Origin of the sequence: Brytella acorum (genome assembly GCF_029309905.1) — a bacterium.
Taxonomy (GTDB): domain Bacteria; phylum Pseudomonadota; class Alphaproteobacteria; order Acetobacterales; family Acetobacteraceae; genus Brytella; species Brytella acorum.
The window spans coordinates 288,357-345,306 of sequence record NZ_JARBJP010000001.1 but is presented as its reverse complement, the minus strand read 5'-3'; the positions used below and the strand labels follow the sequence as shown (position 1 = coordinate 345,306).

The 56,950-nt window shown below is 62.4% G+C and carries 55 protein-coding genes, 1 tRNA gene and 1 other RNA gene (2 of these 57 only partly in view); 24 read left to right on the top strand and 33 right to left on the bottom strand.

Annotated elements, in window-relative coordinates:
- The 5 genes from rodA to PWM43_RS01505 form a co-directional block, all read right to left on the bottom strand.
- Positions 1-46 carry the 5' end (the start) of a rod shape-determining protein RodA gene (gene rodA / locus PWM43_RS01525; protein ID WP_289840798.1) on the bottom strand. Its footprint begins 1,109 nt before the window's first position, so the window shows 46 of its 1,155 coding nt (coding positions 1-46); it begins with the start codon at positions 44-46; its stop codon lies beyond the left edge, outside the window.
- Between the two features lie 9 nt (positions 47-55).
- Entirely contained in the window at positions 56-1,990 is a 1,935-nt protein-coding gene (gene mrdA / locus PWM43_RS01520) for a penicillin-binding protein 2 (RefSeq protein WP_289840797.1), read from the bottom strand.
- A gap of 271 nt (positions 1,991-2,261) precedes the next feature.
- Complete coding sequence (locus tag PWM43_RS01515) at positions 2,262-2,834, bottom strand: rod shape-determining protein MreD (protein WP_289840796.1); 573 nt, start codon at positions 2,832-2,834, stop codon at positions 2,262-2,264.
- Complete coding sequence (gene mreC, locus PWM43_RS01510) at positions 2,831-3,775, bottom strand: rod shape-determining protein MreC (protein WP_289840795.1); 945 nt, start codon at positions 3,773-3,775, stop codon at positions 2,831-2,833. Before mreC ends, PWM43_RS01515 begins: the two co-directional genes overlap by 4 nt.
- Positions 3,776-3,794: 19 nt before the next feature.
- Positions 3,795-4,841 carry a rod shape-determining protein gene (locus tag PWM43_RS01505; protein ID WP_289840794.1) on the bottom strand — a complete coding sequence of 349 codons (1,047 nt, stop codon included), beginning with the start codon at positions 4,839-4,841 and terminating at the stop codon, positions 3,795-3,797.
- Positions 4,842-5,031: 190 nt separating this feature from the next.
- On the opposite strand from PWM43_RS01505, the gene PWM43_RS01500 reads away from it, so the two are divergent.
- Together PWM43_RS01500 and PWM43_RS01495 are read left to right on the top strand one after the other, a co-directional pair.
- Positions 5,032-5,442 (top strand): hypothetical protein, encoded by a 411-nt coding sequence (locus PWM43_RS01500; protein ID WP_289840793.1) that lies wholly within the window; start codon positions 5,032-5,034, stop codon positions 5,440-5,442.
- Between the two features lie 32 nt (positions 5,443-5,474).
- Positions 5,475-5,942, top strand: a complete 468-nt coding sequence (locus tag PWM43_RS01495) for a hypothetical protein (protein ID WP_394356006.1) — start codon at positions 5,475-5,477, stop codon at positions 5,940-5,942.
- A gap of 121 nt (positions 5,943-6,063) precedes the next feature.
- Here the strand turns inward: PWM43_RS01495 and PWM43_RS01490 are convergent, their stop codons facing one another.
- Complete coding sequence (locus tag PWM43_RS01490) at positions 6,064-7,635, bottom strand: 2-isopropylmalate synthase (RefSeq protein WP_289840792.1); 1,572 nt, start codon at positions 7,633-7,635, stop codon at positions 6,064-6,066.
- Here PWM43_RS01490 and PWM43_RS01485 point away from each other — a divergent pair.
- Both PWM43_RS01485 and PWM43_RS01480 read left to right on the top strand, forming a co-directional pair.
- Positions 7,634-7,909: a hypothetical protein gene (locus PWM43_RS01485; protein WP_289840791.1), complete on the top strand. Its 276-nt coding sequence runs from the start codon at positions 7,634-7,636 to the stop codon at positions 7,907-7,909. The genes PWM43_RS01490 and PWM43_RS01485 overlap by 2 nt on opposite strands.
- Positions 7,910-7,911: 2 nt before the next feature.
- A complete protein-coding gene (locus tag PWM43_RS01480) occupies positions 7,912-8,517 on the top strand; it encodes a glutathione S-transferase family protein (protein ID WP_289840790.1) in 606 nt (201 codons plus the stop codon).
- 9 nt (positions 8,518-8,526) lie between these two features.
- Here the strand turns inward: PWM43_RS01480 and PWM43_RS01475 are convergent, their stop codons facing one another.
- Positions 8,527-9,417 carry an N-acetylmuramoyl-L-alanine amidase family protein gene (locus PWM43_RS01475; protein ID WP_289840789.1) on the bottom strand — a complete coding sequence of 297 codons (891 nt, stop codon included), beginning with the start codon at positions 9,415-9,417 and terminating at the stop codon, positions 8,527-8,529.
- A gap of 526 nt (positions 9,418-9,943) precedes the next feature.
- Between PWM43_RS01475 and PWM43_RS01470 the strand changes: the two genes are divergently transcribed.
- A complete protein-coding gene (locus PWM43_RS01470) occupies positions 9,944-12,862 on the top strand; it encodes an Rne/Rng family ribonuclease (RefSeq protein WP_289840788.1) in 2,919 nt (972 codons plus the stop codon).
- Between the two features lie 97 nt (positions 12,863-12,959).
- On the opposite strand, the gene PWM43_RS01465 is transcribed toward PWM43_RS01470, so the two are convergent.
- Positions 12,960-13,325: a hypothetical protein gene (locus PWM43_RS01465; protein WP_289840787.1), complete on the bottom strand. Its 366-nt coding sequence runs from the start codon at positions 13,323-13,325 to the stop codon at positions 12,960-12,962.
- Positions 13,326-13,339: 14 nt separating this feature from the next.
- Positions 13,340-14,782 carry an exodeoxyribonuclease VII large subunit gene (xseA, locus tag PWM43_RS01460; RefSeq protein ID WP_289840786.1) on the bottom strand — a complete coding sequence of 481 codons (1,443 nt, stop codon included), beginning with the start codon at positions 14,780-14,782 and terminating at the stop codon, positions 13,340-13,342.
- Between the two features lie 165 nt (positions 14,783-14,947).
- On the opposite strand from xseA, the gene purD reads away from it, so the two are divergent.
- Entirely contained in the window at positions 14,948-16,204 is a 1,257-nt protein-coding gene (gene purD / locus PWM43_RS01455) for a phosphoribosylamine--glycine ligase (RefSeq protein ID WP_289840785.1), read from the top strand.
- Between the two features lie 29 nt (positions 16,205-16,233).
- On the opposite strand, the gene PWM43_RS01450 is transcribed toward purD, so the two are convergent.
- From PWM43_RS01450 to ykgO, 6 genes are all read right to left on the bottom strand, one after another.
- The gene (locus PWM43_RS01450; RefSeq protein WP_289840784.1) at positions 16,234-17,919 is read right to left on the bottom strand and encodes a M3 family oligoendopeptidase; all 1,686 of its coding nucleotides are present in this window, start codon (positions 17,917-17,919) and stop codon (positions 16,234-16,236) included.
- A gap of 98 nt (positions 17,920-18,017) precedes the next feature.
- Positions 18,018-19,223: a pyridoxal phosphate-dependent aminotransferase gene (locus PWM43_RS01445; protein ID WP_289840783.1), complete on the bottom strand. Its 1,206-nt coding sequence runs from the start codon at positions 19,221-19,223 to the stop codon at positions 18,018-18,020.
- 16 nt (positions 19,224-19,239) lie between these two features.
- Positions 19,240-20,442, bottom strand: a complete 1,203-nt coding sequence (locus PWM43_RS01440) for a pyridoxal phosphate-dependent aminotransferase (RefSeq protein WP_289840782.1) — start codon at positions 20,440-20,442, stop codon at positions 19,240-19,242.
- 116 nt (positions 20,443-20,558) lie between these two features.
- Positions 20,559-20,885: a hypothetical protein gene (locus PWM43_RS01435; RefSeq protein WP_289840781.1), complete on the bottom strand. Its 327-nt coding sequence runs from the start codon at positions 20,883-20,885 to the stop codon at positions 20,559-20,561.
- Positions 20,886-21,494 (bottom strand): tetratricopeptide repeat protein, encoded by a 609-nt coding sequence (locus PWM43_RS01430; RefSeq protein ID WP_289840780.1) that lies wholly within the window; start codon positions 21,492-21,494, stop codon positions 20,886-20,888. It lies immediately after the preceding gene.
- A 114-nt stretch (positions 21,495-21,608) separates the two neighbouring features.
- Positions 21,609-21,734: a type B 50S ribosomal protein L36 gene (gene ykgO / locus PWM43_RS01425; RefSeq protein WP_007281615.1), complete on the bottom strand. Its 126-nt coding sequence runs from the start codon at positions 21,732-21,734 to the stop codon at positions 21,609-21,611.
- Between the two features lie 205 nt (positions 21,735-21,939).
- Between ykgO and PWM43_RS01420 the strand changes: the two genes are divergently transcribed.
- A complete protein-coding gene (locus PWM43_RS01420; protein ID WP_289840779.1) occupies positions 21,940-22,347 on the top strand; it encodes a hypothetical protein in 408 nt (135 codons plus the stop codon).
- 20 nt (positions 22,348-22,367) lie between these two features.
- Here PWM43_RS01420 and PWM43_RS01415 read toward each other — a convergent pair whose 3' ends face one another.
- A complete protein-coding gene (locus PWM43_RS01415; RefSeq protein ID WP_289840778.1) occupies positions 22,368-24,455 on the bottom strand; it encodes a S9 family peptidase in 2,088 nt (695 codons plus the stop codon).
- Between PWM43_RS01415 and PWM43_RS01410 the strand changes: the two genes are divergently transcribed.
- Both PWM43_RS01410 and PWM43_RS01405 read left to right on the top strand, forming a co-directional pair.
- On the top strand, positions 24,454-24,681 hold the full coding sequence (locus PWM43_RS01410; protein WP_289840777.1) for a hypothetical protein: 228 nt from the start codon (positions 24,454-24,456) through the stop codon (positions 24,679-24,681). The genes PWM43_RS01415 and PWM43_RS01410 overlap by 2 nt on opposite strands.
- 6 nt (positions 24,682-24,687) lie before the next feature.
- Positions 24,688-25,206, top strand: coding sequence for a DUF2501 domain-containing protein (locus PWM43_RS01405; protein ID WP_289840776.1), 519 nt, complete (start codon positions 24,688-24,690; stop codon positions 25,204-25,206).
- Positions 25,207-25,359: 153 nt separating this feature from the next.
- On the opposite strand, the gene mdoH is transcribed toward PWM43_RS01405, so the two are convergent.
- The 6 genes from mdoH to PWM43_RS01375 form a co-directional block, all read right to left on the bottom strand.
- Positions 25,360-27,516: a glucans biosynthesis glucosyltransferase MdoH gene (gene mdoH / locus PWM43_RS01400; protein ID WP_289840775.1), complete on the bottom strand. Its 2,157-nt coding sequence runs from the start codon at positions 27,514-27,516 to the stop codon at positions 25,360-25,362.
- A gap of 8 nt (positions 27,517-27,524) precedes the next feature.
- Positions 27,525-29,051: a glucan biosynthesis protein gene (locus tag PWM43_RS01395; RefSeq protein WP_289840774.1), complete on the bottom strand. Its 1,527-nt coding sequence runs from the start codon at positions 29,049-29,051 to the stop codon at positions 27,525-27,527.
- A 158-nt stretch (positions 29,052-29,209) separates the two neighbouring features.
- Positions 29,210-30,211, bottom strand: a complete 1,002-nt coding sequence (locus PWM43_RS01390) for an FUSC family protein (RefSeq protein WP_289840773.1) — start codon at positions 30,209-30,211, stop codon at positions 29,210-29,212.
- A 24-nt stretch (positions 30,212-30,235) separates the two neighbouring features.
- Positions 30,236-31,753, bottom strand: a complete 1,518-nt coding sequence (locus PWM43_RS01385) for a DegQ family serine endoprotease (RefSeq protein ID WP_289841149.1) — start codon at positions 31,751-31,753, stop codon at positions 30,236-30,238.
- A gap of 164 nt (positions 31,754-31,917) precedes the next feature.
- Positions 31,918-32,841 carry a DUF3034 family protein gene (locus tag PWM43_RS01380; protein ID WP_289840772.1) on the bottom strand — a complete coding sequence of 308 codons (924 nt, stop codon included), beginning with the start codon at positions 32,839-32,841 and terminating at the stop codon, positions 31,918-31,920.
- Positions 32,842-33,188: 347 nt separating this feature from the next.
- On the bottom strand, positions 33,189-34,367 hold the full coding sequence (locus PWM43_RS01375) for an OpgC family protein (RefSeq protein ID WP_289840771.1): 1,179 nt from the start codon (positions 34,365-34,367) through the stop codon (positions 33,189-33,191).
- A gap of 291 nt (positions 34,368-34,658) precedes the next feature.
- Here PWM43_RS01375 and PWM43_RS01370 point away from each other — a divergent pair, with 291 nt between their 5' ends.
- From PWM43_RS01370 to PWM43_RS01350, 5 genes are all read left to right on the top strand, one after another.
- Positions 34,659-35,810, top strand: a complete 1,152-nt coding sequence (locus PWM43_RS01370) for an Mrp/NBP35 family ATP-binding protein (protein WP_289840770.1) — start codon at positions 34,659-34,661, stop codon at positions 35,808-35,810.
- Positions 35,807-36,004 (top strand): YgdI/YgdR family lipoprotein, encoded by a 198-nt coding sequence (locus tag PWM43_RS01365; protein ID WP_289840769.1) that lies wholly within the window; start codon positions 35,807-35,809, stop codon positions 36,002-36,004. The genes PWM43_RS01370 and PWM43_RS01365 overlap by 4 nt, the downstream gene beginning before the upstream one ends.
- 220 nt (positions 36,005-36,224) lie before the next feature.
- Positions 36,225-36,851 (top strand): hypothetical protein, encoded by a 627-nt coding sequence (locus PWM43_RS01360; protein ID WP_289840768.1) that lies wholly within the window; start codon positions 36,225-36,227, stop codon positions 36,849-36,851.
- A 191-nt stretch (positions 36,852-37,042) separates the two neighbouring features.
- Positions 37,043-37,117, top strand: a tRNA-Thr gene (locus tag PWM43_RS01355).
- 666 nt (positions 37,118-37,783) lie between these two features.
- A complete protein-coding gene (locus PWM43_RS01350; protein WP_394356005.1) occupies positions 37,784-38,146 on the top strand; it encodes a hypothetical protein in 363 nt (120 codons plus the stop codon).
- Between the two features lie 13 nt (positions 38,147-38,159).
- On the opposite strand, the gene PWM43_RS01345 is transcribed toward PWM43_RS01350, so the two are convergent.
- Positions 38,160-38,339 (bottom strand): hypothetical protein, encoded by a 180-nt coding sequence (locus PWM43_RS01345; protein ID WP_289840767.1) that lies wholly within the window; start codon positions 38,337-38,339, stop codon positions 38,160-38,162.
- Entirely contained in the window at positions 38,336-39,256 is a 921-nt protein-coding gene (gene thyX / locus PWM43_RS01340) for an FAD-dependent thymidylate synthase (protein WP_289840766.1), read from the bottom strand. The genes PWM43_RS01345 and thyX overlap by 4 nt, the downstream gene beginning before the upstream one ends.
- Positions 39,257-39,325: 69 nt before the next feature.
- Between thyX and ssrA the strand changes: the two genes are divergently transcribed.
- The 5 genes from ssrA (at position 39,326) to PWM43_RS01315 (ending at position 43,755) form a co-directional block, all read left to right on the top strand.
- Positions 39,326-39,660: a transfer-messenger RNA gene (gene ssrA / locus PWM43_RS01335) on the top strand.
- 74 nt (positions 39,661-39,734) lie between these two features.
- Positions 39,735-40,277, top strand: a complete 543-nt coding sequence (locus tag PWM43_RS01330) for an SspB family protein (RefSeq protein WP_289840765.1) — start codon at positions 39,735-39,737, stop codon at positions 40,275-40,277.
- Positions 40,278-40,316: 39 nt separating this feature from the next.
- The gene (locus PWM43_RS01325; RefSeq protein WP_289840764.1) at positions 40,317-41,393 is read left to right on the top strand and encodes an AbrB family transcriptional regulator; all 1,077 of its coding nucleotides are present in this window, start codon (positions 40,317-40,319) and stop codon (positions 41,391-41,393) included.
- A gap of 142 nt (positions 41,394-41,535) precedes the next feature.
- The gene (locus tag PWM43_RS01320) at positions 41,536-41,928 is read left to right on the top strand and encodes a VOC family protein (RefSeq protein ID WP_289840763.1); all 393 of its coding nucleotides are present in this window, start codon (positions 41,536-41,538) and stop codon (positions 41,926-41,928) included.
- A gap of 168 nt (positions 41,929-42,096) precedes the next feature.
- Entirely contained in the window at positions 42,097-43,755 is a 1,659-nt protein-coding gene (locus tag PWM43_RS01315; protein ID WP_289840762.1) for a porin family protein, read from the top strand.
- Between the two features lie 39 nt (positions 43,756-43,794).
- Here the strand turns inward: PWM43_RS01315 and PWM43_RS01310 are convergent, their stop codons facing one another.
- A complete protein-coding gene (locus PWM43_RS01310) occupies positions 43,795-44,019 on the bottom strand; it encodes a hypothetical protein (protein ID WP_289840761.1) in 225 nt (74 codons plus the stop codon).
- Positions 44,020-44,225: 206 nt separating this feature from the next.
- Between PWM43_RS01310 and queA the strand changes: the two genes are divergently transcribed.
- Genes queA through PWM43_RS01290 form a run of 4 tightly spaced genes read left to right on the top strand, consistent with a single transcriptional unit; the run spans position 44,226 to position 47,774 of the window.
- Positions 44,226-45,281, top strand: a complete 1,056-nt coding sequence (gene queA, locus PWM43_RS01305; RefSeq protein ID WP_289840760.1) for a tRNA preQ1(34) S-adenosylmethionine ribosyltransferase-isomerase QueA — start codon at positions 44,226-44,228, stop codon at positions 45,279-45,281.
- The gene (tgt, locus tag PWM43_RS01300) at positions 45,278-46,465 is read left to right on the top strand and encodes a tRNA guanosine(34) transglycosylase Tgt (protein WP_289840759.1); all 1,188 of its coding nucleotides are present in this window, start codon (positions 45,278-45,280) and stop codon (positions 46,463-46,465) included. Before queA ends, tgt begins: the two co-directional genes overlap by 4 nt.
- Positions 46,462-47,508, top strand: coding sequence for a tRNA epoxyqueuosine(34) reductase QueG (queG, locus tag PWM43_RS01295; RefSeq protein ID WP_289840758.1), 1,047 nt, complete (start codon positions 46,462-46,464; stop codon positions 47,506-47,508). The genes tgt and queG overlap by 4 nt, the downstream gene beginning before the upstream one ends.
- Positions 47,505-47,774 (top strand): ribbon-helix-helix domain-containing protein, encoded by a 270-nt coding sequence (locus PWM43_RS01290; protein ID WP_289840757.1) that lies wholly within the window; start codon positions 47,505-47,507, stop codon positions 47,772-47,774. The genes queG and PWM43_RS01290 overlap by 4 nt, the downstream gene beginning before the upstream one ends.
- On the opposite strand, the gene PWM43_RS01285 is transcribed toward PWM43_RS01290, so the two are convergent.
- From PWM43_RS01285 to miaA, 6 genes are all read right to left on the bottom strand, one after another.
- Positions 47,726-48,685 (bottom strand): Lnb N-terminal periplasmic domain-containing protein, encoded by a 960-nt coding sequence (locus PWM43_RS01285; protein WP_289841147.1) that lies wholly within the window; start codon positions 48,683-48,685, stop codon positions 47,726-47,728. The genes PWM43_RS01290 and PWM43_RS01285 overlap by 49 nt on opposite strands.
- 23 nt (positions 48,686-48,708) lie before the next feature.
- Entirely contained in the window at positions 48,709-50,676 is a 1,968-nt protein-coding gene (locus tag PWM43_RS01280; RefSeq protein WP_289840756.1) for a lipase family alpha/beta hydrolase, read from the bottom strand.
- Between the two features lie 217 nt (positions 50,677-50,893).
- Positions 50,894-51,913 (bottom strand): ketol-acid reductoisomerase, encoded by a 1,020-nt coding sequence (gene ilvC, locus PWM43_RS01275; protein ID WP_289840755.1) that lies wholly within the window; start codon positions 51,911-51,913, stop codon positions 50,894-50,896.
- Positions 51,913-52,440, bottom strand: coding sequence for an acetolactate synthase small subunit (ilvN, locus tag PWM43_RS01270; protein ID WP_289840754.1), 528 nt, complete (start codon positions 52,438-52,440; stop codon positions 51,913-51,915). The genes ilvC and ilvN overlap by 1 nt, the downstream gene beginning before the upstream one ends.
- The gene (gene ilvB / locus PWM43_RS01265; RefSeq protein WP_289840753.1) at positions 52,440-54,233 is read right to left on the bottom strand and encodes a biosynthetic-type acetolactate synthase large subunit; all 1,794 of its coding nucleotides are present in this window, start codon (positions 54,231-54,233) and stop codon (positions 52,440-52,442) included. Before ilvB ends, ilvN begins: the two co-directional genes overlap by 1 nt.
- Before the next feature lie 47 nt (positions 54,234-54,280).
- Positions 54,281-55,252 carry a tRNA (adenosine(37)-N6)-dimethylallyltransferase MiaA gene (gene miaA, locus PWM43_RS01260; RefSeq protein WP_289840752.1) on the bottom strand — a complete coding sequence of 324 codons (972 nt, stop codon included), beginning with the start codon at positions 55,250-55,252 and terminating at the stop codon, positions 54,281-54,283.
- Positions 55,253-55,294: 42 nt separating this feature from the next.
- Here miaA and serB point away from each other — a divergent pair, with 42 nt between their 5' ends.
- Entirely contained in the window at positions 55,295-56,185 is an 891-nt protein-coding gene (gene serB / locus PWM43_RS01255) for a phosphoserine phosphatase SerB (protein WP_289840751.1), read from the top strand.
- Between the two features lie 22 nt (positions 56,186-56,207).
- On the opposite strand, the gene PWM43_RS01250 is transcribed toward serB, so the two are convergent.
- Positions 56,208-56,570, bottom strand: coding sequence for a hypothetical protein (locus PWM43_RS01250; RefSeq protein WP_289840750.1), 363 nt, complete (start codon positions 56,568-56,570; stop codon positions 56,208-56,210).
- 115 nt (positions 56,571-56,685) lie between these two features.
- Positions 56,686-56,950, bottom strand: partial view of a class II fructose-bisphosphate aldolase gene (gene fbaA / locus PWM43_RS01245; protein ID WP_289840749.1) — the final stretch only. 845 nt of this gene lie beyond the right edge of the window; only the last 265 of its 1,110 coding nucleotides appear in the window; its start codon lies beyond the right edge, outside the window; its stop codon occupies positions 56,686-56,688.

The following is a 56,950-nucleotide window of genomic DNA, read 5'->3' as shown; positions in this document are numbered from 1 at the left end:
GACGAAAACTCGGCTCCGCCCGCCAGAGACGTTTCTGCAAATTCATCGTGACAGTCTACGGACGGGGAACATCCGCTCCCCAGCCTGCTTCCGCGACTGTCTGCCCGGGCTCATGATCGCGATTGACCGGATCGCGCGTCAGCGTATCCGTCATGATATCCCGCGCCAACGGGGCCGCCGCGTCGGCACCGGCGTTCCCGTGTTCGATGACGACGGACACGGCATAACGCGGAGCGTCGAATGGCGCGAAGCAGATGAACAGCGCGTGCGGCCGCTCCTCCCATGGCAGGGACATCGAATTGAAGTGCCCGCTCTCGCGCAGGGCGCGCGAGACGCGACGCACCTGCGCGGAGCCCGTCTTGCCCGCCATCTGCACGCCCGGAATATCCAGCTTCGCCTTGGGCGCCGTCCCGCGCGGCGCGTTGATGACGTCGAACATGCCGCCGCGAATGATGTTGAGATGGGCCGGATCCACATCGAGCAGGGCGGCATGGTCGAGCGCCGTCCGATCCGACAGAGTATCGTTCACCCGCCGGATGAGGTGGGGCTGAACGTCCCGGCCCGACGCGATACGGGAGGCATATGTGGCAAGCTCAAGCGGCGTCACCTGCACGAAGCCCTGCCCGATGCCGGCATTGACCGTATCGCCGCCATTCCAGTGATGGCCATGCTGCTGCCGCCATTCGGGAGTAGGAATCATGCCGCTGCGGACATGCGTCAGTTCGATCCCGGGCTTGACCCCCAGTCCGAAATCATTGGCCATGGCCTTGATCGGGTCCATGCCCGCCTTGCGGGCCGCCTGATAGAAATAAACGTCGCAGGAATACATCAGCGCCTGGCGCAGATTGATGCTGCCATGCCCCCAGCGCGACCAGCAATGGAAACGTGCCCCGCCCAGATCGAAATATCCCGGACACGTAAAACGGTCCTCCGGCGAGATCGCGCCGGACTTCAGCGCCGCCAGCCCGACGGCGGGCTTGAACGTCGATCCGGGCGGGTAAATCCCGGCGACGGCCTTGTTGATCAGAGGCGTCCGCACGTTGTCCGTCCACTCGATCCACTGTGCGTGACTGACGCCCGAATCGAACAGGGACGGGTCGAAGGATGGCGTGCTGACCATCGCCAGCACTTCGCCGTTTCGGCAATCCATGACGACCGCGCTCGCGGACTGATCCGAGATGCGTCCGATCACCTGCTGCTGGAGGCCCGCGTCGATCGTCAGGGTCAGCCCATCGCCCTGACGCCCGTCAACACGATTGATCTCGCCGATCACGCGTCCCAGGGAATTGACTTCCATCTCCACCGAGCCCGGTTCGCCGCGCAGGAGCGCGTCCTGCGTCTGCTCGATACCGGCGCGTCCGGCGCGCATGCCCGGCAGCGCCATCATGGTCGATGACGCTATGTCGCGCTCGTTGGGCGGCGCGACATAGCCGACGATATGCGCAAGCTCGGGGCCGAATGGATACAGACGCGTCGAACCCACGTCGATCAGCACGCCGGGCATGCTCGGCGCGTTGAGTTCGATGCGCGCCATGTCATCCCAGCTCAGGAAGTCCTTGAGCCCGACCGGCACATATTTTCGGACATGACGAAGATCGCGCTCGATACGCGCGTGATCGCGTTCGTCGAGCGGTACGATTTCGGCGAAGCGCGCGACCGTCGCCTTGATGTCGGTGGTCTCCTCCGGCATCAGCATGGCGCGCCAACTGACCTTGTTGGACGCAAGCTCGACGCCGAAGCGATCGTTGATCACGCCGCGCGCGGGCGCGAGAAGACGGCGACTCGTGCGATTACGAACCGCCAGTTCTTTCAGGTGATCGCCCTGCACCACCTGAAGGTCATACAGGCGACGCCCCAGAACTCCCAGCACTCCGACCTGAGCGGCCAGCACGATGAGAGCGCGGCGCGTAAAAACGCCGCGTGAGGGCCTTTCCGGCTCGCGGCGCGGCATCAGACGGGAGGGTTGACGCCCACGAAAGGGAAGTTTCATGAAGCCGGCCGTCCGATCCGGACGCAAGGCCGGCATGGCGGCGACAAAAGCGAATTTCGCTGATGCGACAGGCGATGAACGTGCATCGCACGTCGCTGCCCCACATATGTTCTGAAATTCGTCAACGGCACGATCTCGCCATGCCTGGCCCGCGCGCTCCGAAAGAGGCGCGCCTGAATGCCAGCGACGGGGGCTCTGAAACCGTCTCCCGACGAGACGCGTCCGACCACATATTGCAGGTCACGACGGGAATTCATGACGGAACTGACCTTCAGGCTCGTTCAGGATTGACGATCGTTCGATGCGTCCAGACAAACAACACGCTCAGGGTCGGATAAATACCGGCGGCGAGCGCCGCCTGGAAGAGTGACGGCACGGGAGACATCGGACGAAGCGCCCCAATACACGCCACCATCCATTGAAACAACGTTAAACTCAGCGCGAGAACCGACATCAATCCCCACCCCCATATAAAATTGATGCGGCTCAGGCCGTAACGCCATGTATGCGCGACGCCGTGAACGATCAACAGGGACAACAGAAGCGTTCCGGGCGGCCCGAAGCTCAGGAGATCCGCCAGCAATCCGATCAAGAAGACCGCCCATACGGGCATCGACTCGGGCCGATGGGCGGACCAGAAATAGACCGTCCCCACACTGACGCCGAACATCAGTTCCGTGCCTCCCGGCAACCCGGTGGGGGCTGAAAGCAGGATCACGCAGATCGCCATGAAGAGCCAGGGAACGGCATCACGCACCGCAACGTCGGCCCGGTGCTTGACGGTCGGCTCGGGCTCGATACCCGGCTGCGTTTTCCCCCGCCGTTCACGAAGCAAATGATTCATCCTCGTCCTGGCTCCACATCGGCCGACGAGGGGGCAGAGAGTTCCGGCGCCAGCGCGGGCGGCTGGACGGGCACGCGTCCCGGAGCCGAGGGGCCTGTTTCGTCCTGCTGGTCGTAATGAAAGACGCGGACGATATCCGGATGGACCAGCGAGCCGTCCGGCACCACGACAGGATCGCCCGGCCGGATGTAATGGACCGTCCCGATGGGCAGACCACCCGGAAGGCTCGTAAACGGAGCATGGCCGCTCTGCCCGACGGGAAGGGCCTGCGCGCTGGTAAAGACCCGCTCGCCTTCGACCGGGTGGTTGTCCTGAGCGTAATACAGCAGTCGCGGATAAGGAGACCCGTCTCCGGCAAGAATGGCGGCGCCCCGCGACGCCGTCAGCGTCACGGGAATCCGGCTGGCCTGGTCGTTGATGAGCAGGATGCGCGCGACATGAGCGCCGACTTCGGTGACGCGCCCGATCAGTCCCCCCGCATCAAGCGCCACGTCACCGAGCTGCACGCCCTGCCCGTCCCCCACCGAGAGCAGAAGGGCTCGGCCATACAACCCGCCCGCGTCGCGCACGACATGTCCGGTCACGAAGCTCGGCGCATTATCGGGAATCCAGTGCAGCTGGGCCTTGAGCCGGGCGTTTTCATTCGCGAGGGCGACCGCGACGTCATACCAGCGCCGCAGTTTGGCGTTCTCGTCACGCAGATGCGCGTTCTCCACGGCCAGATGCCCAAGCCCGCTTGCATCGCCATAAAGTCCGCGGACCGCCTCTCCTGGCCATGCCGCGAGCCGATAGGCGGGCGCCAGACGGTCGGCCGCGTCCAGACGCCAGCGATCGACCAGCGGACGTCGGGCCAGGCCGAGAACCACGATCGAACAGGCGATCAGGATCAGAAACGGCAGAACCAGTTTCGCAAGCGCCTGCTGGACCTGTATGGAAAACATGGCCGCCCGCGTCCGGCGCTCAGTACATCGAGATCAGCACGTTGCGCAGACGCCGCATTTCCTCGAGCGCCCGCCCCGTTCCCAGAGCCACGCAGCGCAGGGGAGACTCGCCCACGGTCACGGGCAGGCCAGTGGCCTGACGCAGCACATCGTCCAGACGATGGAGAAGCGCGCCACCGCCGGTCAGGATGATCCCTTTGTCCACGATGTCGGCGGAAAGTTCGGGCGGCGTGTTCTCGAGCGCGGTCGCGACGGCATCGACGATCTGACTGACGGGCTCCGCCAAGCTTTCTGCGATCTGCGCTTGGCTGACCAGGACTTCGCGCGGCACGCCGTTGATGAGGTCGCGGCCCTTCACTTCCTTGACAGGCCCGGGATCGCGCGGATCGTCAGGCGGCATGGCCGCGCCGATTTCCATCTTGATGCGCTCCGCAGAACTTTCGCCGATCAAGAGGTTATGCATGCGGCGGATGTAGGAGATGATCGCCTCGTCCATCTTGTCACCGCCGACGCGCACCGAACGCGCATAGACGATGCCGCCGAGCGAAATCACCGCAACTTCCGTCGTGCCGCCACCGATATCGACAATCATGCTGCCCGAGGGCTCCGTCACGGGCAGTCCGGCGCCGATCGCCGCCGCCATGGCTTCCTCGATCAGCATGACCTTTCGCGCGCCCGCGCTTTCGGCGCTTTCCTGAATGGCGCGCTTCTCGACGGCCGTGGAACCCGACGGCACGCAGACGATGATCTGGGGGCTCGCAAAGGCCCGGCGATTATGAACCTTGCGGATGAAATGCTTGATCATTTCCTCCGCGACCTCAAAATCAGCGATCACGCCGTCCCGCAGCGGGCGAATCGCCGTCACGTTGCCGGGCGTGCGTCCGACCATCTGCTTGGCCTCTTCGCCCACGGCCAGAACCTGCTTCTTGCCGCGCACTTCGGCGATCGCGACGACGGAAGGTTCGTCGAGCACGATCCCGCGCCCCTTGACGTAGACAAGCGTGTTGGCGGTGCCGAGGTCGATGGCCATGTCTGCCGACATGAGACCCAGCAGACGTGAGAACATCCCAAAAACCTCCGGGCGATCATATTGCTGAATAAGTGCTCCCACGCCGCAGCCGCGTCGTAGACCCGTGGGGAGGCTTAGCGATGCCGCGATGGCGGAGCAAGAGCGCGCAACCGCGATTCTTCGTCATCATGACATGCCCTGCGCCCAACTGCACATCAGGCAAATTCGCGGATGCCACCATTTCAACATGCTTTGGACACAGGAGATGGGAAAGTTCACGCAACCGGTGCGTCGGCCAACCGTTGATGCCGCATCGTCCCGAAGCATCATGGGACATGCGACAGTCAACGCCGTAACGATCGGCATCCGGATTTGCGATATCAAGGGAATTCTCATGTTCAACACTCTATCCCGCTCCCTCCGCCGCCTCGCAGTTCTCAGCGCTTTCGTCGGCCTTGTCTCCCTGACGGGCTGCGGCGATCCCTATGATCCCGGCGCCCGCGCCGGATCGGGCGCGCTGATCGGAGCCGGCGGCGGCGCCGCTATCGGCGCTCTGGCCGGCGGCGGTCGCGGCGCCGCCATCGGCGCTCTCGCCGGAGGTGCCGCGGGTGCTGCGGGCGGCGCGGCAACCACCCCCAACCGCCCGCGCGGCTATTGAACGATAGACCGTCGAACCTTAGGTAGGCCGTCATGATCATCAGCAAAAACAAGAAGACCCGCACGCGACTGGTGACCCTGGTTGCGCTGACGGGCACACTCGGCATGCTCGCGGCATGCTCCAATCCCTACGATCCCGGTCAGCGCGCTTTGGGCGGCGGACTTCTGGGCGGCGGCGCCGGCGCGGCGATCGGCGCGCTGGCGGGCGGCGGGCGTGGCGCGGCGATCGGTGCCCTGGCGGGCGGCGCCCTCGGCGCGGCGGGCGGTGCGGTGTCAACGCCGTCGCGCGGCGGATACGCCCAGCCGCAAGGCAATTACTACAACCAGAATCAGGGCAACTACCCGCAGCAGTACCAGGGCAATTACGGCGGCTACGTCCAGCCGTCCTATCAGGGTTGCCCGCCCGGTCAGGCACGCATGCAGAACGGTTATTGCGCGCCCTACCAGCAACAATACCCGCAGCAGCAATATCCCCAGCAGAACTATAACAACGGATACTGAACGCCCGTTATGCAAAAGGGCCGCCCCTGCGGGGCGGCCCTTTTTTCTTGAGCGGTCGTTTTCGGAAGCGGTCGTTTCCAGACCGCCCCCGATGTCATGAGATTGCCGATGTCATGGAAACTCAGGCGCTCAGCGCTTCCGGCTCGGTCCGCACCCGCTTCACGAGCAGCTTGTTGAGCGCGTGAACATAAGCCCTCACGGCTGAGACGACGGTATCGGCGTCCGCGCCCTGCCCGTCGACGAGCTTGCCGTCCTCTTCCAGACGCACGGTCGTGCGGGCCTGGGCGTCCGTGCCTTCCGTCACCGCGCCAACCGTGAACAGAGCCAGCGTGGCTTCATGGGGAAAAGCCTTCTGGATGGCGCGGAACGCGGCGTCCACCGGCCCGTTGCCATCCACCGTCGCGACGCGGATGTCTCCGTCGACCTTCAGCTCCAGCGTCGCCTGCGCCGGGCGTTTCGATCCCGCAATCAGGTCCAGCGACACGAAGCGGATACGGTCATGGTCACGCGTTTCGTCATCGACCAGCGCGCGGATATCGTCATCGAACACCGTCTTTTTCTGGTCGGCGAGAACCTTGAAGCGCTCGAACGCCTGCTGGACGACATCGTCCTCCAGCTTGTATCCCAGCGCCGAGAGCTTGTCGCGGAACGCCGCGCGTCCCGAGTGTTTGCCCAGAACCAGCGAGGACTTCGTCCAGCCCACGCTCTCGGGCGTCATGATCTCATAGGTCTGGGCGTTCTTCAGGATGCCATCCTGATGGATGCCGCTTTCATGAGCGAAGGCATTGCGTCCGACGATCGCCTTGTTGGGCTGCACGTCGAAACTCGTGATATTAGCCAGCATGCGCGAGACACCGAGCAGCTTTGGCGTATCGATCCGCTCCGAATAGGCATATTTGTCATGGCGCGTGCGGATGGCCATGACGATTTCTTCCAGTGCCGCGTTGCCGGCGCGCTCGCCGATGCCGTTGATCGTGCATTCGATCTGGCGCGCGCCGCCCTCCAGTGAGCCCAGCGTATTGGCGACCGCCAGCCCCAGATCGTTATGGTTATGGGTCGAGAAGATGACTTTCTCCGCACCGGGAACGCGCTCGCGCAGCATGCGAAAGATCGCACGCATCTCATCGGGCGTCGAATAACCCACGGTGTCGGGAATGTTGATCGTTGTCGCGCCGTTCCGGATCGCGACCTCGACGCAGCGACACAGAAAATCCGGCTCCGTGCGCGACCCGTCTTCCGCCGACCACTCCACGTCATCCGTGAAATTGCGGGCCGCCCGATTGCCTGACGCAATCAGTTCGAGAACCGTCTCGGGCTCCATCCGCAGCTTGTATTTCATGTGAAGCGGCGAGGTGGAGATGAAATTATGGATCCGACGGCGCTTCGCAGGGGCGATCGCCTCGCCCGCGGCTTCGATGTCGCGCTTGCCGCCACTGCGGGCCAGACCGCACACGACCGTCTCGCTCAGCGTCTCCGCGATCCGACGGACGCTTTCGAAATCGCCGGGTGACGCGACCGGAAAGCCCGCTTCGATAACGTCAACGCCCAGAGCTTCCAGCGCGCGCGCCATGCGGAGCTTCTCGTCCAGATTCATGGAAAAACCGGGAGACTGTTCGCCGTCACGCAGCGTTGTATCGAACAGGATGACGCGGTCGTCAGCGATGCGGCCGAAGGAAGGATGATCGATGGTCATGGATACGCACTCTTTGCTCAATCAGATCGGGTATTCTGCAAAACATCCCCTGAGCATTACGGCACGCATGCCGCTTCTTACGCGCTCAGGGGCCGATAAGTCGAAGCAGGCCGGGGAGCAGCGCCGCGCATGCGTCAAGGCGCGCGAAAGCGCGACCGGTCTGACGCAAAGGGGCGAAACGTGCGAACATGACGCGTCGTATAACCCGATCCGGGGCCTGGTCGCTAGGGCGGACGGGATATTTTTTACGCATACCATCCATACGGGAACCTGAAGATGAGACTCTACGACGTCGAAAATTCCGGAAATTGCTACAAGGTGCGGCTGTTTGCCGCACTGGCGGGTCTGCCGATCGAGCTTTCCCCCGTTGATCTGCGCGCGGGAGAGCAACATACGGAAACCTTCGCGAAGCTCACGCCGATGCAGCAGGTGCCCGTTCTCGTCGATGTGGATGTTCCCATATGGGACTCCCAGGCGATCCTGATCTATCTTGCGCGCAAACATCAGCTCGCACACTGGTGGCCCGACGACGCCATCCAGCAGGCCCATGTCGCCTCATGGCTGTCCGTGGCCGCAAACGAAATCGCCGCGGGATTCGCGACGGCGCGCCGGGCCATCAAATGGAACACTCCGGACAATCTGAATGCGGCCCACGCGATCTGTGCGAGAATCCTGCCGCGCCTGGACGACCACGTCCGGACACGGCACTGGTTCGTCACCAATCATCCGACCATCGCCGACTGCGCTCTTTTTCCTTATATTGCCCTGGCTCATGAAGGCTCCATCGACCTTCAGCCTTTTCCGCATCTGCGCATCTGGCTCAACCGGGTCATCGGCCAGCCCGGCTTCATCCCGATGAGCGGGTTGAAGGACGCCTACTAGGCGGTGGCATCAGCCCGCGAGAACCATATTCGACGGCTGGCTTGCGAAATAGCGCTTCACCGCCTCGCACATGGCCGAGGCGATCTGCGTCCGGTGGACGGCCTGACGCAGTGCTGCCTCGTCCAGACGGTTGGACATGAAGCCCATCTCGACCAGAACGGAGGGAATTTCCGCCGATTTCAGCACCACGAACGCCGCGTGACGGGAGGGATTGGCCAGCAGGCGGATGCGCGTTCCGAAGGAGGATACGATGCTGGACGCCATATGGGCCGAGCCACGCTCCGTTTCTTCCGACACGAGGCTCGACAGGATCTGCTGAACTTCCGGCGACATCCCGTGAAAGGACGGCCCCGCGAACCGGTCCGCGCTGTTTTCGGTTTTCGCGAGCGCGGCGGTCTGGGTGTCGGAGGCATGCCGTGAAAGCGTATACACGCTGGCGCCGCGCACGTTCGGATCATGCAGCGCATCGGCATGCATGGAAACGAAGAGATGGGCGCCATGCCGCTGGGCCAGTTCCACGCGCCCTTCAAGAGGAATGAATCGATCGCTGTCACGCGTGAGGACGACGCGATAACGCCTGGTGGCGATCAACTGCCTCTGCAGCTCGGAGGCGGCGGCTTCGGCGATATGCTTCTCATAGGTCCCTGAAACGCCGATCGCGCCGGGATCCTTGCCGCCGTGTCCGGGATCAAGCATGACGACGGGAAGGGGAGCCGCGACATTCCGATGGATCGCGGGGGTTCCGGGAACCCCCCTGTGCGTTTTCCGGACCGTATGCGCTGCGCCGCCGGAAGAGAGGCTGGGCGCGGGCTTGCGAAGCACATGGGCCATGGCCTCGGACGTCAGGCAGCCCACCCCCGCAATGGCTAGCCTTCGTCCGATCCGCACGCAACCGCTCATGATTCAGGGTATTTCATCATCGGCCTCTCGCCTTGGATTTCAGTCTTCAATCGTGTTGAAAACAAGGCGATGATGAAAGCCCGAACGGCACGCTTGCGCCCTGGGGATAATTCGGTCATGCTGTTGTCACCGAAGAACTGTAGCGGTTCGATGCTCCCGCAGTGCCCCGCACTGCCGCCAAGGATCCCGCCCGACAATTCTTTGCGCGACGACGCATGACCACCGGACCGGGTGGTTTTCCGGGCATACCTGGAACACCGGACCGACACAGTGGGCGCGTGCGCGTCGCCCCGCAACGTATTTGATCCCAGGGGCTGTATGTCGTTCGCCTCGTCCGTCATTTCATCACGTCAGCGGTCGGATCTGTTTCCGGCCGTCATGATGCGTGGTGCGACGGCACCCGACGATCCGCACCATGCCTCCGTGACAGCCATAGGTCTTGCCTCGATACGCCGCCGCTCAGACCGCGCCATGGTGCGCGACCCGCAGGCTGGCCGTCTCCCGACGCAACGGAGTTTCTCTTTTAATGAACAAGAAAATGCTGATCGACACCACACATGCGGAAGAAACCCGCGTTGTGGTGATGGATGGTGAACGGCTCGAAGATTACGATGTCGAGACGTCCGCCCGCAAACAGCTCAAGGGCAATATCTACCTTGCGAAGGTAATCCGCGTCGAACCGAGCCTTCAGGCCGCGTTCGTCGAATATGGCGGCAACCGCCACGGCTTCCTCGCCTTCAGCGAAATCCATCCGGACTATTTCCAGATTCCGGTCGCCGATCGTGAAAAACTCCTCGCGATTCAGGAAGAGGACGCACGCGCCGAAGAGCAGCGCCTCGAACACGAAGACAGCGAAGGCGGCACGACGCCTCCAGCCGAAAACGCCGATGCCAGCGCCGAAGACGGTGAAAGCCGTGAGTCGTCCGCGCCGGAGATGGTCGGTGGCGAAAACGACACGGGCGACGAGGGCGCCGCCGCGCGCCGCATGGCGCGCTTCCTGCGCAACTACAAGATCCAGGAAGTCATCCGCCGTCGCCAGATCATTCTGGTTCAGGTCGTCAAGGAAGAGCGCGGCAACAAGGGCGCGGCGCTGACGACCTATATCTCGCTGGCGGGCCGTTACTGCGTGCTGATGCCGAACGCCCTGCGTGGCGGTGGCGTCTCGCGCAAGATTACATCCGATTCCGACCGCCGCCGTCTGCGCGACATCATCACCGGCCTCGATCTGCCGCGCGGCATGGCGATGATCGTACGCACGGCTGGCGCCCAGCGTCCCGGCCCGGAGATCATCCGCGACTGCGAGTATCTCCTCCAGCTCTGGGACGATATCCGCAGCCATACGCTTTCGTCCGTCGCGCCCGCGCTGATCTACGAGGAAGCGAGCCTCATCAAGCGCGCCATCCGCGATCTCTACAGCAAGGACATCGAGGAAATCGTCATCGATGGCGAGCCCGCGTGGAAGAATGCCCGCGAGTTCATGCGTCTGCTGATGCCGCACAACGTCAACAAGGTGAAGCTGTGGCGCGATCAGGCGCAGAGCCTCTTCACGCGCTACCACGTCGAGGGTCATCTGGACCTGATGTTCTCGCCGACCGCCCAGCTTCGTTCGGGGGGCTATCTCGTCATCAACCAGACGGAAGCTTTGGTTGCCATTGACGTGAACTCGGGCCGCTCGACCAGCCAGCGCAACATCGAGGAAACGGCCCTGCGGACGAATCTCGAAGCCGCGGAAGAAGTCGCCCGCCAGCTCCGTCTGCGCGATCTTGCCGGACTGATCGTGATCGATTTCATCGACATGGAGAGCCGCAAGCATAACAGCATGGTCGAAAAGCGCCTCAAGGATGCTTTGCGCTCGGATCGCGCGCGTATCCAGATCGGCACGATCTCGCATTTCGGTCTGCTCGAAATGTCGCGACAGCGTCTTCGTCCGTCACTCGCCGAAGCCGTGCTGTCTCCCTGCCCGCACTGCCAGGGAACCGGTTTCGTACGCGGGACCGAAAGTGCCGCGCTTCACATCCTCCGCGCGATCGACGACGAGGGCACGCAGCAGAAGGCCGCATCCATCGAAGCGCATGTCGCCCCTGTGGTTGCCCTTTATATCCTCAACCACAAGCGTGCATGGCTGGCGGAAATCGAGCAGCGCCATCGTATGGAGGTCGTCTTCAAGGCGGACGATACGCTGATGCCGTCCGATATCCATATCGAGCGCCTGACTCCGCAGACGGCAGCCGCGCCGCGTCCGCAGATCACGGCCCCCGTCGAAGTGCTCGCCGGTCCCGTCGAACACGAGGTCGAACACGTGCCAACTGTCGTCGAGCCGACGGAAGCCGTCAGTGAAAGTGCGGTCGTCGCGCAGGAGGCTGCGCTGTCACGTGAGGACGAAGGACGTGAGGAAGGAGGCCGCCGCCGCCGCCGCCGCCGCCGCGGCCGTCGTGAACGTCGTCCCGAAAACGAAATGGTCGCCGGAACGGGGGCTCACGCCGAGAGCCTTGAGGACGAAGCGGAGAGTGAGGCCCTGTCGGCCCATGACGACGAGTCTGTCGCCGCTGACCCGACCAGCCCCGCCATGGTGATGCCTGGCCGTCGCCGTACGCGTTCGCGTCGCATTGTCCGCACGGACAGCGCCCAGGAGACGACGCCGGTTCATGAGGAACCGACGCATGCCGAGCCGTCGGCACGTGTCGAGCGTGAACGCCGGAAGGAAAGCTTCCAGCCTCCCGTCTGGACCGGCCCCACCCCCGCCGATCCGTTCGGCGGCGGCAGCTTCGACATCTTTGACGTGATCGAGCAGGCTGAAAATGCGCAGGAGCATCTCCGCTCGGTGCGCCATGTGCCCATTTCGGAAGGTTCGCCCCGCAAGCGCGAGACCCGTCCCGAAACCCGCGACGTGACCCCGGAGACGGAGGTCGTGGAGACGAAGATCGTGGAAGATAAGGCCGTGATCGCGCCGGTGGAGGCGTCGGTGGAAGCGTCTCCGGCTCCGGTCGAGCTTCCGGCTGCTGCGACCGCCACCCCGGCACCGCGTCGTCGTGGTCGGCCGCGCAAGTCGGAAGTCGTCCCGACCGAGGCCAAGGCTACCGAACCCGCGGCCGACGCTGCCCCGGAAACGCCCGCAGAAGAAGCGGCCGCAGGGGAAGCACCCGTCGGGGAAGCACCGAAAAAGCGCGGACGCAAACCCGCCGCGGCGAAGGCCACGACGACACCCGCAAAGCGCCCGTCGCGTCGTAAGGCCACTGAAATTAAGCCTGTCACGTCGGCGGAATCCTCAGCACCGGTGGAACCGATCGCGGAACCCGCAGCGGAAGACGCACCGAAGCGCCGTGGTCGTCCGCGCCGGAAAGCAGCGGAAGCGACCCCAACTGAAGACGCCGCCCCGGCGATCGTCCCGATCGATGTGGATGAAGCCACGCCGACAAAGCCGCGAGCAGGTTGGTGGCGCCGCTAAGGCGTCATCTCCCGGACTTGTGGAAGATCGGCAAAGAAAAAGGCGAGGCTCCCGAGGGGCCTCGCCTTTTTCTTATCCTCAGGGTCCTCGCTGCTGTTCAGCGACAGACGCTCCGAGCCCCCGAGGCCGCTATGAATGTCCCCGTAAGAGGCTGGAAACACGCATTGCGCGTGCATGGGCTGTTGGTCGCCATACCATCTCCATAGACCGCGCTGCCAGCCAGAGACTCTTCCTTGAGTGCGACGCCACATAGAGGCGTATCGACGGGAGCCGAAGGATCGTTTGTGAGTTGTGCTTCGTTGGCGGGCGCGTTTTCGACGTCGAGACCCGGTGCGAAACTCTGCGGCGGAATACGGCTGGCCGTCCTCCCCGGAACGGAGGCGGCCGGAGGCTGTTCCGCGCAGGCGGCCAGCACCAGAAGGGGCATCAGCATCATCCAGCGCCCGCCCATACGAAATCCCATCGTTCTCACGCCTTTCACAAACCGAATTCGCCCTGAGGGGATGAACCATCCCCCCTTCCTTTATCGAGTCGTGCATCTCGACGCCCGTCGGCGAATTCGAGCACGATGCGCCCGCCTTGCGGGTTGGCGGCAGCACTCGTGATCGGTCGGCCCGACATATCCTGGACGAGAACATAGCCACGCGCCAGCACGGCCCTAGGGGACACGGCTTCCAGACGTCCGACGGTGCCCTCGAGGCGGGCTTCGCGCAGCCTGATGGCGTTCAGGATGCTCTCGGGCGACAAACGCGCGCGGATAATCCGGGACTCCCATGCCTGAAGACCCCGTCCCACGGCCAGTTCCAGTTGCCCGGCCTGACGCAGCACACGTTCGCGAAGCCGCGCGACCACAAGTTCCAGAGAGGGCAGTCGCCCTTCTATCTGCACCAGCCGGGCGCGAGCCCGCTCCGTGACGGTCGGCAGCGCCAGTTCGTGGCGCTGCCCACGGTCGTCGAGCCGCATACGGGCGTTGTTGAGAAGCGAGGGCAGATCGGGAAGGCCCGCAACCACGCGCTCCAGCCGGGCGCGCGCCTGATCCATCAGCCGCATGAGCGCGCCCGCGAGGCGCGCGTTCCGATGCGCCAGGTCCGCGACCATCTCCGAACGCAGCGGAACCGCGAGTTCCGCCGCCGCTGTCGGCGTAGGAGCCCGTCGATCCGACGCGAAATCGATCAACGTGGTATCGGTTTCATGCCCGACCGCCGAAATGAGCGGAATGGGACTGGCTGCGGCCGCCCGCACCACGCGCTCGTCATTGAACGCCATGAGATCTTCGAGAGAGCCGCCGCCGCGCGCGACGATCAGCACATCTGGCGGCGACTTCATGCGTCCGAAGCCCTCGATGGCGGCGACGATCTGCGCAGCCGCGCCGTCGCCCTGCACGGACACCGGCCATACGAGAACCGAACGCGGAAAGCGTCGCGCGATCGTGGTGCAGATATCGTGCAGCACCGCGCCTTTCTGCGACGTCACGACGCCCACCAGACGCGGCAGATGCGGCAGCGCACGCTTGCGCTCGAGGGCGAACAGGCCTTCATCGAGCAGCTTCAGACGCAGCTTCTCGATGCGGGCGAGCAGGGCGCCCTCCCCCGCGAAGCTCATCTGGTCGATGATCAGCTGGTAGGTCGAACGCTCGCCATAGGATGACACGCGTCCGGTCGCGATGACTTCGGTGCCGTTCTCCGGGGTGAGACCGAGACGCGACACCGCGCTGCGCCATACGACGCCCGCGATCTTGCCGTCCTCATCCTTCAGCGAAAGGTAGATATGGCCCGACGGATACCTCTTGAGTTCGGTGATTTCGCCCCGAACCCGCACGCGGGCGAAGCCGCCTTCCAGCGTGCGCCGGATCGCGCCCGAGATTTCCGAGACGGAGTATTCGGGAATGTTGCTTGCAGCCGTGTCGTCGCTATCCACCATAATGGCATTCTACGCGACACGGACGCCCGCGAAAACCGGGCATATGACGTCAAGTGCGCAGATGGGCTTCGCCGCATAGATGGCTCACGTCCCGCCCCGGTCTGTGCTACGCAGCGCAAAGATGACAGCGGCTATGAAACAGCGGCAGTGAGCAAGAGGGATAACATGCGGGTTCTTTTGGTCGGATCGGGCGGACGCGAGCACGCGATGGCAGCCTGCCTGGCGCGTTCGCCGGAACTGGACGCGCTGTTTATCGCGCCCGGCAATCCCGGGATGGCAGCCCTGGGAACACTGGTTCCCGTCAAGGCCGATGACGTGACCGGTCTGGTCGCTTTCGCACGCAGCGAAGGCATCGATCTGGTCGTGCCCGGACCGGAAGCGCCGCTTGTCCTCGGCCTGACGGATGCCTGCATGGAGGCGGGCATCGCCTGTGCCGGTCCGACGCAGGCCGCCGCCGCGCTCGAGGGCAGCAAGAGTTTCACCAAGGACATCGCCGACGCCGCGCGCATCCCCACCGCGCGCTGGGAGCGTTTCGAGGATCCCGAGCCGGCCATCGCCTTCGTGCGTCTGCGCGGCGCACCGATCGTCATCAAGGCGGACGGCCTAGCCGCGGGCAAGGGCGTCGTCGTGGCGCAGACGGTGGCCGAAGCCGAGGCCGCCATCAACGACATCATGACCGACCGCAGTTTCGGGACCGCTGGCGCAAGCGTCGTGATCGAGGAATGCCTGTTCGGACGCGAGGTGTCGCTGTTCGCGTTCTGCGCCGACGAGCGGGCCGTTCTGATCGGCGCGGCGCGCGATCACAAACGCATCGGCGAAGGCGACACCGGGCCGAATACCGGCGGCATGGGAGCGATTTCACCCCCGCCGGGTTTTGGCCGCCGCGAGCAGGAAGAGGCGCTGGACATCATGGTGCGCCCCATGCTGCGCGAAATGGTCCGTCGCGGCACGCCCTTCCGGGGCATCATTTTCGCGGGGCTGATGCTGACCGAAGACGGTCCGAAACTCATCGAATACAATGTCCGTTTCGGAGACCCCGAAGCGCAGGCCCTCCTGATCCGCCTTAAATCCGACCTGCTCCCGGTTTTCGCCGCCCTGGCGGATGGACGTCTCAATGACGCGAACATCGTCTTCTCCGAAGACGCCTCGATTTCCGTCGTCATGGCCGCGCGTGGCTATCCCGGCAAGCCGGTTTCGGGCGGCGTGATTTCAGGAATAGACCGCGCGGAGGCCGTTCCGGGGGTGCGCGTCTTTCAGGCCGGAACCGCCGAGACGGATGGCCGCCTCGTGGCGGCTGGCGGTCGGGTCCTGACCGTCTGCGCTATGGCTCCAAGCCCCGAGGAAGCCCGCGAACGCGCCTATCAGGGCGTTGCGGCCATCCGCTGGACCGACGCCCTCTGGCGCCGGGATATCGGATTGTAAGGCGGCGGGAATCTTCGCGCCGCCCCGCTTCAGCCGAACAGGACGTGCTCGGCTTCGAGCACGACCTCGGCGAGAACGCCATCCTGAAAAGGCGACACTAGGCCCGCATCCTTCAGGAGCGCCGTGAACGGCTTGCTGCCGCCAGCGGCGCATAGCTCCTTGTAGATCGCCATCGTTCCCGGCGCGTCCGCGCGGCTGCGCAGCCAGAGCTGCATGGCGCATGTCAGGGCCAGCGTATAATCGATATAATAGAACGGCGAGCGATAGACATGCATCTGCGCCTGCCAGCGGCAGCCATTGGCGGGATAGGAGAGATCCCCCCAGTCGCGCCAGGGCATATAACGCCGCTCCAGTCGCTGCCATGTCGCGTGACGCTCCTGCGGCGTCATGTCGGGACGCGCGTAAACCTCGTGCTGGAAATGATCGACGCATGCGCCGTAAGGCAGGAAGGACAGGCTGTCGATCAGGTGCATCCGACGATAACGATCGCCGCCGCCATCTTCGACCAGGCGGTCGATCTGCGGCCAGGTCAGGAATTCCAGACCCATGGAATGGATCTCGGCGGCCTCCATGGTCGGCCACAGGGCGTCCATCGGGGACAGATCGCGGCTCTTCCAGTTCTGGAACGCATGTCCCATTTCATGGGTAAAGACGCCGATATCCCCATGCGTTCCGTTGAAATTCGCGAAAATGTAAGGCATCCCGATGGTCGGAAACGAGGTGCAGAATCCCCCTCCCGCCTTGCTCTCGCGGTTCTTCAGATCCAGATAGTTCTCGCCGACCATCTGCGCGAAGAAACGCCCCATTTCGCCCTCGGGATCGAGCGCGTCGAACATGTCCTGCCCACGCCGGATGAGCAGATCGTAATCACCGGCCGGAGCTGGATTGCCCGCCGGGTCGATCAGCGCCTCATCCCACGCCATCGCCTTGCCCCAGCCCATTTCAAGCGCGCGATGAGACAGAAGGGACTGCACGAGGGGCGTGACGCGCAGCGCGATCCGATCGCGGAAAGAGGCGACCTCGGCCGGGCCGTAATCGGTGCGGCGCATGCGACGATAGCCAAGCGGCGTGTAAGTCGAAAAACCGAGCGTCTTCGCCATGCCCGTCCGCAATTTGACCAGTCGATCGAAAAGGTCGTCGAGTTTCGGACCGTGCTTCTCGAAAAAGGCCCAGCGCGCCTTCTCGGCGGCATGTCGGACCTCACGGTCGAGGGATTGCTGGTAAGGCGCGAGCCCCGACAGATTCAGTTCGCCGCCGTCGAAAGGAATTTTGGCGGAGGCCAGAAGGGCTGTGTATTCCGCGCTCAGGCGGGCTTCTTCTTCCAGGTCTTTCACGATCCTCGGGTCGAAGGTCGTGATGTCCGCATCCCAGAGTTGCGCGATATACGGCCCCACCACGGCTTCGAGCTTGGAGCGCTCGGCGAGAAGGCGACGCTTCAGCGCGACCTCATGCTCCGTCGCCACCGGAGACAACGTATCCGCATGATCGCGCTCGGCGACGACGGCCTCGTCCGCCGTATTGCGTGAAAACTGGAGATGGACCAGGGCCGCCCAGGAATCGAAACGACGACGCACGTCGTCGAACGCGTCCAGCGCCCCCGTGTGGTCGCCCTGATCCAGCAAGGCGTTGATCGTGGCATAATCTCCGGCCAGGCTTTCCCGGGTCGGACGCGGAAATTTCAGATCTTCAAATGGCGGAATGGCATCGTGCTTCATAAAATGATGGTCGCATCGGGGCGGCCCCGCTGTCCAGCCGTACCGAGGGAAAGCGACCGTCTCTCAGCAGAATTTTAAGAGCCTGCCACCGCGCGTGATCAGTCCAGCGACGCCACGAAGCGCGCCATGCGGCGGCAGGCTTCCGCGAGCTGGTCGTCGGACGCCGCGACGGAAAGGCGTATATGGGGGCTCATGCCGAAGGCCGCGCCCGGCACGGCGGCGACATGCGCTTCTTCGAGCAGCGCCTCGGCGAACGCCACGTCACTGTCGATGACGCGACCACCGGGCGTGCGTTTGCCGATCAGGGCCGCAAAGCCCGGATAGGCATAAAAGGCGCCATCAGGCATCGCGCAGGTCACGCCCGGCATGTCACGCAGCGCGGCGACGACGCGATCGCGTCGGGCCTGATAGGTCTGACGCATGCTGACCACCCGTTCGAACGGGCTTTGCAAGGCCGCGACCGAACCCGCCTGGGCAAGCGTGCACACACCCGACGTCGCATTGCTCTGGATGTTCGTCATGGCCTGGATGAGAGAGAGCGGACCGCCCGCGAACCCGACCCGCCAGCCGGTCATGGCATAGGCTTTCGCCATGCCGTTCACGGTCAGGATACGATCTCCGAGATCCGGCGCGATGGCAGCGAGCGAAACATGCTTTCGGTCGTCGAAAGTCAGATGTTCGTAGATCTCGTCGGCCATCACCCAGAGCTGGGGATGGTCCCTGAGAACCTGCGCGACGGCCTCGAGATCGGCGCGCTCCATGATCGCGCCGCTCGGATTGTTCGGAAAGTTCAGGACGAGCCAGCGCGTCCTGGGCGTGATCGCCGCCCGCAACGCGTCGGCGCGCAGACGAAACCCGTCATCCTCGCGGCAGATGACCGGAACCGATACGCCCCCCATCATCTGCGCGATGATGGGATAGCTCACCCAGTAGGGCGCCGGAACGATGACTTCGTCACCGGGATCGATCGTGGCCATGAAGGCGTCGAAAATAATCTGCTTGCCGCCATTGGCGACGAGAATCTGCTCCGGCAGGAAATCCAGCCCGTTCTGTGTGCGGAACTTCTCGACGATGGCCGCCCGGAGCGCTGGCTGTCCGGCGATCGGCGGATAACGCGTGTCACCGGCCCGACCTGCTGCCGCGGCGGCTTCGACCGCTTCGGACGGCGAAGGAAAATCCGGCTCGCCGAGCGCCAGCGAAATGATGTCCGCCCCTTCCGCGCGCAACGCGCGAGCGCGCTGCGCCATGGCGATCGTGGCGGGTTGCGGCAGCCCGTTGAGGCGCATCGCGACATGGGCCGTCATGACAATTTCCCCTTGTTTACGTCAGTGACGCGCAGAAACGCTGGATGCGCGTGCATGCCTCGATCAGGCTCGCCGTATCCGTCGCATAGGAAATGCGGAAGAAGCCCGGCATCAGAAAAGCGCTCCCATGCACCGCCGCCACACCCGTTTCCTCGAGCAGCGCCGTCACGAACGCTTCATCGCTGTCGATCACCCGGCCGGACGCCGTGGTCTTGCCCATCAGGGCCTCGATGGAAGGAAACACATAGAATGCGCCCTCGGGCCGCGCACAGGTCAGACCCGCTGCCTGGTTGAGCATGCCGAAGACCAGATCGCGCCGCTCCTGATAGACCTTCACCATCTCGCCGATGAAGTCCTGCGGACCGGAAACGGCTTCGAGAGCCGCCGCCTGCGCGATGGAGCAGGGATTGCTCGTGCTCTGCCCCTGCAACTTGATCAGCGCCTTTGTCAGTTCGACCGGCGCCGCCGAGAAGCCGATACGCCAGCCTGTCATGGCATACGCCTTTGACACGCCGTTCATGGTCACTGTCCGGTCCCGGAGCTTCGGCTCCACCTGAACGACCGTCGACGAGACGAAACCGTCGTAAACCAGCTTGGCATAGATATCGTCCGTCAGAATCCAGATGCGCGGGTGCTCGAGAAGCACGTCGCACAGAGCGCGGAGTTCGTCGTGACTGTAAGCAGATCCGGTCGGATTGCATGGCGAGTTCAGGACGATCCACTTCGTCCGCGGCGTGATGGCCGCACGCAGTTCCTCGCCGGTCATCTTGAAACCTTTGGAAGGCTGCGTCGGCACCACCACGGGTTTGCCATCAGCCAACTCGACGATATCGGGATAGGAGACCCAGGCCGGAGCCGGGATGATGACCTCGTCACCGGCGGCGAGAGTCGAGAGGAAGACGTTGAAAATGACCTGCTTGCCGCCAGTCGAGACCGTGATCTCTTCCGCGCGGTAATCCGTGCCGAAATCGGCGTTCAGACGCGCAGCAACCGCTGAGCGTAGCGCGGGTGTACCCGCGACATCGGTGTATTTGGTCTGGCCCGCCTCGATCGCGCGGATCGCGGCATCCCTGACATTCCGGGGCGTGTCGAAATCGGGCTCGCCAGCCGAAAGGCTGATGATATCGCGGCCTTCCGCCTTGAGCGCGCGCGCTTTCTGCGTAATCGCAATCGTCTGGCTGGGAGAAATACGATTGAGGCGATCAGCGATGAGAGACATGGCTCGATATCCGGAGAAAAGGCCGCGCGGGATTTACGCCGCGCGAACCCTACCCCCGTTTCGCGGCGGACAAAATCTCCCGCCGCGATTTTTCCTCTCTCGGAAGACGGGAAGCTTCAGGCGGCCTTCTTCTTTTTGCAGCACTTCATGAACTGACAGGCCACGCCCGCCACGGTGACGATGGCCAGAACTTTCTTCAACGGACCGCGAAGACCCTTGGGCCCGAAAGCCGCCAGCGTCGCCAGACCAACCATCATCACGTCACGGGCGACAGGGGACTCAACGGGGCAGGCCTCGGCCAGACGGTTCTTCGCCTTCCCGGCTTCGGCGGCCACGTCCTTCTTCTTCTTGCAACCGAACATCGTGTTTTCTCCTTGGTTTTTGTTATCCGCGAGGGGCGGTTCATAACACTTAACGAATGCGTCAGCATTGCGGTTGCGCATTCAGGTTGGACGACCGTCCCGCAGCAGTTCCAGATCCTTCCGGCGCTTGTCGCCATCCGGCAGTTTGGGATCGAGCGCGAGCGCATGATCGAGCGCGTTGACGGCCGCCGCGTAGTCATGTCGCCCGCGCTCGACTTCCGCCAGGAGTTCCCATGCCTTCACATCGTCGGGATCCGCCTGCAAGGCCACGGCGAGATCGGAAATGGCACCGTCGAAGTCACCGGCCGCATTACGGACATGCGCGCGCTCGCGGCGAATGATCGCCTTGTCGGGCTGAAGGACGAGCGCATCGCTGATGGCCTGCTGGGCGAGCCGGAAATCCAGAGTTTCAAGCCCTTTATTGGCATGCTTGATCAGAAGAAGGACGGCAGGATCCAGCCCCTTCTGACGCAGGGTCTCGGCCCTCGCTTCAAGGGAGCGCGCTTCCCCACCGCTTTTCGCCTCGCGCAGGGCCTTGACCGCCTCTTTCAGGGGATCAGGTTTGGGAGCCCTGACGTCCGGTTTGACCGCGGCATGATCCGTTGAAGCCGGGGACGCCGCTCCCGCGCCGCCCGGAACGGTCTGATGGCCGATCTCCGCTTTCGGGACCGGGGCCGCCGCGAGCTGCAACAGGGCGGCAAAAAGGCAAAAGGCCGCACTGCATGAGAGCAGACGCGGCCTTTTCCTAACCTTCAGATGACGAATCGGGCCAGCAGGTCCCAATGCGACGACCCAGCCGGACAATCAGCCCTGACGGGCCTTCATGCGCGGGTTCTTCTTGTTGATGATGTAAACGCGGCCGCGACGGCGGACGACGCGGCAGTCCTTGTCACGAACCTTCGCGGACTTCAGGCTGTTACGGATCTTCATGTGCTTCGCTTTCCAGAGCAGGCTGACGCCGCGATAAAAACCGGACGGGCCGATGAGCCCGCAGATGACGCAGGGCATTACAAAGGCGCAGGGCGAGAGTCAACCATTCATCCGGCCCCGTGGCACAAATCGGTTACGAAAAGCCTTGCCGGATACGCTTTCAACCCCGTAGGCAGAGGCCGACAACGACGATAGACTAAGCACCATGTCCCGCTCTGCCCTTGCCCTCCTTCCCGTCTGCATGGCCCTCCTCCTTCCCTTGGCGGCTCATGCCGAAGACGACACGGCCAGCCGCGCGCCGCCGGCGGTGCTCAACCGTTATCTCCAGGTTCTCCAGACAGATCCCGATAGCGCAAGCGATGCCTGCGTCGCCCAGCTCAAGGAGCTGCATAAAACGCAGGACATCGTGGCGACAGCGGAAGCTGGCGGCAAGGAAGAACAGACGGCCGTCGCCAAGGACGTACTCGAATCCGACTACGATGATGCCAACGAGGTCTGCGGGACCGACGCCCGCACGCTCTGTCGCACCAAAGGCAACACGCTCGCCAAACTGCCGGCACTATGTCAGACCCTCGCGCCGCCACGCGATCCCAACGCCCCGGAAGACGAATAGTCTTCCAAAGCCCGGGGCCTTCAGGAATGGCCCGCTCTGGCTTCGGCCCAGATGGCGAAGGCCTGAACCACGGCAACCTCTTCGAGCCTTTTGAAACGGCCTGACGAGCCGCCATGTCCCGCATCCATGTTGATGCGGCACAGGAACGGGCCGCCCTTCGCTTCGAGACGCAGCCGCGCGATCCATTTAGCGGGTTCCCAATATGTAACGCGCGGATCGGAAAGGCCGCCCATCGCCAGGACCGGCGGATAGGTCCGGTCGGCGATATTGTCGTATGGGGAATAGCTCGCGATCAGGTCATACGCCTCGGCATCCGTAATGGGATTTCCCCATTCCGGCCATTCGGGCGGCGTGAGCGGCAGCGTCACGTCGGACATCGTGTTGAGCATGTCCACGAAAGGCACCTGAGCCACGATGCCCGCGAACAGTTCCGGCGCCATATTCACAATCGCGCCCATGAGCAGCCCCCCGGCGGAGCCGCCATGCGCCACGATATGACCGCCTGTCGCATAGCCTTCCGTCATCAGGTGACGCGCGCAGGCGATGTAGTCGGTAAAGGTGTTGGGCTTCTTGCGGCCACGACCGTCCAGAAACCAGTTCCATCCTTTCTCGGAGCCGCCCCGGACATGGGCGATCGCGTAAATCCAGCCCCGATCGACCAGGGAGAAAACGGTCGTGGAAAACCCTGCCTCCATCGGAATGCCGTAGGAGCCGTAGCCATAGAGAAACAGCGGTGCGGTACCGTCGATCGGCGTGTCCTTGCGCCGCAGGATCGTAACGGGGATGCTTTCGCCGTCGGTCGCCGGTGCGAAGACGCGCCGTACTTCGTAAAGAGCGGGGTCATGTCCGGACGGCACTTCACGCACCTTGCGCAATTCACGCGCCCCGGTCGTCAGATCGTAATCGTACCAGTGGGCGGGCGTCGTCGGAGATTCGTAAATATAGCGCAGGATTGTGCCTGAATATTCGAGAATCCCGACCAGGGTGAGGTCAAATGCCGGTTCATCGACAACGATCGCCCGCGCCTGAGCCCGCACGTCGCCTTCGACGCCCCATGGCACGATCCGGATGGCGACATTGCCGTCATGCCGCTCCGCCCAGACGAGATCGCGTTCCGAGACGCTGACTCCGAGCAGAAAACGTCCCGCTTCGTGAGGAACGAAGGCCCGCCAGTTCTGGCGCGCCGTTTGCGTATCGGGCGTCCACATGAGCTGGAAGTCGATCGCCCCGTCAGCGTTCGTCAGGACGATAAATCGATCATTCCAGTGTGTGAGGCTGTAACGCTCCCCGCGCACCAGAGGAGACGCCACCACGGGCGGTGCCGTCGGGTCGGCAGCGGGGATCAGCAGCGTCTCGTTCGTATCATGGTCACCGCGCTCGATCAGGATCCATGCCCTCGACGCGCTGACGCTGATCGAAAGGAAGAAACCAGCGTCGATCTCGTCAAAAACCAGCATGTCCTCACCACCGCGGATCGGACGACGATAGATTCGCGAGGGCCGCCCATGATCATCCCGATAGATCCAGAACAGCCACTGACTGTCGGGCGAGATGGCGAAACTTCCCGTCGTGCTCTCGACGGCCGGTCCGCAGAGAGCGCCCGTCACGAGATCCTTGACCTGGATCCGGTAGACTTCAGAGCCCTGCACGTCTTCAGCATAGGCGTACAACGCATGGTCATCGGAATGCGCGGCATTTCCCAGCGCATAATAGGCATGCGCTTTGGCCTCAGCGTCCACGTCGAGAAGAACCTGCTCCTCGCCGCCGTTTCGGGGGCGACGGGCATGAACGGGATACTGGGCTCCGTCGGCATAACGCGCATAATACGCCCACGCGCCATCCGGAACCGGCACGGATTCCTCGACCGGAGGCACGCGACCGATCATTTCGGCCAACAGTGCCGTCCGCAGAGGCTCGACATCCGCGAGAACGGCTTCCGCATAAGCGTTCTCGGCGCGCAGATGGTCGGCGATATCCGCACGCAACACGGAGGGATCACGCAGGACCTTCTGCCAGTCCTCGTCTTTCATCCATGCGAACGGATCGACACGCACGCGTCCCAGTTGATCGATGGTGCGAGGTTCGCGTCGGGGGCTGGGAGGTAACATGCGTATCCGTTCAGAAATCTGGGGTCCGGGGTTCCGATGGATTCTTGTGCCGCAGATCGGCATAGGGCTCAACAACGCCGCTCGACGGCACGAAAGATCAGTCGTGAAGAAACCGATGGCGCTCTTGGGTGTTATTCCAACACTGCCCGCGTCACAGGGCAGAAAGCCACAAGATTTCATCCGAAAATCTCAAGTGGTTCGATACCTTGCCGATAAAAACAAGTGAGTAATCATGAACTATCGTCACTTCGCGCTTACTGCCGCAGCTCTCGCCACGACTGGGATCCTTGCCTCGCAGGGCGCCACCGCACAGACGGTCGCCGTTCCCTCGACCACCGCGCCAGCCCAATCCGCGGTTCCCGCCGGGACGACGATTCCGCCCGTGCCTGGCTACAATCACGGCGCGCAGGCCATCGCGAATGTCGATCCGGCCCAGACGACCGCGACCGCGGGTGCGCTCGGAAAGGACGCTCTGCCCTCCGTTGATTCCGCCAGCGCGGGCAATGTCGGTGGCATCCTGTACTACTGCATCAAGAGCAGGGCACTCTATGGAACGACACCGCGCACGGTCGCGCGCACGCTTTCCAAGCGGCCCGATGTCCGCAACGACCAGTATTACGCGCTCGGCGGCAAGGGTCTGCTTCAGACCAATACGAGCGCACCGTTCGATATCAAAACGCTTGATCTCTCGAAGCGCACGAAGGTCTGCAACGACCTCGTCAAGCGCGGCCAGTCTCTGATCGGAGGCTGAGCATCGGTCCGGGAAAGCGCACCCTCGGGCACGTTTCCTATACGACGATGCCGTGTCTTCATGAGAGCATGAAGACACGCTCACGACGGGCTCCATAGCCGTAAAACCCCGCAGGGCCAGGCCCTGCGGGGTTTCGCCCGTTTGGAAACGTAATCAGACTTGCCGTTTTCCGTCGTCGGGAAGCGCAAGAATGAGGGTCAGACCCTCGGCATTGGCCAGAACAGCCGCTTTCTCCTGACGGGACAGGGAGCGCCGCGCGGATGCGAGATCCGTCGCTTCACGCAGTTTCACCAGTCCCACGAGAAGATTCGGATCGATCGCGCTGCCGACGGTCCGTGCGGGAGGAAGCGCCGCACGGTGCGCTTCGCGTAGAGAATGATCGTGACGCAGTGCATAAAATGCCTCGTCCATCGCCGGATCGACGCATTCTTCCCGACGCGTGCGCGCCAACTCATTGGCCGATACGATCCGCAGGATCGGCGGCGGTATCGTTTCCTCGACGATCGTCAGAAGCCCCAGATGACGCAGCCACAGGCCAGCATCCCGGCTCGCCGTCAATGCCGCAAGTGGGATGGCGAGAAGCAGACCGAGAAGAACCGGTGTCATCCACAGGAAAAGCGAGAACGAAACCAGCCAGGCCGCCGTTGCGAGCAGGACGCCGATCAGTGTGTAAATCCAGTACCCGCGCGCCACCTGCCTGAGATCAACGCGTCCATCGTCACGGTTCTGCGCATTCCAGCCGGAATCCCGCCCCATCAGGATCGAAAGAACGCCGGACGTCTGAATCAACATGGCGATCGGCGCGATCAGACCGCCGATGATTGTTTCCAGCACGATCGAGGTCGCGAGACGCAGCACCCCGCCACTGCCTTTGAGAGCCGCTCGATCGAACAGCATCGCAATGAAAGCAAAAAATTTCGGTGCCAACAGGATGCCCATCGTGCCGATGAACACGAATTTGGCCTGAATCGGATCGACCTGCGGCCAGTGAGGATACAGCGACTTCGTGCTGCCGAAATATTCCGGACGCGCAAAGCGCGCCTGCAGGGAAATCAGAATGCCGAACAGCAGGAACAGAAGCCATAACGGCGACGTGATGTAGGAGCCGATGCCCATCAGCATGTGCAGACGACTGACCCACGCCATGCCCTTCGTCAGAAGCAGCTTGTAATGCTGGAGATTACCCTGACACCAGCGCCGGTCGCGAATGGCGACATCGGTGAGGGACGGCGGGCTTTCTTCATACGAGCCGAAAAGTCCCGGCACCATGTGAATGGCCCAGCCGCCCCGCCGCATAAGGGCGGCTTCCACGAAATCATGACTCAGGATGTGACCGCCGAAAGGCTTGCGTCCCGGCAGATGCGGCAACCCCGCCTGTTCGGCGAAAGCCCGTGTGCGGATGACGGCGTTGTGCCCCCAATAATTTCCCTCCGAACCGTGCCACCAGGCGATACCATGGGCGATCAGCGGCCCGTAGACACGTCCGGCAAACTGTTGCATTCGCGCGAAAAGCGTGCGTCCGCCGACAATCACGGGCAGTGTCTGGATCAGGCCGACTCCCTCGTTGCGCTCCATCGCGTCGACAGCGCGAACGATCAGAGCGCCATCCATGACGCTATCGGCATCGAGCGTCAGCATCTGCTGATAAGCGCCGCCATGCGCGCGAACCCACTCGCCGAGATTCCCCGCCTTGCGATCGACGTTCTTGGCGCGACGACGATAGAAGACCCTTCCCTTCCCGCTGACCGCTTCGCGAAATGAAAGGTAAGCCCGCTCTTCCTGAACCCAGACATCGGGATCGGTCGTATCGGACAGAAGGAAGAAGTCGAAAGCCGCGATCTGTCCTGTGGCGATCAGGCTGTCATAGATGGATTTCAGGCCGACGAGGACGCGCTCCGGGTCTTCATTGTAGGTCGGCATCAGGACCGCCGTGCGGGCACGCAGGATGGGCAGAGCCCCCTCGCGCTGAATACCGAGCCCCAGTCCGCCCCGACATAGAACCGACACGAAACCGGCCACAGCCGACGTGAACGACAGGGAAATCCACGCCGCCAGGATCACGAAGAAACCGAGCACGATGACGCCCAGCGCCGAGACGCCCATACTGTTGAGCACGAGATTCATCTCATACGCGCCAAACAGCGTCAGCGCGATCGCGCCGCCGAAGACGAGAAGACGTCTCAGCCACAGCGCTGGGGGCCTCGTGGCGGGCGCACCGTCACGGCCATAGGTTTCGGGGGCTTTATGAAGATCCTGCACCGGCATCACCAGAGGCGAAAGCGGCGGCAGGAAATCATTCGGTGTCGGCATCGGGGCGCTCAGGGAGTCCAATGATACATCCACTGTTCGGAAACGGGAGCCTTGTCATCGGCAAGCTGGCATTGCAGTTCGGCCAGCTTCGCGTCCCCGGGATAAAATTCGAACGTGGTACGCCAGCCCTTGATATTCGGGTTGGGCTCCACCACCACGTTGCGGATCGTTCCTACCGAGCTGCGCGGGATCAGGTGGAACTGCGCGTTCGGCGGTAAATTCTCGAAGGGCTTGCCGTCGAAATCGATCACGAACATACGCGCATCGGGATGATCCGTGACGCTGCCGACCCGCGTGGCGGAGACGCGTGCCAGATCCGTGGGCCACGGCGTGTCCCAGCCCCAGTACATCCGATAGGTGAAGTCGTATTCGTGGTTCTTCTCCATCGGTTTTGTAGGCCGCCAGAAGGAGACGATGTTGTCATTCACTTCGTTGGGTGTCGGAATTTCCACCAGATCGACCGCGCCGCTGCCCCAGTCCCCGATCGGTTCGATCCACAGGGAGGGACGCTTCTCATAGGTCAGCGCCAGATCCTGGAAATCGGCAAACGAGCGTTTGCGCTGCATCAGACCGAAACCGTGAGGATTCGTATCGCCAAACGCCGAGAACTGGAGTTCCACGGGGTTGGCGAGCGGGCGATAAAGCTGTCCGCCCGTACCCGTCCAGACCTGAAGAGCCTCGCTGTCATGGGCCGCCGGGCGCCAGTCGTCCACGCGATTGCGATCGTTGGTGTCGAAATAGAACATGCCCGTCAGAGCTGCGACGCCGCCCTCGGTGATATCGACGCGTGGAAAGAAGGAGGACTGAACGTCAAAGACGGTCGTCACGCCGGGCCGGATCGTAAATCGGAACGCGGCGGTGACGGACTTGCTGTCCATCAGTGCGTGAATCACGACCGAATCGACGCCCGCCTTCGGCTTTTCGAGCCAGAACTCACGGAACGTGGCGAATTCCTCGCCTTTCGAATTTCCCGTGCCATTGGCGAAACCACGTGCTGAAAGACCGTAGAACTGGCCTTTCGCGACGGCGCGGAAATAGGAGGCCCCGAGGAACACGGCACATTCCTCGAACACCCCGGCAGAATTCAGAGGATTGCGCAGACGCAGTCCGGCAAAGCCGAGATCGTCCGTCACTCTCAGCATCGGATCTTCATAAGTGAACATGTCCGGGTCATAGACAATGCGGCTGGACTTGCCGTCGATGACCTCGTTCATGAAAATCTGCGGCTTGTAGAGATAGCCCCGGGGGAAAAATTCGACGTCGAAGTTCAGATTTTCGCCGTGCCACAAGGCCCGCTCAGGGCGGAAGGCGATCCCACGAAACTGATCGAAATTCAGGTCATGGATGGCCGATGGGAGACGCTCGGATGGCGGGTTGTAATCGCTTTTCGCCAGCTTCTGCGCGATCTGCTTGACCGTCGTGTCATCAAACGGCGTCGGCGTATTCGGCGCGGGTGCCGCCGCGCGTGCTCCACGCCCGACAGCCCCAACGAGCGAAAGTCCAGCTCCAGTCTTTACGAAATCACGACGCCGCACAACTCACTCCTTTGATCACGACGGCCCGGTTGGGCACACCGCACGTTTTTTTGCAATTCGTAACCATATATCGAGACGAAACAAAACACACAGAAAGTCCTGCGCCCGGAATACGGCACGAGTTCGACAGACACACCAAAGTGACATGTCAAACCATTTCATTTTGACCTGTCTTTGACGACGACGCCAAGAAGGCATCCCGCACGCTCAAGATCCTCACTCAGAAGTCCGATGACAAAACTAAGTTCCGGTATGCTTTCGTGCCCCAGGCGCGAAAGCAATGCCGCAAGATCATCTTTCGAAGCCGCGCTCTCTTTTTTCTTCATGTTGTGACGCGCACGCGCCTCACAGGCGTCGGCGAGTTCATCATAAGCGCTTTTGAGGCCCTCACAGGCTTCAGCCAGTCCTCCGCGCATCACATCCGTTCCAGCATCCCCCATCCGGGCCGCCAGCAGCGTGTCTCCCATCAGACGCCGCATCAGAGGCGGAAGCGCGATCAGAATCGTACGACGCTCATCGAGTTTTCCGAAACGTTCCTGTCGGGCCTCGATCACATGTGAGTTGAGGTCGTTGAGCAGAGACACGCAACGTTCCCCTTTCTCCTCGAGTTTTGCCCAGTGATCCCGTTCCGCCAGCGCGGCGCCGAGAAGATCGCCCAGTTCCCGAAAAAGCTGGGCGGCCTGCAGAAATGCTTTGCGGCACGCACTTTCATGCAGGACCAGTCGCGACACGACGACCGAAATGACCGTTCCAAGAAAAATCGCGAGGAGACGATCCTTGAGCGGTCCGAACGGACTGCCCGAAACCGGCAGGAGTGTCACGATCATCAATGTGATCGCCGAAAAGCGCAGCGCGGGCTTTACCGCCGCGAGAAAGGTGAGCGGCGCCAGCGCGAGCCAGAAAGGCGGCCAGTAACAATCGCTCAGAATGCGCGCCAGAATGACCGCCGTCCCGGCCACGGCGCCGATCAGGGTTCCTGTGATCTGGTCGCGCGCGGTCGAAACGGTATCGGTAATGCGCGCCTGCGTGACGATCAGAGCCGTGATGAGCGCCCAGATCGTCTCCGGCAGCCCCAGAAGATTGCCGACGATCCACGCACCGCTGACGGCGATGAGCGTGCGCAACGTCTGTCGCCACGGTCCGGCCGACCGCAGCGCCACTCTCCAGCCTCCCAATCCCACCGATCAGTTGCCGTCGAGCGGCAGCGGCACCCAGCGCAGCCCGTCTCCGTCTTGTAGCAAAAGCAGGACGGAGTGCTTTTTCTGTTGGCGCGCGCGCGTGATTTCCCTGGAGAAGGCCTCAGGCGAGTCGACTTCCACCTGCTGCACTTCGGTCACGAGGTTGCCGACCTCGATACCGCGCTCCGCCGCGGGACCATCCGCCTTCACGTCCGCGACCACGACGCCACGCTGGGAATCCGACAACTTGTATTTGGTGCGGACATCATCGTCGATCGCACCGATCGTCAGGCCGAGATCAGCGAGCGCGATGGTTTTGGCCCCCTTCGTCGCCCTGGCAGCGGCGGGCGGCATATCCGGGGCTTCCGGAGAGGGCTTGAGCAGCACGTCAAGATTGACGGACGCGCCTTTGCGCCAGACGCTGAAATGCGCCTTCGTGCCGGGTGCCAGCTCCGCCACAAGGCGCGGCAGCGAACGTCCGTCAACTGGACTACCGTTCAACTGCAGGATCACGTCGCCGGTTTTGAACCCCGAGATCTCGGCCGGTCCCTTGGCCTCGACATTGGCGACGAGTGCGCCGTGCGAGGTCTTCAGACCCAGACTGTCCGCAATATCGTGGGTCACGTCCTGCACGCGAATCCCCATCCAGCCGCGCTGGACATGTCCCACCTTGCGAAGCTGGTCGATGATTCCGCGCGCGTCGTTCGAAGGGATGGAGAAGCCGATACCAATCGAGCCACCGGACGGGCTGTAGATGGCCGTATTGATGCCCACGACCTCGCCCTTGAGGTTGAACAGCGGGCCGCCGGAGTTACCACGATTGATTGGAGCGTCCGTCTGAATGAAATCGTCGTAAGCGCCGCGATCGATACTGCGGCCCCGTGACGACACGATACCCGCCGTCACGGTTCCGGCCAGACCGAAGGGATTGCCGATGGCCAGCACCCAGTCGCCCACGCGCGCCTTGTCACTGTCGCCAAATGCGACCGTTGGCAGCGGATGCGGCGGATCGACCTTGATCACGGCGAGATCCGTCCGGCTGTCGCGACCGATGATGTGAGCCTTCAGGACCGTATCGTCCTGCAGGGTGACGGAGACCTGATCGGCATCCTTCACCACATGGTTGTTAGTCACGATGTAGCCGTCCGGCGATACGATGAAGCCGGACCCCAGTGCCTGCATCTTCCGGGGCGGTTCGTCGGGAGACGGTTTGCGGTTCATGAAGTCGTGAAAGAACTTCTCCATCGGCGAACCGGGCGGAAACTCGGGAACCGCCGGAGAATCATCACCTTCGCCGTCCTCGTCCTCGTCGTCCTGACCCGGCTTGAGGGTCGCGGAGATCGAGACGTTCACCACGGCCGGCAGCAGTCGCTCCGCCAGATCGGCGAAGCTGTCAGGGACAGGATGCCCGCTGGCAGACACTGGAACCCCGGACACTGGAACTCCGGGCGCTGAAGTCACAGGCACTGGAGCCACAGGCGCCGGCGGGGCGGAGGGCCTTGCCTGAGCATGGGCACGATTCATGACGGAAGAGCCGCCAAAGAACGGAAGAAACGCGGTCAGGACGGTGCCACCGAGGAGGACGGCAGGAAGAAAGCGGAGTCGCATGAGCCGCACGCTATCCCAGATGATGGCATGTCGTCACCACCATCTGGCGGGGACGACCGTCTCTTCCGCTTGAGGAAAGCTCAAAATCCGGTCTGCACCGAGAAATAAACACCCGTCTGGTCGCGAAAAGTCGCAATCGTGCCGAGCGAAACATAAGCCGCCGTTATGTTGAGATGCTTGTTGACGAAATAACTGGCGTAAACATCGAACCAGTTGCTTTCCGGTGTAAAATTCTGGTTGCGCGGCTTGGTCCGATATTCCACTCCCACAACCAGACCCGGAAGAAACGAGGGCAGATAGCCCAGAGAACCCTCGAACTGCGGATAATAATTGTTGTTACGGTCTCCGCCGAAGCCCAGAATACCCCACTCGTTACCTTTGGTCAGGCGCATCGTCGTGTCGATCAGAAGTCCCAGCTTGGGAAAAAGCTTCGTCGCGGCAATATAGACATCCGCCCCGTCCGTGCTTTTCGAACCCACTTCATGGATGACCTTGGAATCCCCGTCATGCTTGTACATGGCCCCCACGGAAACCTGGGGGATCAACGTCTTGTCCAGCAAGTGTCCGAAAAGCCGGACCTTGATGCCGCCCGTATCGAGGTCGAACTGATAGCCCCGACCAATTCCAAGCTTCGCACCGGTACCACGCGTCTGAAAGAAATTATGCGAATAGGAAATTTCCACACGATCATAGAAACCCATGAGCGCGCCGACATTTTGGTCCCAGTAATTCGTGACGTTGACGTAGCTGTAATGGAAGGCCATCCCGACGCCCTTGTCACTTCCATAACCGCCGATCGTCGCCCAGCTTGCGATACCGCCGCCGCTCGACCCTTCCAGCGAACTCAGCCCACTCGTGCCGAGCGTCCTCTGCCCGTCGAAAAGACGTGAAAGAGAGAAATCATTTTCCGACTGTCCGGTCGCGGGAGCCTCGCCATCCGTAACGGCGGGACCGAGATTGACCTGTGCGGTTGCAGGCGTGTTCGACGCCGCCACGGCGCGCATTGGGAATAAATAGAGCGCAGAAACAGCAGTGACGAGAAAACATCTTAAACTCCCCGAAGATGTCGGGAAATCAAAACGATATTTTTGACGACCCGCGCTCGAACTTATGGAAGTCAATTCAGGAAGAGTAAGCATTTATTGCCTCCGTCCGGCAGCAACACTATTCTTCTGCCCTGAACGCGGGCTATATTATCACGTTTACTACCGCCATCTTCTTCTAACACTGAAGAAGTTCATTTCTTCATTAAAGTTTGGATCGCAATTTCAAATATACGAGATTAGGGGAACCGATCCCTCTTTTCAGTATGCGGGCGCGTCTGAACCATCAGGTCCGTTCGTTATGGACATCAAGAGTTTTCAAGCGCTTTCCGTCGTGCCTCGGCCCGCGTTTCGCCAGCCATGAGAGCCGCTTCCCGCCGATGCCTGTCCAGCCACCAGGCCATCATGAAAACCGCCAGAAGACCCGTCACGTTCACGACCACCTGCACCCACCAACCGTCTCCCGCGCTATTCATGAAAAGACGGGCAAAAAGATCCAGAACCGTGCCGAGACTGAAGACTTCGAGCGAATGACGTCCAAGCAGGGCAAAAGCCTGCCCGATTTTCGTTTCCGACACCCTGATAGCCGTCACAGACGACTGCACGACGAAGAGGATGGCCATGGCTTCCGTCCAGCGCGGAAACGCGAGGATGGATTTATCGGCTGAAGGCGGGGTGATCGGCGTCAGATCAGGAAGCCCCCACTGGGCATAAGGGAAACGTTCGAAGGCGCCGAAAATCAGAAGCCCCACGCATGTCCATCGCAGCCAGCGCGGAATCGGCAGGTTGCCGTCGTTCCTGCCCGCGACCCATGCGGAAAGCATGCCGAGCACGAAAATGAACTGCCATGCCAACGGATCGAAATACCAGCCATCGGGGTCCAGCCAGTTCGGGAAATTGATGGATGGATTGAAATTGGCCACCACCCACAACACGAAACTCACGCCCAGCAGCAGCCAGGGCGAACGCGACCACAGCCAGACCATCAGCGGAATGCTGAAAAGCAGTACGATATAAAGCGGTAGAATATTCAGATTGTTGGGTAGCGCCTCTAATGTGAGCACATGCCAGACCCATCCCGAACCATGAGCCAGCTCCGGCTCCAGGAAATCGACGGGCACGGGGTCATAATGGCGCCAGCGCCGAATCGTGAGAATCGAGACGAACAGCATGATCATCTGGAATAGATAAAGGCGCCAGCAGCGCCTCAGGATCCGCTCCACAGTGTAAAGCCATCCGCCCTCCGGCGGCCCGCGCAGAATGCGGCGGCCATAGGCGAGCCACGACGCATAGCCCGCCAGAAGTACGAAGATTTCGGCGGCATCCGCAAAGCCGAAATTACGCATCGTGAAACGATTGAGCACGTCCTGCGGGGCATGGTCACACAGCATCATCAGCAGCGCGAGGCCGCGGAGGGCGTCAACACGATGGTCGCGGCGCTTTCGCGGAGTGGCGGCATTATGGCCCTGTGGCGCGCCCTGACCCATCAGTTCTTCCCCTGCATGCTGGTATGACCCGGTCCGTGATTCACGCCACCCCGGTCCCGATGGTCACGATCCTGTCAATCTCTCCACGGGACTGCGTTCATACGCAACGATGACGTCGGGTTCCACTCCCTGCGCGCGGCTACGCGTGATAGACTGCGGATTGCCACCCCAGTCCAGGCCGCTCGGTCCGGACCAGATCGTCCGAGCTATCCCGCCTGGACCATCCTGCCTAGACCATCCTGTTTGACGAAAGCCGCACCTCCGTCCCCCCGGCATAATCGAAGGACCGTCATGACTTCTTCCAACATTCCCGAAAACGGCCCTGAAAACGGAGCAGATTCAGGACGTATCCTTGAGACGCTGCGCCTCGTGAAGGATGAAAGCGGCGCTTCCAATGTTCTGTCCTTCGCTTCCCTCGAAGGCGTCGCGGTGCATGACGGGCATGCTCATATCTCATTGTCGACATCGCGCGCCGACGTCGAGAAACTCGAACCCCTCCGTCCCAGGGCCGAAGCCGCGATCGCTCAGTTACCGGGGATCGACAAGGCGACCATCATCCTGACCGCTCATCGTGCGCCGGGCCAGCCGCCGATCGGAGGCGGCCATCGCCCCTTCCGACTGGATGCCCCCGCCAACAATCCCGGCACGCCGGAAGCGCGCCCGGGTGGGAAGCTACTGCCGCAGGTGCGCGCCATCATCGCCGTCGCGTCCGGCAAAGGCGGTGTCGGAAAGTCGACTACCGCCGTCAACGTCGCGGCCGGTCTTGCCCGGCTTGGGCTGCGCACCGGTATGCTCGATGCCGATATTTACGGCCCGTCTCTGCCTCGCATGCTGGGACAGCACGCCAAACCGTTCGTGGAGAACGGAAAACTTATCCCCATCGAGGCATGGGGCATGCATGCCATGTCCATCGGCTTCCTGGTCGACGAGCGTCAGGCGATGATCTGGCGGGGTCCGATGGTCATGGGAGCGATCGGGCAGTTTCTCGGAGACGTGGCGTGGCCGGATCTGGACGTTCTGGTCATCGACATGCCGCCTGGCACGGGAGACGCGCAATTGACCATCGCCCAGAAACTTAGCCTGCGCGGCGCCATCATTGTTTCGACGCCGCAGGATATCGCGCTTCTGGACGCACGACGTGGCCTCGCGATGTTCGAAAAGATGCACGTGCCCGTCCTCGGCATCGTCGAGAACATGTCCTATTTCTGCTGTCCAAACTGCGATCATCGCACGGAGCTCTTCGGTCATGGCGGCGCGCGTCAGGAAGCCGAAGCGGCCGGTGTGCCGTTCCTTGGCGAGATTCCCCTGCTCGCCAACATACGCGCCAGTGGCGACGCGGGCGCGCCCGTGATTCTCTCGGAACCCGAAAGCGAGGCCGCCCGGGCCTACACGGCGGTCGCTCGCGCGGTCGCGGATTCGCTGCGTCTGGGACCCGCTGCATGAAAAGAACATCAGCACCCATACTCGTAATCACCGTCAGCCTCCTGCTGTCCGGCTGCGCGACCCCAAAACAAGTCGTTCATCATGGCTACGCAGCCGATGGTTACGGCGTGATCGACAATTCACCCCATCTGCCGCCCCCACCGCACCTGATGCAGCCCGCGCAGACGGCAACGCCGACCACGCCGTCGAAATAAGCGTGCGACACTTTCGTCGGTGAGTGGCTGACTTTCAAAATCGGCGGTCATGCTCCTGCCATGGGAGGTAGGGCGGCTTTACGGAAGTGCTTTCTCGAAGGAACAGCCTACACACTTTTTTAACTCGTCCAGACCTTACACTGGCTGAAACTGCACATATCGAAGAGTCGCTTCGTAAATCCTGCCATGGCTTCGAGCCTTCGATGAGGAGTTGATTTCGATGCCGGACGTCAGGGAGAACTGGAAGGTTTCGAGTTCTCATAAGTCGCACGCACCTCTCCTGCACAACGCACAGCCTCTTTCGTCGTCGCTGAAGATTTTCGTTCCCCTGACAGGTGCGCTTTGCTGCGTGGGACTTTTCGGCGCGACAGTCGGCCTCATGCAGGATCCCGAATCGGGTCAGTCCGCCATGGCGGCCTCGGAGCAGACATCCATGGCGCAGGCCATAAGCGTCGCACACGATGACTCCGTTCAAGGATTTGATTTTTACTGGTTGAACAACAGGACAGCCATTGAAAAACATGCGATCCCCAGCGCCATGCTGACGGGCGACGGCGAAACCATTCGCGGCCCCTGGCCCGAATCGCGAGTGCTTCTGCGCCCGAGCGGAGCAAGCCACGCCTGGATCGCCAGCTGGACCGGCATTCCGCTCGATGCGTGTCCTGCCTTCGCCGATGGCCTAGATGCTGATCATGTGAACATCAACGGCTTCAACCTCAATGCCTCCCGTCAGAATGTGGCCACGCAGATTGCGACATTATGTCAGCAGGCCCCCGTCGACAGCGGCTCTTCGATTGAACTCACCTATATTGGCGACGAAAACGGCCCTGCGGAGAACGCTGAATAAGGCTGCCCCCCCCATGATCCGCGTGGGAGAAGGGCACAGACCTGTCACGCATTTCCATAGCAAGCCCCGATTGACGACGATCAAAACAAGCGCCAAAAGAAAGCCGTCGCGGCGACAGATCGAGCGTTCTTCGGAAAGCGCTTGATGTTATGAAAGCAGCCTGATCGACAAATGGCGGAAAAACGCCTTATGCCGGGTTAGCACAGTGGTAGTGCAGCGGTTTTGTAAACCGAAGGTCGGGGGTTCAAATCCCTCACCCGGCACCAGCATTCCTGCTATGCGCGTTGTCCATATCTGCAAAAGCGCAGAAAGAAGGCGCCAGGGAACTGTTCCAGTGACGTAGGCACGTTCGTGGTCAGCTATGACTGTGACTCGCACGCACCGATTTCCAGGGTGACGGTAAGATCAGCTTTTACAGAAGTTGCTTACGCACTCAAAAGCCGAGACAGGCACCTGCAAGGAATAATGCGGCCACACTCAGATAGAGTGCGTGTTCCATTGGCAGTTCGTGACGCATGGCGTGACCTCCGTTTCGGCAAAGATTTACGTCGAAATGTGTCTGCAATGCGCCACAAAAGCAGCCATTACGAGATTTATGCGAGGTTTTTCGGAAAAGACCGCGAAAATATTCAATTTAAATAAGTCACCACAATGACTGTCTATGATACTTTATAAACGGCGTTATGATCTTTCCATACGCAAGCATGATGGCAATAAAACTCGCCTTCTGGATTGATCAACCTGACAAAATACGTCGTATTCTTGTCGTAACGGTATCAGTTTCGAAAATGCCGCTGTCCCGTGACGAACGCAACCGGATCAATGCCCATGGTGTTAACCTGACTCACAACGGATGAACGATTCGTCCACAATGTTGCCCACGATGCTCTCCACGGAATCTGTGGGTAACCCTGATAAGCTGAGAGGTCGCATTGACCCACCACCCTGTTCCGTCGACCCGACTGCCCCCCTCCGACGCCCTGGAGACCGAACGTGTCGAATTGCGGAACAGACTGCTGGAACGCCTTCCCGACGCCATGCAACGCCCCCTGACGTGGCTTCTCGTGCCGCGTCACCGATGGGTTCGCATTCCGGCCGGTCTTCTTCTCATTCTCGGTGGATGCCTGAGTTTCCTGCCGGTCCTGGGCTTATGGATGCTGCCTCTGGGCATCCTGCTGCTGGCGGAGGATATTCCTCCGCTCCGACGTGCAAGCCACCGCATGCTGCAATGGATCCAACGCAAGCATCCGGCCTGGATGGGGCCTCCCCATAAGGAGCCTGTGCAAAAGACTTGAGCGCTTTGACGCTCTAACGGGACGGCAACGGCCAGAACACCTCGATGCCGATGGAAATCAGAACCAGCACGACGGCAGTCGTCACGAACAATGTCATTGATGGTGTGCGATGGGCGGCCGGTTTTTCGTCCGGCGCCCGATCAGGGGTAACTTGCGGGCTCCCCTGCCTCATGATCCGGTCAAGGTCGGTCACGGGGCCGGCGTCGGCGCTCTCAAAGCCGCCTGCATCTCGTCCCATTCACGCCGACTGAGCCCCGATTCAGGCTGTGTCACGGCTTCTCCCGCCAGTTGACGCTGTAAAACCCGGATCATCCCCGCTGAGAAAGTGAAGGCCCCCAGACGATATTCCTCGAAAGCCGCGCAGGTCACGGGCACCCAGGCCCGGAGCACGTCCAGAATCGCTTCCGCATACACGCGGATCTCATATTGCGCGTGAGGATCGGCACGGAGACTGACGAAGTGCAGCAGGTTGTGCAGGTCAATCTTCCAATACCACTGGGTGTAGGTATTCAGCGTGAGATTCATGCGCGCCAGCTCACGCGCCAGACCATATTGGTCCGGATCGAGCAGCCGTTCGTATGCATCGTAGCACTGGGTCGCATCACGGCGCAGCAGCGCGAGCACCTCGGCAGCCTTGTCGGGCGACAGCACTTCGGCACGTCCCTGACGATTGGACTGGCTCTGGGCCGAGATCTGCTCGGGCGTGGGCAGATAGAATTCGCGGTCCAGGATGGAATAGCGCGCCGAATATTCATTCACATTCGCCATGCGATGACGGATCCACTGTCGCGCCACGAAAACCGGCAGTTTGACGTGAAACTTGATTTCGCACATCTCGAACGGCGTCGAATGACGATGACGCATGAGATAGCGGATCAGACCTGTGTCTTCAGACACTTTCTTGGTTCCACGCCCATACGACACGCGCGCCGCCTGCACGACCGCGCCGTCATCTCCCATGTAATCGACCACGCGGATAAACCCGTGATCCAGCCGTTCGATCGGCGTAAAAAGAAGGGCCTCGAGCGCGGGCACGGTCGGGCGGCTCGTGGTCGTGGGAGAACGGCGTGAAGCCTCGATCTCGGCGCGTTGTTCGTCTGTCAGGGGCATAAGGCGCGATTAGCACGCAGAGCGCGGTTTGCCCAGTCGACCTTTGCCCGGCTGAGCCTCGCTTATCCCGGCCTTGCATGGCGATGCCACCGCCCCTATATCAGAGTCGCCGTCGTGCTCACGCACTTGGCTATGGCGATAAACGGCTCGTGGAATAATCGTTGTGGACCCGGGGGCAGTGCCCGGCGTCTCCACCATAATACTCTCCTACCCGGCAACGGCGGAGACGATGGGGACGAAACAGGATCGACACGCGTGGTAAAGACCAGTCTTTTGCCCGGCATTGTACCGCCGTCATCGGGCTAAACTCAGAAGTGCCAACGATAACACGAAGGTGCTCGCTGTCGCTGCATAAGCGATAAGCGCGGTTCGGGAGGGCACCGGGCAACAGAAGCCCTCCCACTTTCCCCAGACTTGCCTTGACGTGCGATCTGTCGCATCCCTGCCCTCAGATATCTGATTTGGTGGACGTATCCCTATGAGCGACGATCACGACGGTGGTTTCGAAGGCGACCTGCCCGAAAGCCTGCTGCCCTATGACGAATGGGTGGAAGATGCCTACCGCGAAGTGATGCTCCGCGCCCTTGAACATGCCGCGCTCGAGGGCATGCCGGGCGACCACCACTTCTATCTGACGTTTCAGACCGACTATCCCGGTGTAAGAATTCCAGATCGACTTCGGGCCCAGTACCCTCACGAAATGACCATCGTGCTACAGCATCAGTTCTGGGATCTCACGGTCGACCGCCGTCTCAACGAGGTATCCGTCGGGCTGTCATTCGGTGGGATCGGGAGTACGCTCGTCATTCCGTTCGCGGCCATCACGGCTTTCGCGGACCCTCATGTCCGCATGGCCTTGCGCTTCAGCGTCGCGGTTTCCGATGCCGCTGAAGAGATCCCGCCGCCCGCCGAGACCGGTATCACTGCGGACGAACCTGAGAAGGAAGCACCGCAGCAGGACGCTCAGGTGGTGAGTCTTGACGCGTTCCGTCGCCGCCCTCCGCAGGATGAACGCAACTGACGAAGGATTCCGCCGTCAGAACGTCGTAGTGCCGCGCCCGTGACCGACGAGAAACGACCGCATCCGGCTTCATCCGACCTCGTACGCTGGTTCATCCTGGTCCTGTGTTCCGCTGCCGCCGCTTTTCTCCTTGCGAAGCTGCACTTTACCGCGGGGCTGCTCGTCGCCCCCCTGGTCCTCGCGGCTTATATGGCCGTCCGGGGGTGGCAAACCCGCGTCCATAACAGCCTCTTCGCTGGCGCCCAGGCCACGATCGGGCTGCTCATGGCGCAGTCGCTGACACTGCCGGTTCTACATGAAATCACGCTGCGCTGGCCGATTTATCTTCTGAGCGTTTTTGCGGTCATCGCGCTGAGCTTCTCATTGGGCTGGATTTTGATGCGTCTGCGCATCATGCCCGGCAGCACCGCGCTATGGGGTTCGTCTCCGGGCGCGGCCAGCGCCATGACACTTCTCTCGTCAGCTTTTGGCGCGGACACACGTCTCGTCGCCTTCATGCTCTATCTGCGGGTCGTTCTGGTGGTGATCGGCACCTCGGTCGTCGCCCGTTTCGCACTGCATCCGGCGCATTTTCATCCGTTGGGAGGCATGCCCGAGCGACTGCCCCACGCCGACGCTCTCGTCGTCCCCGTCGTGCTGGCCATCACGCTTGCCGCGTCGTTCATAAACTTCCCCGCAGCGGCGATGCTGCTTGGCCTCGCCTCCGGCATTCTGGCCCATATGTTGACATCCGCCGCGCTGGCGCCGTCAATCTGGCTTCTGGCTCCGGCCTACTTCGTCGTGGGCTGGGTCATAGGCCTGCGCTTTACGATGGATGTCGTCCACCATGCCGCGCGAGCGTTGCCCGCGGTCCTGTGCTCGAGCCTCATCCTGATCGGCGCATGCGCTGCCCTGGCCATACCGGTCGCACGTATCGCCCATACCGACTGGCTGAGCGCCTATCTCGCGACCAGTCCCGGTGGCGCCGACTCGCTGGCCATAATCGCGGCCTCCAGCCCGGTCGATATGGCCTTCGTCATGACCATGCAGATCGCCCGTTTTATCATTCTTCTCGCGGTCGGGCCGACCCTTGCGACATGGCTGGCCCATCGGGCACGGCATTTGGATCGCCCATGACAGAGGCCGCACCCCGCGCGCCAGACACGGGCGGCCAGACACGGGCGGCCAGACACGGGCGGCACGACAACCCTTACCCAATGGTCAAAACCACCCGACATCCTGTAACCTGACAACTCCCGATCTGGAGGCACGACCCCGCATGCGCTTTACCGTTGACCGGCTCGACCATATCGTCCTGACCGTCCGCGACCGTTCGATTTCAGCGTCATGGTACCAGCGCGTCCTGGGCATGGATATCGAGGAATACGGCCGCAACAATCGTGTGGCCCTCAGCTTCGGCGGCCAGAAAATCAATCTTCGCCCGATCGAGTCCGAGGGTTGGACGACAGCAAGAGATGCGGGTCCCGGCGGCAGCGATCTGTGCTTCACGACCGCCATCGACAGCGAAAACATACTGCGGCATCTCGAGAAATGCGGCGTGATCGTGATCGAAGGCCCCGTCGTGCGTATCGGAGCGCTCGGCCCCATGACCTCCGTTTACGTCAACGATCCCGACGGCAATCTGATCGAAATCGCATCTTACAAGAGTTGACCGCGCAAAAGTTTGTTGCGGTCACGGGATTGTGCGCGTGCCATCGCAACTAATAACGCGGGAGACATATTTTTTTTACATAGCTTTGCTAGATAAAGGGAAATTCACTCGACCCATCCGAAACGAACAGGAATCGGAACGGGCAACAGGACCAAGGCGGGATACTGAATGCCAGCTCTCCGGCTGACCAGGAGCAGGTTTGCACTTGCACTTCTCACGGGAACAACAAGCCTTGCTCTCGCTACGCACCACGCTCACGCCGACGAATATACCGATCTTCTCGACATTCTGCGCCTGAAGGGCAGCCTCACAAAATCCGAATACGACGGGCTGATGACCAAGCACACGCGCCACATGCGTGCCGATGCGTCCGCCGCACGTCATGCTTCCCCGGAACCCGAGGAACGGGAGGCACGCGCGCAGACCGCTTCGGGCAGCAACACGCACAGTCATCATGTGCTCCGTAGCGCCAGCCACAGGACGGAGCTGGCAGGCAATGACAGTGACGCCGCCCTGTTCCAGGCCCAGGACGCCGCACGTCGCGCCGAGGCCAGCGCCGACGCGGCCCAGCAGGCGCTGGCCAGCGCACGGGCGGAGTATCACAGCCCCAGCATCGTACGGGTCAGCGATTACGTGCCCGGCAAGGGCATCACCTTCCATGCGGGCCAGATCGACCTGAATTTTTCGGGCTTCGTCAACGGCTTCTACACATTCAACAATCCTGGCGGCGGCACGCCCGTGGCCGGCGGCGTCGCCAACGGCGCTTCGGGCTTCGACAGTTCGGCCGTGCGTAACGGCCTGCTGCCCGCGGGCATGCTCATCAAGGTTTCCACCACGCAGGAAGGCTGGGATATGTCGGCCAATTTCGGCCTCTATCCCGGCATCAACAACAACAAACCCGGCGCCTTCAACGCCAATTCGGGCGGCAGCGCGGTGGGTCTTGGAACGGCGGGCCTCGACGTTCGTCAGGTTTTCGCGACGTTCGGGCGCAAGGATGTCGGCACTTTCAAGGTCGGTCGCGACCTCGCCCTTTTCGGTGGCGACGCCATCCTCAACGATGCGACTCTGCTCAGCGTCGGCTCGACGGGCAGCAACACCGCGCCTGCCAATACATCGCTTGGCCGCATCGGCGTGGGTTACGTCTATGCCGACTGGATTCCCCAGATTTCCTACATGTCTCCGAAATGGAAGGGACTCCAGGGAACGATCGGCATCTTCGAGCCGCTGGACGAGTTCAACTTCGCAGGCGGTGGCTATTCCGCTGGCAATACGCAGCACAGCTCGCCCATGGTGCAAGGCAAGGTCACTTATGATTTCAACATTGGTGACGTGACCGCACGGATCTGGTCGAGCTTCCTGGTCCAGCATCAGCAGGCGCTGTTGGGAGCCGGGATCAATCCGAGCGCCAAGCGCGGACAGACGGCGGCGGCCGCCGATATCGGCACGAAAGTCACCTACGGGCCGCTTGAAGGCGTCGCCTATTATTATTACGGCAACGGCCTCGGCACGACGGGCCTGTTCTTCGACGGCATCGCCGCCAATGGACGCAAGCGCGATTCGGAAGGCTATTACGTCCAGATGGCCTACAAGATCCTGCCCAAACTCAAGCTCGTGGGCAGCTACGGGCAGAGCAACCTGTATCAGGCCCCCGGAGAGATCACGCCACTGCTCGTGCGTCGTAACGAGTCCGAAGTCGGCGCGGCCTATTACAACCTGACGGACTGGCTGACCCTCATGGCCGAATATGCGCACACGACCTCGCTCGCGCATGGCCCGGACCACAACAAGGACAACACCATCTCGGTGGGTGCCGCGATTTTCTTCTAAAAAAAAGGCCGGTTCTTGAAAGAACCGGCCTTCGCCGCTTCACCAGTTCTTGCTGATGAGCCAGAACTCTTCCGACGTCAGCGTCACCAGGCCGCCGCCGGGCTGCGTCGTTTCCGCGGCCGCCGTGGCCAGCGCCTCGATGCGTTCGATCATGATGACCTTGCGCACATGCGCTTCTGATTCTTCCTTGACCTGCGCGAGCACCGAAAGCGCTGATTTGGCAGCCTTGGCGATGCGCGCGGCATCGAGAGCGGCATAAGACATTCTTCTTCCTTCCCGGTTTTCCTGGATGTCCGTTGCTCCTTACATGGCAACGGACAACCCGATATGCGAGGGGTTCAGCACGGATCACGGTTCTTTTCGTCGGCCGCCTGTAGCCGCGCCTTGGAAAACACGCTGCCCCACATTGATCCGCTGCGATCTTGGGGGTGGAAAAACCCGCCTGTTCTGGCCTAGAACTCGGGCCTCCCATGACTGACACTCCCGACCTGACCCTCTCGGCGTTCGATTTCGATCTGCCGCACGCCAATATCGCGCTCGAACCGGCCCGCCCGCGTGAAAGCGCACGCCTGCTACATGTCCGGCCCGATGGAGCACTGTCGGAAGGCCGGGTCCGCGACCTGCCATTGCTCTTACGCGCGGGCGACCTGCTGATCGCCAATGATACCGCCGTCATCCGCGCCCAGCTCTCCGCGCGCCGTGGAGAGGCGAAGATCGGCATCACGCTCGACCGCATCCTGCCTGACGGCTCGTGGCACGCGCTCGCCCGCAACGCCCGCAAGCTGCATGAGAGTGACATCCTCATTTTCGGCGAGGACAAAGTCACGGCGCAGGTCCTTCGCAACGAAGGCGACGGCGCGATCCAGATCCGCTTTTCAGCCGAAGGCGGCGATTTCGACGCTTTCCTGCAACGCGTCGGAGCACTTGCCCTGCCGCCCTATATCGACCGCCCGTTCGGCCCGACGGCGCAGGATGATGTCGATTATCGCACCATCTTTTCACGTCACAAGGGTGCGGTCGCAGCCCCTACCGCCGGACTTCATTTCACGCCCGATCTGCTCGCGGCACTGGACGCCGCCGGAATTCAGCGTCGGACTTTGACGCTGCATGTCGGTGCGGGGACGTTCCTTCCCGTGCGCGACGATATCAAGACCCACAAGATGCACGCTGAATGGGGCCGTATCGACCAGGAAACCGCCGACGCCATCAACGAAACCCGCGCCCGAGGCGGCCGGATCGTCGCGGTCGGAACCACAAGCCTGCGTCTGCTCGAAAGCGCAGCCGACGCGCATGGCGTCGTGCATCCATGGTCGGGCGAGACGGATATCTTCATTCGCCCCGGCTATCGCTTCCGCGCGGTCGATGCCCTGATGACGAATTTTCACCTCCCGCGCTCGACCCTGTTCATGCTGGTCAGTGCCTTTTCCGGAACCGACACGATGCGCGCCGCCTACGCCCATGCCATAGCGAACGGCTTTCGCTTTTATTCCTATGGGGATGCCTGCCTGCTGGAGCGCGCGTCATGACGAACGCCGCGACCGAAATGCGCTGGGTGTCCGAAGCGACATGCGGCAACGCGCGTGCGGGCCATCTCCACACCGCGCACGGAACCGTGCCGACACCGACTTTCATGCCGGTCGGCACGGCCGGGACGGTCAAGGCCATGACCATGGACGCCGTGCGCTCGACAGGGGCCGGCATCGTTCTGGGCAATACCTATCATCTCATGCTGCGGCCCGGCGCCGAGCGCGTGCGTCGCATGGGCGGGCTTCACAGGATGATGGACTGGCCCGGCCCGATCCTGACGGATTCGGGCGGGTTTCAGGTCATGTCGCTCGGCGCGTTGCGCAAGCTCGACCAGGACGGCGTCACGTTCAATTCCCATATCGATGGCAGCAAGCATCGCCTGACGCCCGAAATCAGCACCGACATCCAGAACGCGCTCGACGCCACCATCACCATGTGTTTCGACGAGTGCCCGGCCCTGCCCGCCACGCCGGAGCGGATCGAGCAGTCCATGGCGCTCTCGATGCGCTGGGCCGCGCGCTCGCGCGAGGCGTTCGTGCCACGCCCCGGCTATGGCCAGTTCGGCATCGTCCAGGGCGGCACGGAACGCGAACTCCGCGAACGCTCCGTCAAGGCGCTGACCGGGATCGGCTTCGAGGGCTACGCCATCGGGGGGCTTGCGGTCGGGGAAGGCCAGGAACTCATGTTCGCGACGCTCGACTACACGACGCCGCTCCTGCCCCGGACCCATGCGCGCTACCTCATGGGCGTCGGCACCCCCGCCGATCTGCTGGGCGCGGTCGAGCGCGGCGTGGACATGTTCGACTGCGTCATGCCGACCCGCGCGGGGCGCACCGCGCGCGCCTATACCGAGCGCGGCACGCTGAATATGCGCAACGCCCGTCACGCCGACGATCTGCGTCCCATAAGCCCGGATTGCGACTGCCTCGCCTGCGCGCGCCACAGCCGCGCCTATCTGCACCATCTGTTCCGGGCCAACGAAATTCTCGGCCCGATGCTGCTGACATGGCATAACATCGCCTATTACCAGCGCCTCATGCGCACGATCCGCGCCGCCATCGTGACGGGAACCCTCCCCGATGTCGCGGCACAACTCCGCGCCGACTGGGCGGCGGGCGACTGGAGCGAGGACGAAATGCCCCAGCCTGAAATGCCCCAGCCTGCAATCCCTCCTGTGCCGTGAGTCGCCAACCGAAACCCAGCGTGGAAGTGCGGATCGCCGAGCATGCGCGTCATCTGGGCTTCGACGCCGTGGGTTTCTGCCGCGCGGAGCTGTCGGACGACGACAAGGCCCGGCTGCGCGAATTCGTCGATCAGGGCTGGCACGGCACGATGGGCTGGATGAAGGAGCGGCTCGACCAGCGCAGCGATCCGCAAGCCCTCTGGCCGGACGTTCGCAGCGTCATTTCGCTCGGTCTGTCCTACGCCCCGGACAGCGATCCGCTCGCAACGCTGCAACAGCCGGATCGCGGCAATATCTCGGTCTATGCGCGCAACCGCGACTATCACGACATCATCAAGGGCATGCTCAAGCATCTCGCCCAGTTCGTCGTCAAACAGGGTGACGGGGTGGAAGTGAAGGTCTTCGTCGATACCGCCCCGGTCGCGGAAAAGCCTCTGGCCGAAGCCGCTCAACTCGGCTGGCAGGGCAAGCATACCAATCTCGTCTCGCGGGCCGACGGATCATGGCTCCTGCTCGGCGAAATCTACACGACGCTGGATCTCGCGCCTTCCGAACCACGGGCGGGTTCATGCGGGTCATGCACGCGCTGCCTTACCGCCTGCCCGACCAACGCCTTCCCGCGCCCCTACCGGCTCGACGCGCGACGCTGCATCTCCTACCTCACCATTGAGCACGCCGGGCCTATCCCGCACGAATTCCGGCCGCTGATGGGCAATCACATCTATGGCTGCGACGACTGCCTGGCCGTCTGTCCGTGGAACCGTTTCGCCCAGGCCGGACGACAGGCCAAACTCGCGGCGCGTCCCGAACTGGTCGCGCCCCGTCTGGATGAACTCGCGCGGCTGGACGATGCCTCCTTTCGGGCGCTGTTCTCCGGCTCACCCATCAAGCGGATCGGACGCAACCGCTTCGTGCGCAATGTCCTGATCGCCATCGGCAATAGCGGTACGCCAGCGCTGCGCGACGTGGCGGCGAACCTCACATCCGATCAGGACGCCGTCGTGGCCGAAGCCGCGCAATGGGCAGTGGAACAGTATCCATGAGCGACCTCGTCAAACGCAGCGTTTCACTTTCCGGACATCGCACGAGCATCGCGCTGGAGCCGGAATTCTGGAACGTGCTTCTCGGCATGGCCGGGACGGGCTCGCTGGCCGCCGTGATCGCGGATATCGACGCGAGACGCACACCGGAGAGACCGCTCGCGTCGGCGTTGCGCGTGGCCGCCCTGAATTTCATGCGCGCTCAATCCGCCGAAGACCGTCATTCCGTCGCTTCGCCGATCTTGCCGACCCGGATCTCGCGCGAATAATCGGGGCCGGGCTCCGCGCCCTCGGGACGCACGATCCGGCTCTCGCGCTTCAGCGTAGCGAAACTCTCGTTCTGGTCGAGAAGCCCGAGATCATACGCCAGACGCGCGGTATGCCCGCTCAGCAGCACGCGCCAGTCGAAGCGGTAGCGCAGGCGCGCCCCGGCGCGCGCGAGAATGCCGGTCGTGCAGTTATCCGTCAGCGTGTTGTACCACTGCGCCCGGTGCGCCAGATCATGGATCTCGTTGACATAGCTGACGAACAGCTTCCGGCGCACCTCCGGCGACACCCTCACGTGATAAAGATAGACGCGCTCCTTTCGCACGTCCGTACGCACACCGATCAGGTCGCGCTCGTCGGCCACGACATAAAACAGTTCGTAATGGTGAAAGAACCCCGCGATCGTTGAGTAAACGAATCTCTTCTGCCGTCGCGTTTCGATCGAGATGGCCAGATGCCGACCGTTTCGGAACGAAAAACTCAGGAAGACGTGTGCGATCGTCTCTCCTGCCCAATAGGAGGTGACGAGATCGAGACCGTCGAGTTGGTCGAGATCATAATCCGCGTCGTAATAATGCGGCGTGTAATCCTTTACCGTCCGATAGCGGATATCGCGCACGTTGCGGATATGCGCGACATGCCCCTCGAAAACCGCGTCGGCCGGCACGGCGTATTCGAGCGTCCAGTCCCGGTCGTTGCGCGGCGGGTCGGACAGATACCATCCCCAGAACCCTATGATCAGGACCGCCAGCATCGCCACGCGCGCGCGGAAACGGCGGACACCGAACGCGATGCCGAGCATCAACGACGGAAAGAGCACCGCCAGCACCACGCGCAGACCGGAAGGCATGATGGTCGAATACCAGAACGCGGCAGCCCCGAAACACGCCATCAGCATGAACGGGAGCGCCATTCCTTTCGTGCGGCGCGCGCGTCTCACGGTGACGACGTCGCAAGCGGCGTATAACGCCCGCCGATACGCACGATGCCACTTTTGCGCCGGTCGCCCCGCTCCACCGGATCAGCCGTCACCTGCGCGATCTGATCGAGCAGGATGCGCCTGACTTCAGCGATCGTGACGGGATTGGACTGCGTGGAATGACCGGAATGCCGCACGACGAGCTCGGACCGGACATCGGGAATATGCGCGCTTTCATACGTCACCACCCCGTCATCCGCGCGGTTCAGCGGCCCGTCGCCAAGAACCGGAATGATCGAATGGGCCTGCACATCCGGCACCATGGGCGTTGCCGCAAGCGCGCGAATGAACGCGCTGCGCGGCGACATGCCGTACACGCTCCCCAGCCGCCAGGGACGCATATTGATCTTGGTCAGCGCCGCGTTGCCGGTCAGAACCTGCTGCACGACGTCGGTGACGCCGAGCGGGAATGTGACGAGCCGTCCGACCAGTTTCGAAATCGACAGGGCTGCGACATAGCTGCCGTGCTGCGGCGTCGCGATATAAACGACACTGCGTATCTGCGGCATCGGTGTGGGAAACAGCATCTCCGACAGGGTGCTGCGCGCATCCGGCGTCAGGTGGAGGCGATCGAGCGGCACGTGAACCATGCCGTTCCACAGACGGTCCCGCGGATCGATGACCAGCATCTTCGACAGCAACCCGCCCTGGCTGTGACCGACCAGCGTGATTCGCCCCAGGGCCGGATCGGCCTCGACACCGCCGAGATTGGCGATCGCCGTGCCTATGGATCGCCGCAGTTCGAGCGCTGAATAGGGGATGGGATTGCCGGTCGCGTAGGAAAAGAACCAGAACTCGTAATGCGCCCGGATATCGGGATCTTCGAGGAGCTCGTTGACCATGTCCGCCCAGCGCGCCGGGCTCGAGGCCGTCCCGTGCACGAAAATGACCGGCATGTGCCCGTCCTGATGGGGCTGCATGGCGGAAAGCTGCAATCCATGAACGGGCGTTTCGAAAAACTGCCCGTTGAGGAAACCGCGATACTCGCTCGACCATACATCCGTTTCGTTCAGCGTAATCGCGCGGGCCGCCGTTTGATCGTATTGAAGCGGCGTCTTGTCGTCGATTGGCGGATGGCCGTTCATGGGCGTCACCACAATCTGCCCTTCGATGTGATCGCTCAGAACCTGCCGTTGCGGATCAGAGATGTTCAGGAACAGATTGAAGGGTACCCGTTCATTGCGGGACAGTTCGAACGTGCCCTCTTCTTCGCGATCCATTTTCGGCAACGCCGCCAAGGGTTCTCCCAATCCCGGCGAGGAATAGACATTATTCATCCCATGGACCGACAATCGCGACGTCGGACGGAAATCCGTCAAGACATGTCCCTGCCAGGAAAGCTCTAATGGATTGGACGTAAGCGCCAGACTCCCGAAGGGTAAAATCCAGTGCTGTGAGCGCACGTCCACAGGCGATCCGAAGGCTTCCGTCAGGGCAAACATGTAGATATCGCAGGCCTGCCGGAAATGCGGATCATAAGCGCTGGGGCGCTGGGACGGATCGGAAAACGGCGCGAGAAACGCATAGGCGTAAAGCGCCGCGCTCATAAACATGCTGCGATCATGAGAACGACGCGCTTCGAGATAGCTGAGCTCGGCGAGCGCGAAGAGCTGGTTCTTGAGATCCGGTGTGTAGAACTGCTCCTGCGTGGCGACCCGCAGGCGCGCAATGGCGCTTCTGGGAGCCCGGCTCCACAAGCCCCGCAGATTCTGGCTTTCCAGCACGATGCGCGTGCTGTTGCTCAATCCTGATCCCGACAGGGCGCTGGCGCTGCGACTTTGATAGGCATCGATCAGGCTCATGCGCTCCAGCCAGACCGGATTGGTACAACCCGCCGTTGCGAGGGTCAGAAACCCCGCGCCCGTCACGCTGGCGGCACGATGAAAGAATTGGATCCAACCCTGCGTGCGTATGGCGCGTGTCACGCCGGGATCGGTCCTCTGCGCTCTGATCCGGGCCTGTACATCAGCGGTCTCATCTTCTGGATATGGCGCTTTCGCGCCTCCTGCCCTGCCACGTTCATTCCAAAGACGACAGTTGCAAGGAAAGAGGGGCGGAACGCAATGATCCCGCGCCATGCCATGCACGACGCGGGGTCATGAGCGTTCCCTATCCGGAATGCGCGCATTCCGGAACGGAGCGTCAGTTCTTAGCCTTGTCGACCAGCTTGCTCTTGGCGATCCAGGGCATCATGGCGCGCAGCTTCTCGCCGGTCTGCTCGATCGGGTGCGCGTCGTTGCGCGCGCGGATCGCCTTGAAGCCGACGCCGCCCGACTGGTTTTCGAGGATGAAGTTGCGCACGAAGGTGCCATCCTGAATGTCGGTCAGGACGCGCTTCATCTCGGCCTTGGTTTCCGGCGTGATGATCCGCGGACCGGTGACGTATTCGCCATATTCGGCGGTGTTCGAGATCGAGTAATTCATGTTGGCGATGCCGCCTTCGTAGATCAGGTCCACGATCAGCTTCATCTCGTGCAGGCACTCGAAATACGCCATTTCCGGCGCATATCCGGCCTCGACCAGCGTCTCGAACCCGGCGCGGATCAGTTCGACCAGGCCGCCGCAGAGAACGGCCTGTTCACCGAACAGATCGGTTTCGACCTCTTCCTTGAACGACGTCTCGATGATGCCCGCACGTCCGCCACCATTGGCCGAAGCGTAGGAAAGCGCGATTTCCAGCGCGCTGCCCGAGGCGTTCTGCGCAACCGCGACCAGAGACGGCACGCCGCCGCCCTTGAGATATTCGGAGCGCACCGTATGGCCCGGACCTTTCGGCGCGATCAGGAACACGTCGAGATCGGGACGCGCCTCGATGATGCGGAAATGGATCGCCAGACCATGGGCGAACGCCAGCGCAGCACCCTGTTTGAGGTTCTTCTCGAGATGCTCCTTGTAGAGCGCGCCCTGGCCCTCATCCGGCGTCAGGACCATGACGACATCGGCCCACTGCGCGGCTTCCGCGGGCGTCATGACCTTGAAACCGGCGTCCTGGGCCTTCTTGACGGCCGACGACTCCGGACGCAGGCCGATCACGATGTCGGTGAGGCCGCTATCCTTGAGATTGTTGGCATGGGCGTGACCCTGGCTGCCATAGCCGATGATCGCGACTTTCTTGCTCTTGATCAGGCCCAGATCGGCATCGCGATCGTAATAGACACGCATCAGAAAGACTCCTGGTTGGAATGAAAGGTCTCAAGGCCCCGCGCGATGGCGGCCACGCCGGTGCGGGAAACTTCGGCCAGACCGAGCGGACGCATGAGATCGACGAACGCGTCAATCTTCTCCGGCGCGCCGGTCATCTCGAAAACGAACGAGCCCGCTGTCGTATCGACGATCCGCGCCCGGAAGGCATCGGCGATGCGCATGCCTTCGGTACGGGCGTCGCCGGTGCTGATGACTTTCACCAGCGCCATTTCGCGGGCCACATAGGGGCCGCTCGCCGTAAGATCGGTCACGCCGTGAACCGGAATGATCCGCGCGAGCTGGGCCTTGATCTGTGCAATCACCATCGGCGTGCCGGACGTCACGATCGTGATGCGTGAAATTTTCTCCGACGGGTCCACCACCGACACCGTCAGGCTTTCGATGTTGTAGCCACGCCCGGAAAACAGGCCGACGACGCGCCCGAGCGCCCCGGCCTCGTTTTCGATGAGAACCGCGATGACCGCTGTTTGAATCACGTTCGACATCAGACCAGCGCCATTCCCTCTTGTGTCACCTTCGCCGCATTGGCCTCCGCATCCGGGCCAAGCAGCATTTCATTATGCGGCGCGCCCGAGGGGATCATCGGGTAGCAGTTCTCGTCCTGCGCCACGCAGATATCGGCGACGACCGGGCCGTCATGAGCCAGCATCCGCGCGATCACGTCGTCGAGTTCGCCCACACATGTCGCACGCATGCCGGTGCCGTGGAAGGCTTCGGCCAAGCGGACGAAATCAGGCAGCGCCTCGCTGTAGGACTGCGAATAGCGCGAACCATGCAGCAGCTCCTGCCACTGACGCACCATGCCCATATAGCGGTTATTCAGGATGAACAGCTTCACCGGCAGGCGATACTGCGCGATCGTGCCAAGCTCCTGGATGTTCATCAGCGTCGACGCCTCGCCCGCGATGTCGATCACCAGCGCATCCGGATGCGCGACCTGCGCGCCGACAGCGGCGGGAAGGCCGTAACCCATCGTCCCGAGACCGCCCGATGTCAGCCAGCGATTGGGCTTGTCGAACTGGAAATGCTGCGCTGCCCACATCTGATGCTGGCCGACCTCGGTGCTGACATAGGTGTCGCGACCGGTGCCGAGCGCCATCTCATACAGCCGACGGACGGCATATTGCGGCCGGATGATCGCATCGGGCTTCATGTCCTGCTGAAAGCCGAGGCTGTCGAGCGCGCGCCACGCGTCGATCTGCGCCCACCACTCGCCAAGATCCTGCCCGTCGTCATCCCACGCGGCCAGCAGCGCCCGGATGGTGCGTCCGACATCGCCCTGCAACGCGACATCCACCCGCACGATCTTGTTGATCTGCGACGGATCGATATCGGCATGGACCTTGAACGAGTTCGGCGAGAACGCATCCACCCGCCCCGTCACGCGATCGTCGAAACGCGATCCCAGGGCGATCAGCAGATCGCAGCCATGAGTCGCGAGATTGGCCTCATAGGTTCCGTGCATGCCCAGCATGCCGAGAAACTGGCGATCGGTCGTCGGAAACGCGCCCAGCCCCATCAGCGTCGAGGTCACGGGGAAATTCGTCCGGCGCGCGAGTTCCCGCAGCGCTTGAGAGGCTTCCGGGCCGGAATTGATGATGCCGCCCCCTGTATAGAAGAGCGGCCGCTTCGCACGCTTCATGGCCGCGACCGTCTGGCGGATCGCCTCACGGTCCGCATCCAGGCGCGGGCTGTACAGGCGGTGCAGGCGTCCGTTCCCCGGCTCAGGCAGGGGCGCGCGCGCCACGCTGACATCCTTGGGCAGATCGATCAGCACCGGACCGGGACGGCCGCCGCGCGCCACTTCAAACGCCTCACGCACGATCGGCGCGAGATCGGCCCCATGCTTGACGAGATAATTATGCTTCGTCGCGGGGCGCGTGATGCCGGTCGTATCGGCTTCCTGAAACGCGTCGTTGCCGATCAGGGCCGTCGGAACCTGACCTGAAATACAGACGACCGGGATCGAGTCCATCAACGCATCGACCAGCCCGGTCACGGCGTTGGTCGCCCCCGGCCCGCTCGTCACCAGAACGACGCCGACCTTGCCCGTGGAGCGGGCATAGGCCTCGGCAGCATGCACGGCAGCCTGTTCGTGACGCACGAGGATGTGGCGGATGGTGCCCTGCCTGAACAGCGCATCGTAAATCGGCAGGACGGCGCCGCCCGGATAGCCGAAAATGACCTCGACACCCTGCTCGACGAGAACGCGCAGGAGCACCTCCGCACCGTTGAGTGCGTCCGTGTTGCGAAATTCCTGCGACACCGCCGAGTTCATGGCCGTATGATCCCTATGCTTGTTGAGCGGGCGGGTTTAGGCCGTGGCTACGGCGGCGTCAACCGGTTTTGTATGAATATTACGCTTTCCTGCCATTCCCTTTTCGAAAGTTGCGCAGATAGGTCGAAACGTGCATTGAGCGCAAACGTATCGCCTTCTGCGGACAAGATATGGTGGTTGAACCACGTGGCCTGACGGCGCGTATACTGGCCTGTGTTGACGACGGCGCGCTCCAGCGCCTCCCCGATCGTCATCCGCCCGTCGAGATGCGCGATCAGTTCCGGCACGCCATGCGCGCGCATGGCCGGAAGTTCAGGCGACAACGCCCGTCGCCGCAAAGCCTCGACTTCCTCCAGCGCGCCCTGTTCGAGCATGGCATGAAAACGCGTGCGGATCGCTTCGCGCAGGGCCGGTCGCGGTGGCGACAGCCGCAATCCGAGAAACCGGCAGGGCGCGGGCGGCAATCCCGGTTGACACCGCCACCATGAAAGCCCGCGTCCGGTTCCGCGCCAGACCTCCCAGCCACGCGCGATGCGCTGGCCATCGGCGGGCTTCAGACGGATCGCGGTTTCGGGATCGACCGCCATCAGGCGCGCATGCAGGGCTTCCGGCCCGTCGCGCTCCAGCCGCTCACGGGCATCCTCGCGCGCCTCCGCGCCGGGATCGGGCACCTCGACCAGCCCTTCGATCAGGGCGCGCATATACATGCCCGTCCCGCCACACAGGATCGGCAGAGCCCCGCATCGCCACGCCTTTTCCATCGCCGCCAGCGCCTGCTCGCGCCACCAGGCCACGCTGCCCGCCATCGCGGCGTCCAGCACGCCATACAGAGCATGGGGTGCGATGTTTTCGTCTTCTCGTGTGGGACGCGCGGTCAGAACGCGCAGATCGCGATAGACCTGCATGGAATCAGCATTGATGACATGGCCGCCAAATCGTACAGCCAGTTCCAGCGCGAGAGCCGACTTGCCGGAACAAGTCGGTCCCGCCACAATCAAACCTATCGGGGTCGTCGCCATGGGCACTCCCTGCCACAACTGCCCATGTCTTTGCGAGCCACAATGAGTTTTCCCTACGCCCTCACTCTCGTCGCCGACCGTACAGCCACCACGCTGACGCATGAAGTCATCGACATCGCGTGCCACATGCTCAAGGGAGGCGCGCCCGTCGTGCTGTCGCCGGGCGAAGCCGTCGATATTCCCTGTCCCGGCCCTGTGCCGGGCGCTCCGACGGCCGCGACGCTGCGCACAATCTTCGCCCGTCACAAGGTCGACGCCCTGCTGGTCAAGACACGCGGTCGGCGCAAGGCCGTGCTCGTCGCGGACATGGACAGCACCATCATCGCCAACGAAACGCTGGACGATATCGCCGCCCATCTCGGCGTAGGCGAGGAAGTGCGCCTGATCACCGAAGCGTCCATGAATGGCGAGATCGATTTCGAAAGCGCGCTTCGCGCCCGCGTCGCCCTGCTCGAAGGCAAACCCGCCGCTGTTCTCCACGAGGTTCTGGGGGAAATCGTCATCCGTGAGGATGCGGCAACACTGGTCCGCACCATGAAAGCTCACCGGGCGCGTACGGCGCTCGTCTCGGGAGGCTTCACCTTCTTCACGGATCATGTCGCCGGGATCTGCGGATTCGACGAAAACCATGGCAATGTGCTGGAAATTCGGGACGGCATCCTGACGGGCAGGTTGGCCGCCGACGTGCTCGGGCCGGAAAGCAAGCTGCACCATCTGGAGAACATTGCCGAAGAACGCGGCGTGAAACTCGGAGCGACGCTGACGACCGGTGACGGCGCCAACGATCTGCCCATGCTTCAGGCCGCCGGGCTAGGCATTGCCTATCATGGCAAACCCATCGTCCGCGAAGCGGTCAGCCGACAGGTCAATTTCGCGGGTCTGCGCTCACTTCTGTTCGCGCAGGGTTATCCGGCGAGCGATTTCGTGTCCTGATTTAAAGACACGCCGCCCTCTTTCAGTCAGGCGATGCGTGTTCGGACGGCAGGGCCGCGGCGCCATGCACCGCCTGCCAGGCCTTGACCCGCTCTGGCGTCATGAGCCCAGCCTGCACGAAAGGCCGGGCGGTTCCGGGCGTATAGCCTGCTGCATTCCATGCCAGCGTTTCGTCGGCGGACATGCCCATCGCCCGCCACGTCATCGCGTCTTCCGGCGTAATGCTGGCTTTTTCAAGCTTGCGGGCATCGGCATAGGAGAACTTCTCCTGCTCCCAGGCCGTGTTCATGCCGATCGTCTTCATGTGGGCATGATCGATCTGCTGCCGGGAACAGGCTGTCAGGGCCAGCAGACCAAACGCAACGACCCATCCCTTAACACGCATCTTTTTTCACCCGGCTTTTGAGAACCAGCCACGTTATGTCGCAAAAAAACGATCGGTCATAGACCCGGATGCCGCGTCATCCCATCGCGGAACGAGGCGGCATCCGCGTGTGAAATCAGACGGATGCGATCGACTTCCCGGCGCAGCCAAGGTCCACGAACGCTTCCTCCAGCCGTTCCACGACGCTCTTTTCGCCCACGCGCAGCCATTTCCGGGGATCGTAGAACTTCTTGTAGGGCGCCTCGGTCTCGGGATCGATCTGGTAACGGAACGCCTTGGGATGCTCCTCGACATAACCGCCAACACCATGAGCGAATGCGAACTGGACATCGGTGTCGATGTTCATCTTGAAAACGCCGTAATCGACGGCGGCCTGAATC

What these genes read in the sequence shown, in the direction of transcription:
- mrdA (WP_289840797.1), bottom strand. Translation starts at nt 1,990, where the DNA reads ATGAAACTTCCCTTTCGTGGGCGTCAACCCTCCCGTCTGATGCCGCGC.
- PWM43_RS01515 (WP_289840796.1), bottom strand. Translation starts at nt 2,834, where the DNA reads ATGAATCATTTGCTTCGTGAACGGCGGGGGAAAACGCAGCCGGGTATC.
- mreC (WP_289840795.1), bottom strand. Translation starts at nt 3,775, where the DNA reads ATGTTTTCCATACAGGTCCAGCAGGCGCTTGCGAAACTGGTTCTGCCG.
- PWM43_RS01505 (WP_289840794.1), bottom strand. Translation starts at nt 4,841, where the DNA reads ATGTTCTCACGTCTGCTGGGTCTCATGTCGGCAGACATGGCCATCGAC.
- PWM43_RS01500 (WP_289840793.1), top strand. Translation starts at nt 5,032, where the DNA reads ATGCTTTGGACACAGGAGATGGGAAAGTTCACGCAACCGGTGCGTCGG.
- PWM43_RS01495 (WP_394356006.1), top strand. Translation starts at nt 5,475, where the DNA reads ATGATCATCAGCAAAAACAAGAAGACCCGCACGCGACTGGTGACCCTG.
- PWM43_RS01485 (WP_289840791.1), top strand. Translation starts at nt 7,634, where the DNA reads ATGGATACGCACTCTTTGCTCAATCAGATCGGGTATTCTGCAAAACAT.
- PWM43_RS01490 (WP_289840792.1), bottom strand. Translation starts at nt 7,635, where the DNA reads ATGACCATCGATCATCCTTCCTTCGGCCGCATCGCTGACGACCGCGTC.
- PWM43_RS01480 (WP_289840790.1), top strand. Translation starts at nt 7,912, where the DNA reads ATGAGACTCTACGACGTCGAAAATTCCGGAAATTGCTACAAGGTGCGG.
- PWM43_RS01475 (WP_289840789.1), bottom strand. Translation starts at nt 9,417, where the DNA reads ATGAGCGGTTGCGTGCGGATCGGACGAAGGCTAGCCATTGCGGGGGTG.
- PWM43_RS01470 (WP_289840788.1), top strand. Translation starts at nt 9,944, where the DNA reads ATGAACAAGAAAATGCTGATCGACACCACACATGCGGAAGAAACCCGC.
- PWM43_RS01465 (WP_289840787.1), bottom strand. Translation starts at nt 13,325, where the DNA reads ATGGGATTTCGTATGGGCGGGCGCTGGATGATGCTGATGCCCCTTCTG.
- xseA (WP_289840786.1), bottom strand. Translation starts at nt 14,782, where the DNA reads ATGGTGGATAGCGACGACACGGCTGCAAGCAACATTCCCGAATACTCC.
- purD (WP_289840785.1), top strand. Translation starts at nt 14,948, where the DNA reads ATGCGGGTTCTTTTGGTCGGATCGGGCGGACGCGAGCACGCGATGGCA.
- PWM43_RS01450 (WP_289840784.1), bottom strand. Translation starts at nt 17,919, where the DNA reads ATGAAGCACGATGCCATTCCGCCATTTGAAGATCTGAAATTTCCGCGT.
- PWM43_RS01445 (WP_289840783.1), bottom strand. Translation starts at nt 19,223, where the DNA reads ATGACGGCCCATGTCGCGATGCGCCTCAACGGGCTGCCGCAACCCGCC.
- PWM43_RS01440 (WP_289840782.1), bottom strand. Translation starts at nt 20,442, where the DNA reads ATGTCTCTCATCGCTGATCGCCTCAATCGTATTTCTCCCAGCCAGACG.
- PWM43_RS01435 (WP_289840781.1), bottom strand. Translation starts at nt 20,885, where the DNA reads ATGCGCAACCGCAATGCTGACGCATTCGTTAAGTGTTATGAACCGCCC.
- ykgO (WP_007281615.1), bottom strand. Translation starts at nt 21,734, where the DNA reads ATGAAGATCCGTAACAGCCTGAAGTCCGCGAAGGTTCGTGACAAGGAC.
- PWM43_RS01420 (WP_289840779.1), top strand. Translation starts at nt 21,940, where the DNA reads ATGTCCCGCTCTGCCCTTGCCCTCCTTCCCGTCTGCATGGCCCTCCTC.
- PWM43_RS01410 (WP_289840777.1), top strand. Translation starts at nt 24,454, where the DNA reads ATGCGTATCCGTTCAGAAATCTGGGGTCCGGGGTTCCGATGGATTCTT.
- PWM43_RS01415 (WP_289840778.1), bottom strand. Translation starts at nt 24,455, where the DNA reads ATGTTACCTCCCAGCCCCCGACGCGAACCTCGCACCATCGATCAACTG.
- PWM43_RS01405 (WP_289840776.1), top strand. Translation starts at nt 24,688, where the DNA reads ATGAACTATCGTCACTTCGCGCTTACTGCCGCAGCTCTCGCCACGACT.
- mdoH (WP_289840775.1), bottom strand. Translation starts at nt 27,516, where the DNA reads ATGCCGACACCGAATGATTTCCTGCCGCCGCTTTCGCCTCTGGTGATG.
- PWM43_RS01385 (WP_289841149.1), bottom strand. Translation starts at nt 31,753, where the DNA reads ATGAATCGTGCCCATGCTCAGGCAAGGCCCTCCGCCCCGCCGGCGCCT.
- PWM43_RS01380 (WP_289840772.1), bottom strand. Translation starts at nt 32,841, where the DNA reads ATGCGCGCCGTGGCGGCGTCGAACACGCCTGCAACCGCACAGGTCAAT.
- PWM43_RS01375 (WP_289840771.1), bottom strand. Translation starts at nt 34,367, where the DNA reads ATGGGTCAGGGCGCGCCACAGGGCCATAATGCCGCCACTCCGCGAAAG.
- PWM43_RS01370 (WP_289840770.1), top strand. Translation starts at nt 34,659, where the DNA reads ATGACTTCTTCCAACATTCCCGAAAACGGCCCTGAAAACGGAGCAGAT.
- PWM43_RS01365 (WP_289840769.1), top strand. Translation starts at nt 35,807, where the DNA reads ATGAAAAGAACATCAGCACCCATACTCGTAATCACCGTCAGCCTCCTG.
- PWM43_RS01360 (WP_289840768.1), top strand. Translation starts at nt 36,225, where the DNA reads ATGCCGGACGTCAGGGAGAACTGGAAGGTTTCGAGTTCTCATAAGTCG.
- thyX (WP_289840766.1), bottom strand. Translation starts at nt 39,256, where the DNA reads ATGCCCCTGACAGACGAACAACGCGCCGAGATCGAGGCTTCACGCCGT.
- PWM43_RS01330 (WP_289840765.1), top strand. Translation starts at nt 39,735, where the DNA reads ATGAGCGACGATCACGACGGTGGTTTCGAAGGCGACCTGCCCGAAAGC.
- PWM43_RS01320 (WP_289840763.1), top strand. Translation starts at nt 41,536, where the DNA reads ATGCGCTTTACCGTTGACCGGCTCGACCATATCGTCCTGACCGTCCGC.
- PWM43_RS01315 (WP_289840762.1), top strand. Translation starts at nt 42,097, where the DNA reads ATGCCAGCTCTCCGGCTGACCAGGAGCAGGTTTGCACTTGCACTTCTC.
- PWM43_RS01310 (WP_289840761.1), bottom strand. Translation starts at nt 44,019, where the DNA reads ATGTCTTATGCCGCTCTCGATGCCGCGCGCATCGCCAAGGCTGCCAAA.
- queA (WP_289840760.1), top strand. Translation starts at nt 44,226, where the DNA reads ATGACTGACACTCCCGACCTGACCCTCTCGGCGTTCGATTTCGATCTG.
- tgt (WP_289840759.1), top strand. Translation starts at nt 45,278, where the DNA reads ATGACGAACGCCGCGACCGAAATGCGCTGGGTGTCCGAAGCGACATGC.
- PWM43_RS01290 (WP_289840757.1), top strand. Translation starts at nt 47,505, where the DNA reads ATGAGCGACCTCGTCAAACGCAGCGTTTCACTTTCCGGACATCGCACG.
- PWM43_RS01285 (WP_289841147.1), bottom strand. Translation starts at nt 48,685, where the DNA reads ATGGCGCTCCCGTTCATGCTGATGGCGTGTTTCGGGGCTGCCGCGTTC.
- ilvC (WP_289840755.1), bottom strand. Translation starts at nt 51,913, where the DNA reads ATGCGTGTCTATTACGATCGCGATGCCGATCTGGGCCTGATCAAGAGC.
- ilvN (WP_289840754.1), bottom strand. Translation starts at nt 52,440, where the DNA reads ATGTCGAACGTGATTCAAACAGCGGTCATCGCGGTTCTCATCGAAAAC.
- ilvB (WP_289840753.1), bottom strand. Translation starts at nt 54,233, where the DNA reads ATGAACTCGGCGGTGTCGCAGGAATTTCGCAACACGGACGCACTCAAC.
- miaA (WP_289840752.1), bottom strand. Translation starts at nt 55,252, where the DNA reads ATGGCGACGACCCCGATAGGTTTGATTGTGGCGGGACCGACTTGTTCC.
- serB (WP_289840751.1), top strand. Translation starts at nt 55,295, where the DNA reads ATGAGTTTTCCCTACGCCCTCACTCTCGTCGCCGACCGTACAGCCACC.
- PWM43_RS01250 (WP_289840750.1), bottom strand. Translation starts at nt 56,570, where the DNA reads ATGCGTGTTAAGGGATGGGTCGTTGCGTTTGGTCTGCTGGCCCTGACA.